The organism is Anoxybacillus andreesenii (assembly GCF_030813005.1).
In the GTDB taxonomy this organism is placed as follows: Bacteria; Bacillota; Bacilli; order Bacillales; family Cytobacillaceae; genus Robertmurraya; species Robertmurraya andreesenii.
Map to the genome: position 1 here is coordinate 57672 of NZ_JAUSTU010000012.1, position 57276 is coordinate 114947.

Annotated in this window: 59 protein-coding genes, 1 other RNA gene, 3 pseudogenes and 1 riboswitch (2 of these 64 running past the window's edge); of the genes and pseudogenes, 51 read left to right on the plus strand and 12 right to left on the minus strand. The window is 40.7% G+C overall.

Annotated features, from left to right (window positions below):
- The 5 genes from J2S07_RS13320 to J2S07_RS13340 form a co-directional block, all read left to right on the plus strand.
- Positions 1 to 81: the 3' portion of a YqgQ family protein gene (locus J2S07_RS13320; protein ID WP_307150904.1), read on the plus strand. It extends 126 nt beyond the left edge of the window; the window shows 81 of its 207 coding nt (coding positions 127-207); its start codon lies off the left edge, out of view; the stop codon is at positions 79 to 81.
- A gap of 126 nt (positions 82 to 207) precedes the next feature.
- A complete protein-coding gene (locus J2S07_RS13325; protein ID WP_307150905.1) occupies positions 208 to 1185 on the plus strand; it encodes an ROK family glucokinase in 978 nt (325 codons plus the stop codon).
- 231 nt (positions 1186 to 1416) lie between these two features.
- Positions 1417 to 3288, plus strand: coding sequence for an LTA synthase family protein (locus J2S07_RS13330; protein WP_307150906.1), 1872 nt, complete (start codon positions 1417 to 1419; stop codon positions 3286 to 3288).
- Positions 3289 to 3423: 135 nt separating this feature from the next.
- Complete coding sequence (locus tag J2S07_RS13335; RefSeq protein ID WP_307150907.1) at positions 3424 to 4611, plus strand: M14 family zinc carboxypeptidase; 1188 nt, start codon at positions 3424 to 3426, stop codon at positions 4609 to 4611.
- Between the two features lie 139 nt (positions 4612 to 4750).
- Positions 4751 to 5890, plus strand: a complete 1140-nt coding sequence (locus tag J2S07_RS13340; protein WP_307150908.1) for a YqgU-like beta propeller domain-containing protein — start codon at positions 4751 to 4753, stop codon at positions 5888 to 5890.
- A gap of 72 nt (positions 5891 to 5962) precedes the next feature.
- Here the strand turns inward: J2S07_RS13340 and J2S07_RS13345 are convergent, their stop codons facing one another.
- Positions 5963 to 6136, minus strand: coding sequence for a DUF2759 domain-containing protein (locus J2S07_RS13345; RefSeq protein WP_307150909.1), 174 nt, complete (start codon positions 6134 to 6136; stop codon positions 5963 to 5965).
- A gap of 241 nt (positions 6137 to 6377) precedes the next feature.
- On the opposite strand from J2S07_RS13345, the gene J2S07_RS13350 reads away from it, so the two are divergent.
- Entirely contained in the window at positions 6378 to 7007 is a 630-nt protein-coding gene (locus J2S07_RS13350; protein WP_307150910.1) for an MBL fold metallo-hydrolase, read from the plus strand.
- Positions 7008 to 7228: 221 nt separating this feature from the next.
- Entirely contained in the window at positions 7229 to 8290 is a 1062-nt protein-coding gene (locus J2S07_RS13355; RefSeq protein WP_307150911.1) for a class I SAM-dependent methyltransferase, read from the plus strand.
- Between the two features lie 40 nt (positions 8291 to 8330).
- Here the strand turns inward: J2S07_RS13355 and J2S07_RS13360 are convergent, their stop codons facing one another.
- Together J2S07_RS13360 and J2S07_RS13365 are read right to left on the minus strand one after the other, a co-directional pair.
- Positions 8331 to 8573 carry a DUF2626 domain-containing protein gene (locus J2S07_RS13360; protein ID WP_307150912.1) on the minus strand — a complete coding sequence of 81 codons (243 nt, stop codon included), beginning with the start codon at positions 8571 to 8573 and terminating at the stop codon, positions 8331 to 8333.
- A gap of 83 nt (positions 8574 to 8656) precedes the next feature.
- Entirely contained in the window at positions 8657 to 9355 is a 699-nt protein-coding gene (locus J2S07_RS13365) for a helix-turn-helix transcriptional regulator (RefSeq protein WP_307150913.1), read from the minus strand.
- A 266-nt stretch (positions 9356 to 9621) separates the two neighbouring features.
- On the opposite strand from J2S07_RS13365, the gene comGA reads away from it, so the two are divergent.
- The 8 genes from comGA to J2S07_RS13405 all read left to right on the plus strand — a co-directional run bounded on the left by comGA (position 9622) and on the right by J2S07_RS13405 (position 13845).
- Positions 9622 to 10680, plus strand: coding sequence for a competence type IV pilus ATPase ComGA (gene comGA, locus J2S07_RS13370; protein WP_307150914.1), 1059 nt, complete (start codon positions 9622 to 9624; stop codon positions 10678 to 10680).
- A complete protein-coding gene (gene comGB, locus J2S07_RS13375) occupies positions 10667 to 11698 on the plus strand; it encodes a competence type IV pilus assembly protein ComGB (RefSeq protein ID WP_307150915.1) in 1032 nt (343 codons plus the stop codon). Before comGA ends, comGB begins: the two co-directional genes overlap by 14 nt.
- A 15-nt stretch (positions 11699 to 11713) precedes the next feature.
- The gene (gene comGC, locus J2S07_RS13380) at positions 11714 to 12037 is read left to right on the plus strand and encodes a competence type IV pilus major pilin ComGC (RefSeq protein WP_307150916.1); all 324 of its coding nucleotides are present in this window, start codon (positions 11714 to 11716) and stop codon (positions 12035 to 12037) included.
- The gene (comGD, locus tag J2S07_RS13385; protein ID WP_307150917.1) at positions 12003 to 12464 is read left to right on the plus strand and encodes a competence type IV pilus minor pilin ComGD; all 462 of its coding nucleotides are present in this window, start codon (positions 12003 to 12005) and stop codon (positions 12462 to 12464) included. Before comGC ends, comGD begins: the two co-directional genes overlap by 35 nt.
- A complete protein-coding gene (locus J2S07_RS13390; RefSeq protein ID WP_307150918.1) occupies positions 12448 to 12780 on the plus strand; it encodes a hypothetical protein in 333 nt (110 codons plus the stop codon). The genes comGD and J2S07_RS13390 overlap by 17 nt, the downstream gene beginning before the upstream one ends.
- Positions 12731 to 13198, plus strand: a complete 468-nt coding sequence (gene comGF / locus J2S07_RS13395; RefSeq protein WP_307150919.1) for a competence type IV pilus minor pilin ComGF — start codon at positions 12731 to 12733, stop codon at positions 13196 to 13198. The genes J2S07_RS13390 and comGF overlap by 50 nt, the downstream gene beginning before the upstream one ends.
- A gap of 16 nt (positions 13199 to 13214) precedes the next feature.
- Complete coding sequence (gene comGG / locus J2S07_RS13400; protein WP_307150920.1) at positions 13215 to 13589, plus strand: competence type IV pilus minor pilin ComGG; 375 nt, start codon at positions 13215 to 13217, stop codon at positions 13587 to 13589.
- Between the two features lie 76 nt (positions 13590 to 13665).
- Positions 13666 to 13845: a YqzE family protein gene (locus J2S07_RS13405; protein ID WP_307150994.1), complete on the plus strand. Its 180-nt coding sequence runs from the start codon at positions 13666 to 13668 to the stop codon at positions 13843 to 13845.
- Between the two features lie 22 nt (positions 13846 to 13867).
- Here J2S07_RS13405 and J2S07_RS13410 read toward each other — a convergent pair whose 3' ends face one another.
- Both J2S07_RS13410 and J2S07_RS13415 read right to left on the minus strand, forming a co-directional pair.
- Positions 13868 to 14662 (minus strand): YqhG family protein, encoded by a 795-nt coding sequence (locus tag J2S07_RS13410; protein ID WP_307150921.1) that lies wholly within the window; start codon positions 14660 to 14662, stop codon positions 13868 to 13870.
- Positions 14631 to 16328, minus strand: a complete 1698-nt coding sequence (locus J2S07_RS13415) for a DEAD/DEAH box helicase (RefSeq protein ID WP_307150922.1) — start codon at positions 16326 to 16328, stop codon at positions 14631 to 14633. Before J2S07_RS13415 ends, J2S07_RS13410 begins: the two co-directional genes overlap by 32 nt.
- 169 nt (positions 16329 to 16497) lie before the next feature.
- A riboswitch (glycine riboswitch) is annotated at positions 16498 to 16587 on the plus strand.
- A gap of 172 nt (positions 16588 to 16759) precedes the next feature.
- On the opposite strand from J2S07_RS13415, the gene gcvT reads away from it, so the two are divergent.
- From gcvT to gcvPB, 3 genes are read left to right on the plus strand one after another with little or no spacing between them, the layout of a single operon-like run.
- Positions 16760 to 17860 (plus strand): glycine cleavage system aminomethyltransferase GcvT, encoded by a 1101-nt coding sequence (gene gcvT, locus J2S07_RS13420; protein ID WP_307150923.1) that lies wholly within the window; start codon positions 16760 to 16762, stop codon positions 17858 to 17860.
- 17 nt (positions 17861 to 17877) lie between these two features.
- On the plus strand, positions 17878 to 19224 hold the full coding sequence (gene gcvPA / locus J2S07_RS13425; protein WP_307150924.1) for an aminomethyl-transferring glycine dehydrogenase subunit GcvPA: 1347 nt from the start codon (positions 17878 to 17880) through the stop codon (positions 19222 to 19224).
- Positions 19217 to 20674: an aminomethyl-transferring glycine dehydrogenase subunit GcvPB gene (gcvPB, locus tag J2S07_RS13430; RefSeq protein WP_307150925.1), complete on the plus strand. Its 1458-nt coding sequence runs from the start codon at positions 19217 to 19219 to the stop codon at positions 20672 to 20674. Before gcvPA ends, gcvPB begins: the two co-directional genes overlap by 8 nt.
- A 222-nt stretch (positions 20675 to 20896) precedes the next feature.
- On the opposite strand, the gene J2S07_RS13435 is transcribed toward gcvPB, so the two are convergent.
- A complete protein-coding gene (locus tag J2S07_RS13435; protein ID WP_307150926.1) occupies positions 20897 to 21280 on the minus strand; it encodes a rhodanese-like domain-containing protein in 384 nt (127 codons plus the stop codon).
- Positions 21281 to 21481: 201 nt separating this feature from the next.
- On the opposite strand from J2S07_RS13435, the gene lipM reads away from it, so the two are divergent.
- From lipM to J2S07_RS13465, 6 genes and pseudogenes are all read left to right on the plus strand, one after another.
- Positions 21482 to 22318 (plus strand): octanoyltransferase LipM, encoded by an 837-nt coding sequence (gene lipM, locus J2S07_RS13440; RefSeq protein ID WP_307150927.1) that lies wholly within the window; start codon positions 21482 to 21484, stop codon positions 22316 to 22318.
- A 440-nt stretch (positions 22319 to 22758) separates the two neighbouring features.
- Positions 22759 to 23544: pseudogene (locus J2S07_RS13445) on the plus strand (ribonucleotide reductase N-terminal alpha domain-containing protein); the annotation flags it as partial.
- Between the two features lie 415 nt (positions 23545 to 23959).
- Positions 23960 to 25126, plus strand: a pseudogene (locus J2S07_RS13450) (ribonucleotide reductase barrel domain-containing protein); the annotation flags it as partial.
- A 255-nt stretch (positions 25127 to 25381) separates the two neighbouring features.
- On the plus strand, positions 25382 to 26212 hold the full coding sequence (locus tag J2S07_RS13455; protein WP_307150928.1) for an HNH endonuclease: 831 nt from the start codon (positions 25382 to 25384) through the stop codon (positions 26210 to 26212).
- 68 nt (positions 26213 to 26280) lie between these two features.
- Positions 26281 to 26883 (plus strand): annotated as a pseudogene (locus J2S07_RS13460) (ribonucleotide reductase barrel domain-containing protein); the annotation flags it as partial.
- A gap of 492 nt (positions 26884 to 27375) precedes the next feature.
- Complete coding sequence (locus J2S07_RS13465; protein WP_307150929.1) at positions 27376 to 28260, plus strand: patatin-like phospholipase family protein; 885 nt, start codon at positions 27376 to 27378, stop codon at positions 28258 to 28260.
- A 137-nt stretch (positions 28261 to 28397) separates the two neighbouring features.
- Here the strand turns inward: J2S07_RS13465 and J2S07_RS13470 are convergent, their stop codons facing one another.
- Positions 28398 to 28778, minus strand: coding sequence for an SA1362 family protein (locus J2S07_RS13470; protein WP_370872825.1), 381 nt, complete (start codon positions 28776 to 28778; stop codon positions 28398 to 28400).
- A gap of 329 nt (positions 28779 to 29107) precedes the next feature.
- On the opposite strand from J2S07_RS13470, the gene J2S07_RS13475 reads away from it, so the two are divergent.
- From J2S07_RS13475 to efp, 3 genes are all read left to right on the plus strand, one after another.
- Complete coding sequence (locus tag J2S07_RS13475; RefSeq protein WP_307150930.1) at positions 29108 to 29626, plus strand: YqhR family membrane protein; 519 nt, start codon at positions 29108 to 29110, stop codon at positions 29624 to 29626.
- Positions 29627 to 29734: 108 nt separating this feature from the next.
- A complete protein-coding gene (locus tag J2S07_RS13480; protein ID WP_307150931.1) occupies positions 29735 to 30796 on the plus strand; it encodes a M24 family metallopeptidase in 1062 nt (353 codons plus the stop codon).
- An 18-nt stretch (positions 30797 to 30814) separates the two neighbouring features.
- Positions 30815 to 31372 carry an elongation factor P gene (gene efp / locus J2S07_RS13485; RefSeq protein ID WP_307150932.1) on the plus strand — a complete coding sequence of 186 codons (558 nt, stop codon included), beginning with the start codon at positions 30815 to 30817 and terminating at the stop codon, positions 31370 to 31372.
- A gap of 39 nt (positions 31373 to 31411) precedes the next feature.
- Here the strand turns inward: efp and J2S07_RS13490 are convergent, their stop codons facing one another.
- From J2S07_RS13490 to J2S07_RS13500, 3 genes are all read right to left on the minus strand, one after another.
- The gene (locus J2S07_RS13490) at positions 31412 to 31585 is read right to left on the minus strand and encodes a hypothetical protein (protein ID WP_307150933.1); all 174 of its coding nucleotides are present in this window, start codon (positions 31583 to 31585) and stop codon (positions 31412 to 31414) included.
- Positions 31586 to 31682: 97 nt separating this feature from the next.
- A non-coding RNA gene (ssrS, locus tag J2S07_RS13495) (6S RNA) lies at positions 31683 to 31867 on the minus strand.
- A 54-nt stretch (positions 31868 to 31921) separates the two neighbouring features.
- On the minus strand, positions 31922 to 32602 hold the full coding sequence (locus J2S07_RS13500; RefSeq protein ID WP_307150934.1) for an SIMPL domain-containing protein: 681 nt from the start codon (positions 32600 to 32602) through the stop codon (positions 31922 to 31924).
- A 183-nt stretch (positions 32603 to 32785) separates the two neighbouring features.
- Between J2S07_RS13500 and spoIIIAA the strand changes: the two genes are divergently transcribed.
- The 8 genes from spoIIIAA to J2S07_RS13540 are packed head-to-tail and all read left to right on the plus strand — an operon-like array spanning position 32786 to position 37971.
- Complete coding sequence (gene spoIIIAA / locus J2S07_RS13505) at positions 32786 to 33703, plus strand: stage III sporulation protein AA (RefSeq protein ID WP_307150935.1); 918 nt, start codon at positions 32786 to 32788, stop codon at positions 33701 to 33703.
- Positions 33704 to 34219, plus strand: a complete 516-nt coding sequence (spoIIIAB, locus tag J2S07_RS13510) for a stage III sporulation protein SpoIIIAB (RefSeq protein ID WP_307150936.1) — start codon at positions 33704 to 33706, stop codon at positions 34217 to 34219. It abuts the gene before it with no gap.
- Positions 34220 to 34266: 47 nt separating this feature from the next.
- Positions 34267 to 34473 (plus strand): stage III sporulation protein AC, encoded by a 207-nt coding sequence (spoIIIAC, locus tag J2S07_RS13515; protein ID WP_009794945.1) that lies wholly within the window; start codon positions 34267 to 34269, stop codon positions 34471 to 34473.
- On the plus strand, positions 34427 to 34876 hold the full coding sequence (gene spoIIIAD, locus J2S07_RS13520) for a stage III sporulation protein AD (RefSeq protein ID WP_307150937.1): 450 nt from the start codon (positions 34427 to 34429) through the stop codon (positions 34874 to 34876). Before spoIIIAC ends, spoIIIAD begins: the two co-directional genes overlap by 47 nt.
- Positions 34877 to 34897: 21 nt before the next feature.
- A complete protein-coding gene (gene spoIIIAE / locus J2S07_RS13525) occupies positions 34898 to 36094 on the plus strand; it encodes a stage III sporulation protein AE (protein ID WP_307150938.1) in 1197 nt (398 codons plus the stop codon).
- A gap of 10 nt (positions 36095 to 36104) precedes the next feature.
- Complete coding sequence (spoIIIAF, locus tag J2S07_RS13530; RefSeq protein WP_307150939.1) at positions 36105 to 36722, plus strand: stage III sporulation protein AF; 618 nt, start codon at positions 36105 to 36107, stop codon at positions 36720 to 36722.
- Positions 36723 to 36726: 4 nt separating this feature from the next.
- Entirely contained in the window at positions 36727 to 37368 is a 642-nt protein-coding gene (gene spoIIIAG / locus J2S07_RS13535; RefSeq protein WP_307150940.1) for a stage III sporulation protein AG, read from the plus strand.
- Between the two features lie 51 nt (positions 37369 to 37419).
- Positions 37420 to 37971, plus strand: a complete 552-nt coding sequence (locus J2S07_RS13540; RefSeq protein ID WP_307150941.1) for a SpoIIIAH-like family protein — start codon at positions 37420 to 37422, stop codon at positions 37969 to 37971.
- A gap of 39 nt (positions 37972 to 38010) precedes the next feature.
- Here J2S07_RS13540 and J2S07_RS13545 read toward each other — a convergent pair whose 3' ends face one another.
- Positions 38011 to 39492: a methyl-accepting chemotaxis protein gene (locus J2S07_RS13545; RefSeq protein ID WP_307150942.1), complete on the minus strand. Its 1482-nt coding sequence runs from the start codon at positions 39490 to 39492 to the stop codon at positions 38011 to 38013.
- Positions 39493 to 39696: 204 nt separating this feature from the next.
- On the opposite strand from J2S07_RS13545, the gene accB reads away from it, so the two are divergent.
- The 15 genes from accB to J2S07_RS13620 all read left to right on the plus strand — a co-directional run bounded on the left by accB (position 39697) and on the right by J2S07_RS13620 (position 55147).
- Entirely contained in the window at positions 39697 to 40206 is a 510-nt protein-coding gene (gene accB / locus J2S07_RS13550; protein WP_307150943.1) for an acetyl-CoA carboxylase biotin carboxyl carrier protein, read from the plus strand.
- 15 nt (positions 40207 to 40221) lie between these two features.
- Positions 40222 to 41577, plus strand: a complete 1356-nt coding sequence (accC, locus tag J2S07_RS13555; protein ID WP_307150944.1) for an acetyl-CoA carboxylase biotin carboxylase subunit — start codon at positions 40222 to 40224, stop codon at positions 41575 to 41577.
- A gap of 17 nt (positions 41578 to 41594) precedes the next feature.
- Positions 41595 to 42002, plus strand: coding sequence for an Asp23/Gls24 family envelope stress response protein (locus J2S07_RS13560; protein ID WP_307150945.1), 408 nt, complete (start codon positions 41595 to 41597; stop codon positions 42000 to 42002).
- A 189-nt stretch (positions 42003 to 42191) separates the two neighbouring features.
- A complete protein-coding gene (gene nusB / locus J2S07_RS13565; RefSeq protein WP_307150946.1) occupies positions 42192 to 42584 on the plus strand; it encodes a transcription antitermination factor NusB in 393 nt (130 codons plus the stop codon).
- Between the two features lie 32 nt (positions 42585 to 42616).
- Positions 42617 to 43978, plus strand: coding sequence for an exodeoxyribonuclease VII large subunit (gene xseA / locus J2S07_RS13570; protein WP_307150947.1), 1362 nt, complete (start codon positions 42617 to 42619; stop codon positions 43976 to 43978).
- Complete coding sequence (locus tag J2S07_RS13575; RefSeq protein WP_307150948.1) at positions 43968 to 44195, plus strand: exodeoxyribonuclease VII small subunit; 228 nt, start codon at positions 43968 to 43970, stop codon at positions 44193 to 44195. The genes xseA and J2S07_RS13575 overlap by 11 nt, the downstream gene beginning before the upstream one ends.
- On the plus strand, positions 44155 to 45090 hold the full coding sequence (locus J2S07_RS13580; protein ID WP_307150949.1) for a polyprenyl synthetase family protein: 936 nt from the start codon (positions 44155 to 44157) through the stop codon (positions 45088 to 45090). Before J2S07_RS13575 ends, J2S07_RS13580 begins: the two co-directional genes overlap by 41 nt.
- A gap of 226 nt (positions 45091 to 45316) precedes the next feature.
- Positions 45317 to 47209 (plus strand): 1-deoxy-D-xylulose-5-phosphate synthase, encoded by a 1893-nt coding sequence (gene dxs / locus J2S07_RS13585; RefSeq protein ID WP_307150950.1) that lies wholly within the window; start codon positions 45317 to 45319, stop codon positions 47207 to 47209.
- A gap of 3 nt (positions 47210 to 47212) precedes the next feature.
- The gene (locus J2S07_RS13590) at positions 47213 to 48046 is read left to right on the plus strand and encodes a TlyA family RNA methyltransferase (RefSeq protein ID WP_307150951.1); all 834 of its coding nucleotides are present in this window, start codon (positions 47213 to 47215) and stop codon (positions 48044 to 48046) included.
- A 153-nt stretch (positions 48047 to 48199) separates the two neighbouring features.
- Entirely contained in the window at positions 48200 to 48649 is a 450-nt protein-coding gene (ahrC, locus tag J2S07_RS13595; protein WP_307150952.1) for a transcriptional regulator AhrC/ArgR, read from the plus strand.
- A gap of 15 nt (positions 48650 to 48664) precedes the next feature.
- Positions 48665 to 50353, plus strand: a complete 1689-nt coding sequence (recN, locus tag J2S07_RS13600) for a DNA repair protein RecN (RefSeq protein ID WP_307150953.1) — start codon at positions 48665 to 48667, stop codon at positions 50351 to 50353.
- A 120-nt stretch (positions 50354 to 50473) separates the two neighbouring features.
- Positions 50474 to 51766, plus strand: a complete 1293-nt coding sequence (spoIVB, locus tag J2S07_RS13605; protein WP_370872827.1) for a SpoIVB peptidase — start codon at positions 50474 to 50476, stop codon at positions 51764 to 51766.
- Between the two features lie 255 nt (positions 51767 to 52021).
- Entirely contained in the window at positions 52022 to 52819 is a 798-nt protein-coding gene (gene spo0A, locus J2S07_RS13610; protein WP_307150954.1) for a sporulation transcription factor Spo0A, read from the plus strand.
- A gap of 112 nt (positions 52820 to 52931) precedes the next feature.
- Positions 52932 to 54317, plus strand: a complete 1386-nt coding sequence (locus J2S07_RS13615) for a flagellar assembly protein A (protein ID WP_307150955.1) — start codon at positions 52932 to 52934, stop codon at positions 54315 to 54317.
- 104 nt (positions 54318 to 54421) lie between these two features.
- Positions 54422 to 55147 (plus strand): glycerophosphodiester phosphodiesterase, encoded by a 726-nt coding sequence (locus J2S07_RS13620; RefSeq protein ID WP_307150956.1) that lies wholly within the window; start codon positions 54422 to 54424, stop codon positions 55145 to 55147.
- A 46-nt stretch (positions 55148 to 55193) separates the two neighbouring features.
- On the opposite strand, the gene J2S07_RS13625 is transcribed toward J2S07_RS13620, so the two are convergent.
- Positions 55194 to 55445, minus strand: coding sequence for a DUF2627 domain-containing protein (locus J2S07_RS13625; RefSeq protein ID WP_307150957.1), 252 nt, complete (start codon positions 55443 to 55445; stop codon positions 55194 to 55196).
- A 192-nt stretch (positions 55446 to 55637) separates the two neighbouring features.
- Here J2S07_RS13625 and J2S07_RS13630 point away from each other — a divergent pair, with 192 nt between their 5' ends.
- Positions 55638 to 57276, plus strand: partial view of a sigma 54-interacting transcriptional regulator gene (locus J2S07_RS13630; RefSeq protein ID WP_307150997.1) — the 5' portion only. The gene runs 437 nt beyond the window's last position; only the first 1639 of its 2076 coding nucleotides appear in the window; the start codon lies at positions 55638 to 55640; the stop codon falls past the right edge of the window.

Genomic DNA, 57276 nt, shown 5'->3' on the forward strand with positions numbered 1-57276 from the left:
ATTGAAACTAAGGAGTTTCAAACAGCCATTATGCTCTTGAGACATGAAATTCGGATGCTAAAGGATCAAAAGAGTGACTAGCCCTATGTGCATGGGTGAACGGCTTTTTACTCGGTACGTGTAATTTAGGGAACCTATAAACATAGGGCGGGTACGAGAGAAACAACATAGAGTGAATGGGCTTTATAAAGAGAATGGGGTGTCGTGATGAGGGAGAAATGGGTTGTAGGTGTTGATCTGGGAGGAACAACAACGAAGCTTGCATTCATCAACGTGGAAGGTGAAATTATTGAAAAATGGGAGATCGAAACCGATCATTCCGACGCGGGAAAGAATATTACTGCCAATATTGCTAAATCAATCGATCAGAAATTAAAAGAGCAAGGGGAAACGAAGGATAAGCTTATAGGGGTTGGAATGGGCTCCCCTGGACCAGTCAATTATAAGGCAGGAATTCTATATAATGCCGTGAATTTACCCTGGGAGGATCATTATCCACTCAAGAAAAATCTCGAAGAGGCTATCCACCTCCCTGCTTTGATCGACAATGATGCCAATTGTGCAGCTCTTGGTGAAATGTGGAAAGGAGCGGGAAATGGAGCAAAGGATCTTGTTTGTGTAACGTTAGGAACCGGAGTCGGAGGCGGCGTCATTACGAATGGAAAAATTGTCCAAGGAGTGAGCGGTGCTGCTGGTGAAATTGGGCATATAACGGTTATCCCAGACGGTGGCGCACCATGTAACTGCGGGAAAACAGGCTGTTTAGAAACGGTTGCATCGGCCACGGGAATTGTCCGACTTGCGAATCTAAAGCTAAAAGAGGAAGGGTTAGCTGAAGGATTGTTAGTGAAAATATATGAAGAAAATGGTAGCATAACCGCCAAGGATGTATTTGATTGTGCCAAACTTGGGGATGCGGCTTGTTTAGAAATTATCGACGAAGTTGCTTTTTATTTGGGGCTTGTACTTGCCAATCTCGGCAATACACTTAACCCTGAAAAAATCGTCCTTGGTGGAGGAGTCTCAAAAGCTGGGGATATTCTTCTAGATAAAGTCCAGTCTTATTTCGACAAATACGCTTTTTCCCGTGTAAAGGATACGACGAAAATTTCGATTGCCACCCTAGGAAATGATGCAGGTGTTATCGGTGCTGGCTGGCTTGTCATGAATGAACAATTTCAATGATTATATGAACCCATGAAAACGAAAGAGGATGACTTCTTTCGTTTTTTACCGCTATCAAAAAATACAAAAAATGGACAAAATTGAAACTTTTTCTTGCCTAGCTCGTCTATACTTGTGTAGATATTTCCGTTGCTTTTTCAGAAAAAAAGGTTTAAGATGATCTTTAATTATTTTGGAGATGCCTAAAAATGTAAAAAGCACAGAACTTTTCCAAGTAACGGGGGGAAACAAATGCGAAAATTCAAGGGGTCACAAGTCTCTGTTCCTGCTCTTGCGATACTATTACTTTGGGTAAAAACCTACATAGTCTATAAAACTAGTTTTGAAATAAATATTGAGAATTGGAAGCAAGAGTTCATCCTATTTATGAACCCATTAAGCTTCCTCATGTTTGTGATGGGTATTAGTTTTTTCTTAAAAGAGAAAAACCGAAATCGTTACATCCTGATCTCAAGCTTTCTTATTTCTGTCGTTTTATTTGCCAATGTAGTGTTTTATCGATTCTTTAACGATTTCCTCACGGTTCCTGTCCTTTTTCAAACGAGCAATATGGCCGATCTCGGAAGCAGTGCGGGAGAACTAATGCATCTTGTTGACTTAGTGTATTTTGCGGATTTCTTTATTTTGTTGGCCTTGCTCAAAATCAAGCCAAAATTTATTGTCAATCGTGACTATGGGAAGGTTGAACGGAGAGTGTTCTACCTGATTGCGATCGCTATATCCTTCTTAAACCTAGGATTAGCAGAGAGCGAACGCCCTCAATTGTTAACACGGACCTTTGACAGAGAAATGCTTGTCAAAAATATAGGAACATACAACTATCACTTGTATGACATTTTTTTACAATCGAAATCCTCTGCTCAAAGAGCGCTCGCTGATGGCAGTGAATTAGTGGATATTGAAAACTATATTCGTGCGAATTATAAACATCCAAATGATGAGCTTTTTGGCATCGCCAAAGGAAAAAATGTCATTCTTATTTCCATGGAATCTACACAAAGCTTTGTCATTAACAATACGGTAAACGGGGAGGAAATCACCCCGTTCTTGAATGAATTTATTAAGGAGAGCTACTATTTTAATAATTTTTATCATCAAACAGGGCAAGGAAAAACGTCAGATTCTGAATTTTTAGTGGATAATTCTCTTTATCCACTCGGTCGGGGCGCAGTGTTTTTTACCCATTCTCGGAATGAGTTCAGAGCCACCCCTGAAATCCTGAAGGAAAATGGCTATTTCACAGCAACATTGCATGCGAATAACAAGAGCTTCTGGAACCGTGATATCATGTATCAATCCTTCGGTTATGATCGTTTTTATGATATTAATGATTTTGAAGTTACGGAGGAAAACTCTGTTGGCTGGGGGCTGAAGGATGCTGATTTCTTCCAGCAATCCATTCGCCATCTTAAAGAAATGCCAAAACCTTTTTACGCAAAATATATTACTCTCACAAATCATTTTCCATTTGACCTTGATGAAGAAGATAAATTGGTACAACCATATACCTCTAATTCAAAGACCTTGAATAATTATTTCCCAACGGTTCGTTATCAGGATGAGGCTCTAAAGCAATTCATCCAAAGCCTTAAGGACGAAGGGATATATGATGACTCAATTATTATTCTTTACGGTGATCATTATGGAATTTCTGAGAACCATAACCGTGCGATGAGTGAATTCCTAGGAGAAGAGGTTACTCCGTTTGTAAGTACACAGCTTCAAAGAGTTCCATTAATTATTCACATTCCAGGGCATAAAGGAAAGACGATTTCAACCGTATCAGGGCAAATTGATCTGAAGCCGACCATTCTTCATTTGCTCGGAATTGATACAAAAGGCAATATTGACTTCGGTACCGATTTGTTTGCTGATGATAGGCTGGAATTTACCGTATTAAGGGACGGAAGCTTTATTACAAAGGATTATGTTTATACACGTGATACTTGCTACCGGAAGGACACTGGGGAAATAACAGAGGAAAGGTATTGTGAACAGTACTTAGAAAAAGCCAAGTATGAGCTTGAGTATTCAGATAAAATTGTTTATGGAGATTTGCTGCGCTTCTACGAAAACTTAAGAAAAAAGGGAAACAATGAATAACCAAATTTGAACTTGCTTCTTTAGCAGGTTCTTTTTTTAAAAAGGCATTTTTTCTTTTCTTTTTCATAGGATGTAAGGTATTAACGACCAAATAGACTTCCAAGTTCTTTCAAAGTCAAAAAAGGGGGAGAAGAGATGCAGGTTCATGTTCGTTCTGGTGATTCATTATGGAACTATAGTCAATGGTTTCTAATTCCCTTAAATCTTATTATCGATTCCAATCCAAACTTAAACCCAACAAGTATGCAGCCGGGTCAGATCGTTCATATCCCGGGATTTACCACGATATCCTATCGAATAAAAAAAGACGATACCCTTTGGAAGATTGCGAGAAGGAGGAATTTATCTGTTGACGCCCTCCTTTTAGTCAATCCGAATAAGAACCCGAATCAATTAAGTGTTGGAGATGTTATTCAACTCCCGCAGAGAGTCATTTCACCATTGACTAACCGTGCGGTTCCCTATACATTTTCGCTTATGACCTCTGACTTAAACAAGCTAAAGGAAATCTATCCATTTATCAAAATTAATACAATAGGTCAGAGTGTATTAGGAAAGCCTATACAGGAAATAAGATTCGGGAAGGGCAAAAAAAAGGTTCATCTCGATGCTTCCTTTCACGCAAATGAATGGATAACCTCTCCAATCTTAATGGAGGTATTAAATACCTTCCTGTTATCGTTAACAAATGGCAACTTGATTCGTGGAATATCCTCGATGCCCTTATACAATGCCGTTGATCTTTCTATCGTCCCAATGGTTAACCCAGATGGAGTCGACTTAGTGATCAGCGGGCCCCCGTCAGCACAACGGGAAGAGGTCATTCGGATCAACAAGGGAAGCACTGATTTTACCGGCTGGAAAGCGAATATTCGAGGTGTAGACTTGAATAATCAATACCCGGCCAATTGGGAAATCGAAAAGGAGCGAAAGGAGGAAAAGGCACCTGCCCCGAGAGACTATCCAGGAGATGCTCCTTTAACAGAGCCTGAAGCAGTTGCTATGGCCAATTTGGCACGCAATCGTTCCTTTGATCGCCTGCTGGCATTACACACACAAGGGGAAGAGTTCTATTGGGGATATGAGGGCTTAGAGCCGAGGGAATCACGGGTGTTAGCAGAGGAATTTGAGAGGGTCAGCGGCTACAAAGCTGTGCAATACATCGACAGCCATGCAGGCTATAAGGATTGGTTTATTCAAGAGTTCAGAAAGCCAGGATTTACGATTGAACTCGGATTGGGAACGAATCCGCTACCACTCTCTCAATTTAGAGAAATATACGAGGAATTTCTGGGAATCTTTTTGGCAGCCCTATATATGTAACCAAAAAAGCCGGGTAGCGGCTTTTTTGTGTGACTAAAGTAATGAAATTGTATCTTTTGAAATGTTTTTGAAACATTTCGTTCGAATTATCGTATGATTATTATAGAAATGATTGTAGGAGAGGGGAAGAGGGGAAGCAGTGTCCAAGCAATCTTTACATAAAAAGCGTCTCAACTTATTTGTATTTCTAGTACTTTTATATCTCTTATCAGGCTGCATAAAAGAAAATGATGCAGCCCCATTACCATCCCTTAAAGAACCAACCTCTCCTTCAAAGGGTGACCAGGTTGGAGAAGAGAAATCGATTGTCCCCATCGAGATAAAGAACGGGTCATTTAGCATGGTAGCCGGCTGGTTAGATGATAACACCATTGTCTATGTTACAGATTCCAATGAGGGCTCTACGGTTTATTCGTATGGTTTGCAGGATGGAGAGAAACGGGAGCTGTTTCATAGTGACTTTCCCATAGCAGATATCTTAATAAGTCCGTCAAGAAAACATCTTCTTATCCATTCAGCCCCTTCATCGAATGAGGCGAAGCTCGTCATCATAACGAATACAGGTGAAGAAATCTATTCTGAAATAATTCCCTCTACGGAGCTATCTCTAAAGTGGAGTCCCTTTGATGAGGGAAACATCCTGTTAACTGCTTTTACAGAGGATTGGAATTTCTCCATTTGGAATTTGGATATTAAAAGTGGGAAAAAGGCAGAGCTGTCGTTGCCCCAACCCTTTGGAACTTGGTTGGACCGCGAGAAGCTATTATATCTCGATTGGGACCTAGAAAATCCTTCTCTTACGACTAGAACTAAGCAGTTTGATTTACGGTCTGAAGAGAGCCATGATATTTTAGAGGGCATATACCTTGTTGATTCCTTTCGAGATGCGGTCATAACTGTTGCACCGGACAATGAACATGATCAAGATGCAGTTTACACATTTTATACCCATGAGTTAGAGGAGACCTATTCATTTAGAGCACCTCGATTGACTCGATATTCCGATTGGTTAGTACCATACTACACCTATCTGGAAGGGCAACAGAGATTTTTATCGTTCCAGCCATTATATTCTACAGAAGCGGATGTCTATTCGGAAGGGTTCCAGCTTATTTCCATTGATCTGGATACAGGAGATGAAGAGGTGCTGCTTGAGGGGCTAGAAAATGAGCCATTAAGCTGCTCACCGGATGGAAAGCGCTGCTTAAGTGGATTCTATCTAGAAAAACTTATTGATTTAGAGTCTAAAAAGATTCAGACTCTTGTAGAGATGGAGTAAATAAAAAAGTAAATAGAAAAAGTAAATAGAAAAAGGACTGATTTGAGTCAGTCCTTTTTCAGTGCTTTTCAATTAGTGAGCAGCAGGGTATCCGCTGTGTAATACAGTCATAACTGTGAACCAACCGAAAACAAGGAAGGTTCCAGCTCCGAAAATTAAACCTAGAACATTTTTGTTTTTAAGAGCAGAAAATGCACCGTAACCTGCAAATAAGGTAACTAACGCAAAAATGATCATTAATCCCATCATTACAGCCCCCTTTTTATGTAATTACATCCATTCATTTGCTTTCAGGTTTGGACCCTGTATGTATCTTATCATAATGATAGCATTCTGTATTTATTTTATCGGCTTTTTTTGTGTTTGTCGAGGTCAAAAAATGAAACTTCTATGTCTTTACTACTTAGAGATCATTTCTTCAGCTTCAACCACCGAAGAATTTAGTGTAATATAGGAATAGTATTTCTTTAAAATGAGGTGGATATTCATGAACTGGGAACAGATTCCGCTAGGCCCGTTACAAACCAACTGTTATATCATCGCCAATAAAGAAAAAAAATGTTTGATTTTTGATCCTGGAGAGGAAGGAAGCAAGTTAATCCGTCATCTTGAACAAAGAAAGCTGACACCACTGGCCATTCTATTGACACATGCTCATTTTGATCATATTGGAGCTGTGGATGATATAAGAAATAGATATCATATTCCAGTCTATCTTCATGAGCAGGAAAAGGGTTGGCTTATGGATCCCGCTTTGAATGGTTCACAATTTTTTATGATGGGACCGATTAAGGTAAACCCAGCGGATCATGTGATTAACGGAGAGGGAAAAATGGAAGTCGGGGATTTCTCATTTGAAGTGTTTGCGACACCGGGTCATTCACCTGGCAGTGTTTCCTACTATTTTGAGGATGGGTTTGTCGTGTCTGGCGATGCATTATTTCAAGGCAGCATAGGAAGAACGGATCTGCCTGGAGGGAATCATGAGGTCCTTATTAAAAGCATCCATGAAAAGCTATTAGTGCTACCAGAGGAGACGCAGGTTTTGCCTGGTCATGGTCCAACGACAACCATTGAAAGTGAAATGGATTCGAATCCCTTTTTGAATGGCTTTTAGAATGAAACGAAAAAGTCTTCGCTGTCCTCCAAAAATGAGGAGAAAGGCTTAGTAACAAACTATTCCGTAACTCGTCGAAAAGCCCTTCTCTGATGAGAAGGGCTTTTCGGGGGATGTTCTATTCATTCAATTCAATGGGAGGGGATAAGTTTTAGCTACTTATGTTAGGATAATACATAGTTTTTACTGTGTCAATAGTGTAAATGAAAAAAGGAGATATTATGCTTTCGATCATTAAAGAGAAAATTTTAGAACAACCAAGTAGAATGATCACATATGCCGAGTTCATCGAGTTAGCGCTCTACCACCCGCAATTTGGCTACTATATGAAGCCTGTTGAAAAGATTGGGAGAAAAGGGGACTTTATAACAACTAGTAATATTTCTGATATTTATGGACGACAGCTGGCAAAGTGGTTCTTTAAATTAAAGGAAAAGCACCAATTGCCAGCAGCAGTTTGTGAAATCGGTGGGGGAAATGGTCGGTTTGCATGGAGCTTTATCGATGAATGGAGACATCTATCTAATGAAGCCTTAAATTATACGATCGTTGAGACTAGTCCCTACCACCGTGAGCGACAAAAGGATTTGATTACTTTTGAAAACGGTATTCAACAAGTAGAGAGTATAGAGAATATACGTCCATTTGAAGGCTTTATCTTCTCCAATGAGTTATTTGATGCGCTTCCTGTTCATGTTATTAAAAGGCAGGAGGGAGAATTATACGAAGTGATGGTAGCTTTCGAAAATGATCAATTAATCGAAAGAGCAGTTCCACTGAAAAATCAAGAAATTCTTATGTTTTTAGAGAAAAGCAAGATGAATATCTATGAAAAGCAAAGAATTGAAATTCCTCTTATGATGGAAGAGTTAATAAGGAAAATAGCGAATGTCCTCATCCGAGGGATGGTAGTAACCGTAGATTACGGCTACAGTGATCAAGAATGGATGGAACCTATCCATCGTGATGGGAGCCTACGGGGGTATTATAAACACGAACAATTCAATCAAGTATTACTACACCCTGGTGAGATGGATATTACGAGTCATGTTCATTTTGATTCCCTGATACGGTTAGGAGAAGAGAATGGGTTAAGCTTCGTCAGCAAGGAGCGCCAGGATGAATTTCTTATTTCGATTGGAATATTAAAAGAACTAGAGGATCATTATGATCCGAATCCCTTTTCCGAAGTAAGTCGGAGAAATCGAGCGATTAGAAGTCTTATTCTTCCATCCGGCATCAGCACTTATTTTCATGCGATTGTTCAACAGAAGGGAATATAAAAAAGCGATTGCAAAACAATCGCTTTTTTATATAGAACTATTAATGGCCTACTCCGGGAGTCATTAAGAATGTCGTATAGTAGGTAAACCCTACAAAGAAGACAGTTAAGTATGCTCCGAAAATGTAGATATACATACGTTCAGATAGTTTCAAGTAGCTCAGCAATACAAAAAATGCTGTTTGAGCAAAGAAAATTAGAGACGTATTGTACATGTCGCCTAGGAAGAACATGACAGCGAAGATGCCAGTCCAGAATCCCATTACTCTGTACATACGATCCATATGTATCCCCTCCTTTATCCTACAAGTCCATCACTACCATATTATAAAGTAAACGGCAATGAAAAGTAAATAACAGTTTGTAGCTACTTTGTGACCAAAGCATGATATGAGCACGAATCACAGCCTTTTATCATGTTTTCTTTTTCAATCAGCTCGACAGAATCAAATAAAGCCTCGAACATTCCCTTTAGAAATTCATAGTGTGTGGTACAAATCGTGTCTGTTTGTTCGTGGGCGATCTCCTTAAAGGGACAGTTATAGATTTGAAAATAAATCTTGGTATGATCCTCATTTGCTTCAAATTCAGGGTAGAAACCTGCCATGGTTGCCGTATTCCGCAAAATATTTAATTTCTGTTCAAAGGTAAAATCATCTGTGCTTTGATTTCGGGAAATTTCTTGCTCGATCATTTCCCTACCAAATCTTTTTCCTGTGATGTACAGTGCTTTCTTTCCTTCCTCCCCCAAGGAAACAAAGGTTTCGATCGCAATCCTTGATAGCAATTGATAATCTCTAAAAGGGAAGTTCAATTGAATGACATCGTCGGAAAGTCGGTATAGTCTGCTTGGTCTTCCACCCTTTCCAGTTTTCTTTGTCTCAGAAACGAGCATGTTTACATCTTCGAGCTTTGACAGATGAAGTCTTGCCACGTTCGGATGGATATCGAAATTATCAGCAATTTCTTGGACCGTAACATCTTGATGTCTTTTTGTAATGTATTGATAAATGTAATAACGGGTTGGATCAGATAGAACATTCGTTATTTTGAGTGTCTTCTCCACAAAATTCACCTCGGGGCCGCATAATTTATTCCATTATAATACAGCTACGTTGGGTTAACACTGTAATCACTATAAGTTTAGAAAATGTTCACATTTACGTGTCGAATTGATGAACGAGATCATTACACATATAATTTGTGCGAATGGAGCATTTATACAAGGAAAAGATAAGGGAGATTCCAGAAAAATTTTAAAATAAAAGAAGGAAGATGGAGAAAGCTGTCGAATTATAGAATTAACAAATGAATAAGGTGGTGTATTTATTATTGAAATCGATTGAAGCTCTTGCTGACAAAATTGTTAGAGACGCTGTTCACTGCCACGCATCAGATATCCATATCATTCCACGTAAGAAGGATACCCTCATCCAGCTCAGAATGGCTAACCGATTGATTCCAAGATTACAGTTACCCAAAGAAGATTGTGAAAGATTAATCTCCCATTTCAAATTTACTGCATCCATGGATATCGGGGAGAAAAGGAGACCGCAGAGCGGCGCATTTTCTGTCAAAGTCAATGGTTACCATGTAGGACTCCGTTTATCCACTTTACCCGCGAATCAAAAAGAAAGTCTTGTCATCCGCCTACTTCCACAACAAGAGCAAATTCCTTTTTACAAAATCTCTCTATTCCCATCTGTTACGATGAAATTATTAGCTCTCTTGAATCATGCCCATGGTCTTTTGATTTTCACAGGGCCGACTGGATCAGGGAAAACCACGACTTTATATTCCTTGCTTAATGAAACAACCCACTATTTTAATCGGAATGTGATCACCCTTGAGGATCCGATCGAAAAGGATACGGACTCACTTCTGCAGGTACAGGTGAATGAAAAGGCTGGAGTGACCTATGCAACTGGTTTGAAGGCTATTCTTAGGCATGATCCAGATATTATTATGGTGGGTGAGATCAGAGACAGTGAAACAGCAAAAATCGCCATTCGTGCATCTTTGACCGGGCATCTCGTGTTAAGCACAATGCACACCCGTGATGCCAAGGGAGCCATCTATCGCTTATTAGAATTTGGAGTGAATCAATTGGAAATAGAACAGACTCTTGTTGCTGTAGCCGCACAAAGGCTAGTGGAATTACAATGTCCCTATTGTGAGGGTACCTGCTCTCCTTTTTGCTTCTCCGCAAGCCACCAAAAAAGAGCGAGTGTGTTTGAGCTTCTAACAGGTAAAGCCTTGACTAGTGTGTTACGTCATGAAAATCCCTCTTCTTATAAATCCTTAAAAGATGTCATTAAGAAGGGGATTGCCCTAGGATACATTAAAGAAACAGAATATGAGCGCTGGGTGTATGATGATGAGAAGTCGTAAGTGGAAATTAAAGGAGCAAGCGGATTTTCTAAAAAGAACTGGTGACCTGCTTGCACGTGGTTACCCGTTAGCAGAAGCGATTCATTCCGTCACATATCAGATGAGTGAAACACGGAAGGAGGAGATTCGTCAATCGCTTGATGATTTAAAGGAGGGATATCCACTCCACAAAATTTTATTTGATTTAGGCTTTAACCAGACGCTTGTTGGCTTCGTTTATTTCGCAGAGCAGCACGGCTCCTTAGCTGATGCATTCCGTGATGGCAGTGAGATGATGCTTAAAAGAGAGGGTGATGCAGATAAATTAAAGAAAATCATGATCTATCCATTATTATTAATGGTGATGACCCTGTTCCTGTTTGTTTTTGTCGAAAAAATACTCCTTCCACAGTATACCTCGTTATTTCAATCGATGAACTTGTCTCCGAATGTGTTTATGAAGATTGTATACGTAACAGGAGAAATTTTTCCCCTTTTTCTACTTCTATTCATGCTCCTTCTTTATGTTGGATTGTCCTATTACTTCCTCAGATTTAAGAAGTACTCACCCATAAAGCAAAGAAGGATAATGGTTTCCATTCCCTATATGGGTGCCTTCTCTCGATTGTATACCACCCATTATTTTTCCATCCAGTTAAGCTATTTGTTAGGGGGAGGTTTGTCGATCCTGGAAGCACTGAAATTGTTTGAAGAGCATGAGAAGCACTCCTTCGACCGGCAGCTAGGACGAGAAATGCAGGACCACCTTTCCACAGGGGAATCCTTTGCGGAAATCGTCAAGAGATATCCATTCTTCGAGGAAGACTTGATTTTCATTGTGAAGCATGGTCAAGAAAACGGGAAGCTTGAGCAGGAGCTATTATTCTTTAGCAAGTATTGTTTGGAAAAATTACAAAACAAAATGGACAAAATGTTCAAAACGATCCAGCCGATCCTCTATTCCCTCATAGGGATGATTGTTGTTTCCATGTATTTAGCGATTTTGTTGCCAATGTTCCAGCTTTTAGATGGATTTTAGAAAGGAGATTTATGAATGAAAAATAATCAACATGGCTTTACCCTGATCGAAATGATGATCGTTTTGCTCGTCATTTCTGTCCTCCTTATTATTACCATTCCAAATATTACAAAGCATAATTCAACGATTAATTCAAAGGGATGCAAGGCATTTGTGAAGATGGTCGAAGCTCAGGTACAGGCCTTTGAAATGGATAAAAATAAGCTGCCAAGCAGTTTGGAGGAGTTGCAAAAGGAAAAGTATATTAATCAAACGACATGCCCAAATGGAGATAAGGTAGAAATTGGCGCAAAAGGCGAAGTGAATGTTATTGGTGAAACCCCAAGTGCTGCCCCGTAATGAAAAAGGCTTTACGCTGATTGAGTCGTTAATTGTCTTAAGTATTTTCCTCCTGATCATTTCCTTATCGAGCCTATTATTAAGGACACAAAGCATCCAGCTGGAAAAACAGCTCTTTTTTACCCAATTAAAGGCCGATCTTCTTTATGCACAACAGCATGCCATAACCAGTCAAAAGCTGGTGAGTGTCAATTTTGTCATCCCAGAGAAATTCTATTATATACGAAAGCAGAATGGAGAGATCTTGATCAAAAGGGAGTATTCCGACAAGATAACAGTTTCTGAAGGCTCACAAAAACTATTTTTTCGCTACCATTCGAATGGTAATATTAGCAGCTTTGGTTCCATTTATTTTTATATCGATGGGGAGCGCTATCAAATGACCTTTCAATTAGGTAGGGGGAGATTTTATGTTATCAAATCATAAGGGCTTCTTTTTGGTTGAACTTTTGCTTTCCCTATCGATGTGGATTCTCATGACCTTAAGCCTACTCCCCTTATATATCCATGTAAATAAACAATCCATCGATACACAAAGGGAGATTACGGCAACACATCTCATGTATGATGTCCTTCATGTTTATCTAATGGAAGGGATTTTTGAGGATCGGGAGGAGGTCATTAAGAACGGCTCCTACCTGATAAATTGGGAAGCGGGCAGTGAAAGCAGACCAACAAGGGTGTGTATTAGCTATGAAGATGCTTTTAAAGAACAACAGGAAAAATGTGAACGGCTTGAATAATAAAGGATTCACGATGCTGGAAATGCTATTTTCTTTCTCCATTTTCTGCATGGTGGCCTCCTTCCTTCCGCTTTTCTTTACCATTCTTTTTAGTCAGAATTCAATCGATGCACGGATTCAGCAAATGGAATGGGAGCTGTTTATCAATCAATTAAAAAAGGAAGTTCAAGCAAGTGAATTTAGTGATGTGGTAAATGGAGATTTAACCCTTCTTTATGGTGAAGAGATAATCGTTTACCAGCAATATAAAAACTTGGTGAGAAGGCGTGTAGATGCGAAAGGACATGAGGTTGTTTTACAAAATGTTCAAGAGATTCGGTTCGAGAAAAGGAATCACGCCATTTGGATTGAGGTAAACAATATTTTTGGTCAGAGAGAAAGCAGAGCCATCCATATGTTTATTGGCGATGAATTTTGAATATAGGTGATAAGTAATGAATGAAAAAGGCTTTATGTTTCCGGTCACTCTTTGCATTCTGCTGATATTTATGACCTTTTTATCCATTCATTTTAACCAATACATTTCCGAAAAAAGATATCTATTGGAAATCGAGGATTTTGAAAGAAATCAGTTCTACTTTCTTCTGTCTATGAAAAAGGTAGAAAGTCAACTTCAAGAGGGTTTATTGACTTCGAAAGGGAACTTTATTTATGAAGAGGGTACGGTTTCCTACAGTATAAGTAAAATAGCGACGGATCTTTTTCAAATTACCTATCGGCTTAATACGGATGAACAAACGGATTTAGTAGCGATGAGCTATTATGATACGAATGTCCAGAAAATGGTGAAGTGGCTGGAACGGAATTAACCCTTGAATTGAAGATTAGAAATAAAATTTTCGGACATACTGCTTACTGAATAAGAGGAAGGCAGGGATGTCGACTTTGAAAACGAATGACTATGTGAAATATATTACACAAACGGTTGTCCAATATATTGACCAGCCAAGGGATGAACGAAAAAAAATCAAGCAGGCACGAAAAGAGGAAAAAGAGGGCTTCTGGTTTCGTTGGTTTGGGATGCTCCCTTATGTGTTTACTAGTGTTCTGAAAAGGAAAAGGTAAGTAGCAAGGCTACTTACCTTATTTATATGGCCTTTTCGGTGAGGTAGAAAAGGCCCCCATTGATGATCGAGATTTTTACCTTAGGCTCGTATTGTTCCTGCAGTGCTTTTTTTTCATTTTCGTAGCTCTCCCCTTTTTCCTCTGCTTCTTCATAAAAATGCTCTAATAATTGTAAATCCTGCTGCCAGCGTTTTCTTGCCTCTGCAGCCCATTGATGGTCTTCTATTTCTAATTTACTTCTTAAATGGGCTTCAATTCTTGAGACGCCGCTTCCCGGCATGATTAATGGTGATAATGTAAAGGAATAGTCAGGAATCTTCGGTGTGAGTTTAAGCTGTAGCAATTGCTCATGGAAATTTTCGACCATCTGTCCATTGATAAGCTGAAGACCAATAGACTTGAAGACATCCCGTTTCCTGTCGGATTGATAGGAGATTTTCAGGTTGATGCCAAGCCAAGGTCTTAGAGGAACATGCTGTCCATTAGAAAATAAATTTTTCTCATATAAGCGAATATATCCAGCTAAATTTTTCGTTGATTCAAAAATTTGATGCAGTCGTGGAGAGCCAAAGTGGATTTCCTCCCCCTTGATATGCTCTGGTGTCATTTGCCTATCCGTGATAAGGGTTAGTTTCATTGGATTAGGCACTCCACCTGTTTTCTCTAAATAGTGCCAGTAAAAAGGGCGGTTCATCAATTCTTTATCAAGCTCAACGGTTAGCTGAACAGTCATATATCCTTGACCGTTCTCCACAATTTCACAATTGTTTGCGGTAAAGTATTTCTCAAGAAATTGATGAATTTCGTGCTGCTTCATTGGTTTCACTCTCCTGTAGATCTTCGGCCAATTGAATCATCGATTGCAGGTTATCCATTTTGATCCTCATCTCCCCTTCGGAGCTGGAGTGACCGAAAATATCGATTAAATAGTCTTCAAAATTGCCAAATTCCAGCTTGGTTAAAATATCGTCTAAATCTCCAATCACCTTTTCAAATAATGAGATTTTTTCATGTAAAAGCTTGAGGACATGCTCTTCTACTGTATCCTTGATCGCGAAATTATAGATGTGTACGTCTTTTTCCTGGCCCAGTCGATGGACACGTCCAATTCTTTGCTCCAATCGCATCGGGTTCCATGGTAAATCAAAATTAATGATATGGTGACAGAACTGAAGGTTGATTCCTTCTCCGCCAGCTTCAGTTGCAATCAGCACCTGAGCATGCTTTTGGAACAGTTCTCTCATCCAATCCTTCTTCCCACGTTTAAATCCACCTCGAAAGGGAACGGAGCTTATTCCATTTTGTTTTAAGAACCATTGCAAATATAATTGTGTAGCGCGATACTCGGTGAAGATTATCACTTTATCATTAATTTGTCGGATCAATTCAAGGGCCTTCTCTGCCTTAGAATTCATCCCTACTGCCTCAACCTTACCTATCAGCATTTGGATTTGCTGTTCGAAGTAGGGGCTGGGATTCTCCTGTTTTTGTAGCATATTTTTTAATGTCACAAAGACGGCCTCGCGACTGCTACAAGCCTCCCTTTGCAAGGTCATAACAGCAAAAGCACTTGACGTCATCCAGTTCTCATCTCTGCGTAATTCAGTAACACCCTCATATAATTCTCGTTCTTCCTTTGAAAAATGAATAGGGATCGTTTCCACATGTCGGTCTGTCCATTCAATCCCTGTATCTGCCCTTCGATTTCGAATCATTACCTTTTTTACAAGTTCTTTTAAGTGTTCATCATCGTTCAATGAACGTGAATCCCTTTTATATTTTTCATAGAACATGGACTCACTGCCGAGATGTCCCGGTTTTAATAGGGACACAAGATTAAATATTTCGCTGATCCGATTTTGGATCGGCGTTGCCGTGAGAAGTAAACAGAATTTTTTCTTTAAGCTTTGCACAAATTCATAGTTTTTCGTTTTATTATTTTTGAGCTTATGCGCCTCGTCAATGATGATGAGGTCATAGTCTTGATTGAAAATAATCTCGCGATGTGGACTCCTTTTTGCCGTGTCAATCGACGAGACGACGACATCACATTGCTCCCATACATAGCTTTTCTTCTGTGCAACCGCAGGGATATAGAATTTGCTGGTCAGCTCGCTGGCCCATTGGGTCACAAGGGATGCGGGTACGAGAATCAAAACTTTTTTCACAAGTCCACGAATCATGTATTCTTTCAGAATAAGTCCTGCTTCGATCGTTTTTCCAAGCCCAACCTCGTCAGCTAAAATGGCTTTTCCGTTCATATTTTCAACGACCTGCTTGGCCACTTCCAATTGGTGGGGCAAGGGGGTCAGCTGCGGCAAGTGCTTCGGAGCAATCAAACCCTCAAATTCTTCAATGACCGTATGCTTTTCCACTTCGACAGCGAGCTTATATAGATCCCAGCTTCCCCATGGACCGTCATCTTCCACACGCCTGAGAAATCCGTCTACCCATGAGGAATCAAATTCGATTGCTACCGTCATAAAAACAGCTCCTCTCTAAATTATTGTTGCCCTTACCTATTGTTAATGGTAGGATGTATTTGAAAGTTTGAAATTTTGTCACATGGAAAATATATTTAAGAAATTATCCTATAATTTCTAATTTAAGTATGTTTTAGTATGACCCAATTGGGTATTTTTATAATGGCGAATGAGAACAGGGGGAGAGACTACATTCGTAGCGCCGAAGGAGCAAGCAAGAAATTGTGAATCTCTCAGGCAAAAGAACTCTTGTTTGACGCAACTCTGGAGAGCGCTTCCACCACGGAAGCCACCAAAGGGGAAAGCCTTAATGGTAAACTTTCAGGTGCCAGGACAGAGACCTCACTTTATGATTAGGGGGGTCTCTGTCCTTTTTTTAGGAAATTTCAGAATGAGTTTAATATGCTTGCTGATAGAAAGGGGTAATGGAAATGTCACAATTAAAACGGACACCACTATTTGATGTCTACAAAAACTATGGGGGAAAGACGATTGATTTTGGCGGCTGGGAGCTTCCCGTACAGTTTTCAAGTATTAAGGAGGAGCATGAAGCGGTACGGACGAAAGCAGGGATGTTCGATGTCTCTCATATGGGAGAAATAGAGGTGAAAGGACCTGATAGTCTTAAGTTTCTTCAAAAAATGATGACCAATGACATTTCAAAGCTAAAGAGCGGGGGGGCACAATATACCGCGATGTGCTACGAAAATGGTGGAACGGTCGACGATCTCTTGGTCTACAAAATGGCAGATGAGGACTATTTGTTGGTTGTCAATGCAGCTAATACAGACAAAGACTTTGATTGGTTGAAGGAGCATGTTGAAGGGGAAGTCACCCTAAACAATATCTCTGAAGACATGGCCCAGTTAGCGCTCCAAGGTCCATTGGCTGAACAGGTATTGCAAAAGCTGACTGAAGACGATCTTAGTCAAATTGGCTTCTTCAAATTTCAAGAGGATGTCGTAATTGATGGCAAGAAAGCACTTGTTTCTCGCACAGGCTACACAGGAGAAGACGGCTTCGAAATTTATTGCCATAGAAATGATGCTGCTTCCCTTTGGGAGCGCATCTTAGAGGTTGGCAAAAACGATGGGGTTTTACCATGTGGATTAGGCTGTCGTGATACATTGCGCTTCGAGGCAGGTCTAGCGCTCTATGGTCAAGAGCTTTCTCCTGAAATATCACCCCTTGAGGCTGGTGTAGGCTTTGCCGTTAAGCTAGGCAAGGAAGATGATTTTATCGGAAAAGCCGCATTAAAAGAGCAGAAGGAAAATGGAGTACCACGTAAATTAGTTGGCCTTGAAATGATCGATCGAGGGATTCCACGTCACGGGTATGCAGTGTTTGCTGGTGACGAAAAAATCGGGGAAGTCACAACAGGTACCCAATCTCCAACCCTAAAGAAAAATATCGGGCTCGCTCTAATTAAAAGGGAGTTTGGAGCACTCGATTCTGAGGTGGATGTAGAGATTCGTGGGAAGAGGGCAAAGGCAAAATTGATTTCGACTCCATTTTATAAAAGAGAAAAGTAGAGAGAGGGGATTCAACCATGAAGCATCGTTATTTACCGATGACAGAAGCAGATCAAAAAGAAATGCTTGACACAATAGGTGTTTCTTCCGTTCAGGACCTTTTCAATGATATTCCTGAAAGCGTGCAATTTAAGGGAGAATACAAGATTAAAGAGGCAAAATCTGAAACGGCCCTCATGAAGGAATTATCTCAATTAGCCGCAAAAAATGCTGATTTGAAAGCTAATGCATCCTTCTTAGGAGCAGGCGTCTATGACCATTATATGCCTATCATCGTAGACCATGTGCTGTCTCGTTCAGAATTCTATACGGCATATACTCCTTATCAGCCAGAAATTTCACAAGGGGAGCTACAGGCTATTTTTGAATTTCAGACGATGATTTGTGAGCTGACTGGGATGGCTGTGGCAAACTCCTCCATGTATGACGGGGGAACGGCCCTTGCTGAGGCCGCCATGCTTAGCGCAGGACAAACACGTAGAAAAAAAGTTCTTATTTCTAGCGCGGTTCATCCAGAATCAAAAGAGGTCGTAAAGACTTATGCAAAAGGACAATATATCGAGGTTATTGAGGTTCCACATAAAGATGGCGTAACAGATCTTGATGCGCTTCAGGAATTAATGGGCGATGATGTGGCAGCTGTGATGGTTCAATATCCGAACTTCTTTGGAAGAGTAGAAGCTTTAAAGGAATTAGAGGAAATCATCCATGCGAAAAAAGCGATGTTTGTTGTCTCAAGCAATCCTCTTTCACTAGGAGCTTTAACACCTCCAGGGAAATTTGGTGCTGATATTGTCGTGGGGGATGCTCAACCGTTTGGAATACCGACAGCATTTGGCGGACCACACTGCGGTTATTTTGCCGTAACTGAGAAGCTCATGAGAAAGGTTCCAGGTCGTTTAGTCGGTCAAACTACGGATGAAGAAGGAAGACGCGGTTTTGTTCTTACGTTGCAGGCTCGTGAACAGCATATCCGCCGTGATAAAGCAACTTCTAATATTTGCTCCAATCAGGCATTGAATGCGCTAGCGGCCTCTGTTGCGATGACTGCCCTTGGACGTAAAGGCGTCAAGGATATGGCTGTGCAAAATATTCAAAAGGCCCATTATGCGAAAAAGGTCATGAAGGACAATGGACTGGAGCTTGTTTTTGAGGGCCCATCCTTCAATGAGTTTGTCGTTAAGCTTTCAAAACCTGTGAAGGAAGTAAATGTAGCCCTTTTACAAAAGGGAATCATCGGTGGCTATGATTTAGGCCGTGATTATCCTGAACTAGCTAATCATATGCTTGTCGCAGTGACAGAATTAAGGACAAAGGAAGAAATCGATACTTTTGCAAAAGAATTGGGGGATTATCATGCATAAAGAGGACCAAGCGCTGATTTTTGAACTTAGTAAGCCCGGACGTATTGGTTATAGCCTCCCAGAAATGGATATTCCTGAAGTGGATGTACAAACACTTCTTCCTGATGGTTACTTGCGTGAAGAGGAGGCAGGGTTACCAGAGGTATCCGAGCTTGATATTATGCGTCATTATACGGCACTTTCCAGACGTAACCATGGGGTTGATTCAGGCTTCTATCCATTAGGCTCTTGTACGATGAAGTATAATCCGAAAATCAATGAAAATGTGGCTCGCTTTAATGGGTTTGCCCACTTGCATCCATTGCAGGATGAGAGCTCCGTGCAAGGCGCATTAGAGCTTATGTATGATCTGCAGCAACATCTCATTGAAATTACGGGGATGGATGAAGTAACCCTGCAGCCAGCTGCGGGTGCCCATGGCGAATGGACAGGTCTCATGATGATTCGCGCTTACCATGAGGCAAATGGGGATGTGAAGCGGACAAAGGTGATCGTTCCTGATTCAGCCCATGGAACAAATCCAGCTTCCGCAACTGTAGCAGGCTTTGAAACGGTAACCGTTAAATCAAATGAGCATGGTCTTGTCGATCTCGATGATTTGAGAAGGGTTGTGGGCGAGGACACTGCTGCTTTGATGCTTACAAATCCAAACACGCTTGGATTGTTTGAGGAGGACATTCTTGAGATGGCGGAGATTGTTCATGGGGCTGGAGGAAAGCTCTATTACGATGGTGCGAATCTAAACGCTGTTCTATCAAAAGCAAGACCAGGGGATATGGGCTTTGATGTTGTACATCTTAACCTTCATAAAACCTTTACCGGTCCCCATGGTGGAGGAGGACCTGGATCTGGTCCTGTTGGAGTTAAGGAGGATTTAATTCCATTCCTTCCAAAGCCAGTGGTAACGAAGAAGGGTGACGAATACGTGCTGGATTATGAACGTCCTCAGTCTATCGGACGTGTGAAGCCATACTACGGAAACTTTGGCATCAATGTTCGCGCCTACACGTATATTCGTTCAATGGGTCCAGATGGATTGAAGGCAGTTACGGAGAATGCCGTATTGAATGCCAATTACATGATGAGAAGGCTGGCTCCTTACTATGACCTTCCATTTGACAGACATTGTAAGCATGAATTTGTTTTAAGCGGGAAACGTCAGAAGAAGCTGGGGGTAAGAACCCTTGATATTGCGAAGAGACTTCTTGACTTTGGCTATCATCCTCCAACTATCTACTTCCCACTAAATGTGGAAGAATGCATCATGATTGAGCCGACAGAAACCGAATCGAAGGAAACCCTGGACGCCTTTATTGAAGCGATGATTCAAATCGCCAAAGAGGCTGAGGAAAATCCTGAGATTGTTCAAGAGGCACCACATTCAACAGTAGTGGGACGCCTTGATGAAACAACGGCTGCTAGGAAGCCGATATTGAGATATCAAGCGTAAATAAATAGGGGCTATCTAAGGTCAGGGTACTGACCTTGGGTAGCTCCTTTTTTGATTTACCATACAGCTGGGGTAAGATTTACGGAAGGTCTTATAAAGAGGGTTTTTCCATAAAATGTAGAAATAAACTAGGCGCTATAGAAATAATTGAATAAAGCAAGTGGAGAAAAATGAGTCGATTTTCTCCACTTGCTTTATTTTAGGGACTTTTCACACAGCGCCTTAGTTTTTTGTTTTGATTTTTCCAGACCATTTTTTGAATCCGCCCTGTAAGTGCGAAAGTTCTTTGTAACCCTTTCGATACAGTGTCTGGGCAGCTCGCCCACTGCGAATACCACTTTGACAATAGAGATAAACTGGTTTGTCCGGACGAATTTCTTTCATTCTCATTTTGAGCTGAGAAAGGGGAATATTTCTCGCCCCTAGAATATGGCCAGCCTCAAATTCATTTGGTTCACGCACATCGATTAGCTGTGCTTTCCGGTACCCAGCACGAAATTCTTCCTCGGTCAAGGTTTTGACAATTTTTTTCTGATAAAGCCAAGTAATCAGGCTGTATACAAGAATTGCAGCAATTACAATTAGCAAAAAATATAAAGTGCTCATATCATTTTCTCCTTCCACGCAAAACAGTGCCAAATAATATTATATAAGGGATTTCGGTTGATAGCAAAGGATTACAACAATTTTTTAAAATCTGAGGAATTTATTTGCCAAGCCTCTTTCTTTTTTTTCTTGAGAGCTTTTGATATGCTATTATTCAGTGTCCTTCTAGAGGCATGAAATCTAGGACAAAGAGGGTTGGATATGGAAAAAAAGCAATGGGGGTTTATTGATTCGGGGAATTGCTCTCCTTCTTTTAATATGGCATTAGACGAAGCTTTGCTAGATTGGCATAGTGACGGAAAGATTCCTCCGATCATTCGTTTTTATGGCTGGAACCCACCAACACTTTCAATTGGTTATTTTCAAAAGGTTGAAAAGGAAATTAATTTGGCAGCGATTAAGGAGCATGGTCTCGGCTTTGTTCGCCGGCCAACTGGGGGAAGAGGAGTTCTTCATGAGCATGAGCTGACCTATAGTGTCATCGTTTCGGAAGGATACCCGAATATGCCAAAATCGGTTACGGAAAGCTACCGAGTTATTTCACAAGGCATCTTGAAGGGCTTCCATCGTCTTGGAATGGAGGCATATTTTGCCGTTCCACACTCTGAGGAAGAAAAGGATTCGTTGAAAAATCCTCGCTCATCTGTCTGTTTTGATGCGCCGAGCTGGTACGAGCTTGTCGTTGAAGGTCGGAAGGTTGCAGGAAGCGCTCAAACGAGACAAAAAGGAGTTATTTTGCAGCATGGCTCTATTTTGCTGGACTTAGATGAGGACAAACTCTTTAGCCTATTTCGTTATCCAAACGAGCGAGTGAAGGAGAGAATGCAGAAGGCCTTCAAAAATAAAGCCGTAGCGATCAATGATATACGCCAGAAACCTGTCTCTATTGAAGAGGCAAAACAAGCATTTAAGCAGGGGTTTGCAGAAGGGCTAGATATTGAATTGATTCCTTTTGAGCTGTCAAAGGAACAAGTGCAATATGTAGAAGAGCTTGCAAGCAGTAAATATGAGAGTGATGAATGGAATTTTAAGAGATAGCATTTTTTGTAAGATTTGCTATGCTGCTCATTCTATGCGTATCGCAGGTCTAGTATGAAACGGAATGGCCGGTATTAAGGACATTCCAGAACCACAATCCGTGCGAAAACAGCCTTGGAGATTTTCCAACTTGCACCTTTTGTCCTATATCAATCAAAGTGCAAGTGGCGAAAAATGCGGAAATTCATCGTTATTTGCTGAAAATCTTATATGATCTCTATTTTTCTCCAGATTCTAGTTATTTTTATGTTTGACAAAATTTCTTTTTTTTGCTCAAGACACAATATATAGTATTATTGGAAATATTTACACCACTATATATTGATTTTATAATTTTGATATGATATTTTAAGATTAATTTGATTTACAGCTAGATTTTTGCAGATACATTCTATTTTTTAATAGATTTGAAGATTAGAACATTTAAAGGAGTTGTGTGTATGTCTGTTGCGTTAGGACAAAAAATGAATATTGATGTGGAGCGTTTGAACAAGGATATTCGATTGTTTCCTCAGGTTCACCCAATCACCCCAGATATGAAAATCACTCATAAAGGTGTTTCCCGACTGGTTATGTTAGACAGGTATACGTTCAAGGACACAGAAAAAATCACCTTAACCAATGGGGATTTTGTCGTTTTAACGATAAAAGAAGATCCTAAGTTTCCAGCTCGAGGGCTCGGGCAAATCCTGCAAATTGATTGGGAGGAAAAAAAGGCCCAGGTACTCGTGGATGAAGAATTTCGCGGGGTCCTTGATAATGAGGAAGAGGCAAGCACAGGTGTGATTACTCGTTCACTTGATGTCATAGAAAAGCCATTAGAGCTATTCTATGAGCAAATTGCGAAACGCAACGCAACAGGCTTGGCTTCGGTTGAAACAACCGAGGAAAAAAGACAGGAATGGTTTGAAAAATTTTATCATGAGCTTGTTAATCTTAATTTTATTCCCGCTGGAAGGGTGTTGTATGGAGCAGGCGCAAATACAGATGTAACCTACTTTAACTGTTACGTCATGCCATTCGTACAGGACTCTCGTGAAGGAATTTCCGAGCATCGCAAGCAGGTCATGGAAATCATGAGCCGAGGCGGCGGTGTTGGAACAAACGGTTCCACTTTAAGACCACGAAACGCACTTGCACGTGGAGTTAATGGAAAATCATCTGGTTCCGTATCTTGGTTAGATGATATTGCTAAGCTTACACATTTGGTAGAGCAAGGCGGTTCCCGTTAATACCATGGCGGGAGTAAAATCTCGTGAATTGCTGGAACACCCTTAGAGCCTTTTTAACCACAACGTGACTGGCAACGGTGAGCGTGAAGGTTTGAAAATAAAGAGGATTGGGCAATCAGCAGCCAAGTATCTTTGGAAACGAAGATAAAGGTTCAACGACTATTGAAACTTCCTAAACCTCGAAAAATTGAGATGCAAGGTGTGTGTTTTCTTGTGAGAGATATGGAAGGAGTAAACTATAACGCACGGAGACGGCGTTATGGGGCGCGAGACAAGGAAGAATTAATTGAGAAAATTAAACAGGAGATATGAAAAGTTTTCTTCCTTGATGATATAGTCTGAACTTGCATGAAAGTGCAAGAGTGTGGCAGAAATGTCCACACCCCTCAAAATGAGGTGTAACAAATAGCGTGGAGCACAGATGATTATGCTTTCGGATTGGCATCCTGATATTATCGAATTCATTATCTCAAAGATGCAAAATCCAAGAATTTTACGTTTCTTACTTGAAACGACGAATGATGAAACAATCAAGAGATATGCAAAAGAAAAGCTAAAATTCACCCCGCTTACAGAGCAAGAAAAAGCGATGTATCAAGGGATTCTAAACTATAGAAGCATTCCAGGCTTAGGTGGATTTAGTGAAGCAATCATTGCTGAAGCCGAGGAGAAACTAACGACAGGTGGAAATTATTCCGTCCATAACCCAGAATTCCTGACTGGTGCGAATATTTCTGTTTGTTTGACGAAGGAATTCATGGACGCAGTTGAAAATGATGCTGAATATGAGCTTCGTTTCCCTGATGTTGAGCGTTACAATGCTCAAGAGATGAAGATTTATAATGAAGAATGGCACAAAGTTGGGGATGTGCGCGAATGGGAAAAGATGGGACATAAGGTTCGTGTCTATCGCAAAATTAAAGCGAAGGAATTATGGAACCTTATCAATATTTGTGCTACCTATTCAGCAGAGCCAGGAATTTTCTTCATTGATAACGCGAACGACATGACCAACGCAAAAGCATACGGACAAAAGGTCGTTGCGACGAATCCATGTGGCGAGCAGCCTCTCGCACCATTTTCCGTCTGCAATTTAGCAGCGGTGAACCTCGCTGCAATGGCAGATAAGGAAAACAAAACAGTTGATTTTGAAAAACTAAAGCAGACGGTTGAAGTTGGTGTTCGCATGCAGGATAACGTCATTAATGCTACACCATACTTCTTAGAAGAAAATAAGAAACAAGCTCTTGGGGAGCGTCGTGTTGGACTTGGTGTGATGGGCCTACATGACTTACTTATCTATTGTGAAACCGAATATGGTTCAGAAAAAGGAAATGAGCTTGTTGATAAGGTTTTCGAAACGATTGCCACTACTGCTTACAGAACTTCTATCGAGCTTGCAAAGGAGAAGGGAAGCTTCCCATTCCTAGTTGGTGAAACCGATGAAGAAACCAATCGTCTTCGTAAAGCCTTTACCGAAACTGGGTATATGAAAAAGATGCCGGAAGATATTAGAGAAGCGATTCTAGAACACGGTATTCGCAACTCACACTTACTAACTGTTGCTCCGACGGGTAAACAAGTTGCCCCCTACATTTGTAAAAATGTAGCGTAAACTTGGCTATATGCGGGAAACTCTGGAGAATCTTTTGCTACCTGGCCTTGCCAGCCAATGATAGGTAAAAATGCAAAAGTGTTGCCTAAATGGCTACCAGACAATCCGCAGGGAAGTCGTGGCTGACCCTTCAACGACTACATGCCGAGCAACCATTCATATTGAAGAACATTTGTTCTTGTTTTATAATTAAATAAAACAGTGCAGGTGATTTCTTTGAAGAAAAAATGTCTGAATTGCGACAAGGAAATAACTGTAAAACCCAGTCAGTACGAAAGGAAGAAATATTGTTCTCGAGCTTGCAAAACTGATTATCAGAAAAAGAATCCTCCTGCATTTTGGGATGAAATGAGTAAAAAGGTGGCTGTTAGATGTTCCTATTGTTTAAGGGAAATTTTAAGAAAGCCTTCTATAATAAGACAGAATAATTTCTGTAATCATGAGTGCAAAAGACTTTACCAAATAAAAAATGGTCACCTCATAAACCAACACTTAAGAAAAGATGTAACTAAAAGTTGCGAGATTTGTGGTAAACAATTTATTGTTCCAGAGAATAGAAGAGAAACAGCGAAATATTGTTCAAAAAGTTGTCTAGGTAGGGCTAATGGAAGAAGAGGTAAGACACAATATAGCAAAAAGGTTAAATTACCTTGCTCGAATTGTGGTAGAGAAATTGAAAAGAAACCTTCCATTATAAAAACGTTAAATTTCTGTTCTATTCAATGTATGGGAACTTTCTATTCTAAAAGTGCAATGTTTGCAGGTGAGAATAGCGGAACATGGGCTGGAGGAGACATAAGTTACTACGGTCCTAATTGGTTAAGTCAAAGGAGAAAAGCAAGAGCTAGAGACAATTATACATGCCAAGACTGTGGTATCACAGAACATGAATATGGTTCTGAGCTTTCTGTTCACCATCTTATCCCCTTTAGGAAGTTTGAAGGGGACTGGAAGAAAGCAAATGAACTATCAAATTTAATTTCATTGTGTGAGTATCCTTGTCACAGAAACAGACATTCTAAGAAAATGGTTGATGATATAGTCTGACCCATATGGCGACATATGGAGTGGGTACTAATAATCCCACCCTCTAGAAATAGAGAGTAACAATTGTGAGCACCGGAACAATGGTTGGGGTCTCTACAGGCCTTGAGCCTTACTTCTCCTTCTCATACTTTAGAAGTGGGCGTTTAGGTAAGTTTATTGAGGTTAAAGCGGATATTGTTCAAGAATACTTAAATCTTCATCCAGAAGCAGACGAAAACAATCTTCCGCATTGGTTTGTTACTGCCATGGAACTGGCTCCAGAGGCACATGCTGATGTTCAATGTGTAATTCAACGCTGGATTGATAGCTCTATCAGTAAAACGGTTAATGCACCGAAGGGTTATAGTGTAGAACAGGTTGAAAAAGTGTACGAACGACTTTACCGTGGTGGTGCAAAGGGTGGCACTGTTTATGTGGATGGCTCACGTGATACACAAGTATTAACGTTAAAAGCAGAGGAAAATAGCTTTGATGAGAAACCACTAAAACAAGAAACACAAAAGCAGCATGTGGTTCTCGTTGATACAATTAGCGACTTACGGTCAACAGATGTAACAATTGGCTCTGAAATAGGGAATACTTGCCCAGTCTGCCGTAAAGGACAAGTGAAAGAAATCGGCGGCTGTAATACTTGTACAAACTGTAATGCACAATTAAAATGTGGTCTATAAGCAATTTTTAGAGGGTGGAGAATTCCATCCTCATTTTGTATTTGTGAATTCAAGGATAACTGATTGAAAGGTTCCCCACTGGGAGAAAAGTTGGAGTGATCGGTCACCTATGAGACAGTTTGATTCCCAAGTAGGAGAAAAAACGGAGTGATCGGTCACCTATGAGACAGCTTGATTCCCAAGTAGGAGAAAAAACGGAGTGATCGGTCACCTATGAGACAGCTTGATTCCCAAGTAGGAGAAAAAACGGAGTGATCGGTCATCAATAAGGCAGTTTGATTCCCGGGAAGGAGAAAAAACGCAGTGATCGGTCACCAATAGGGCAATAAGATTCCAAAATGGGAAGTAACAAGCAAACAGTCACTGCCAAAATTACAATAGCTCCCACAAAAAAATACAAAAAACTTCCCTGTCCGACGTACTATTTTTACCCGTTTCCGCTTAAAGATGTATCAATGAAAGAATATGATTAACATCTAGGGAGTGGCAGCCATGTATATTGATGGGGTTTTCTCTGGTGGAGGGGTCAAAGGAGTTGCGCTCGTAGGAGCATACCATGCGATTGAGGAAAGGGGACTGCAGTTCAAAAGGGTCGCTGGGACAAGTGCGGGCTCTATTGTTGCGGCTTTAATTGCTGCCAGGTATTCAAGTAAAGAGATCTTGCAGTTGATTGATGAATTGGATTTGAGCAATTTTCTAGATTCTCGAAGTACGCTCATCCCGACACCGGTGGCTAAATGGTTTTGGCTATATTGGAAAATGGGTCTTTACAAAGGAAATGAACTCGAGAGTTGGTTGGTATCGAAGCTTAAAGTACGTGGAATCCAAACATTTGCGGATCTTCCCCCTCAGACCTTAAGAGTCATTGCCTCTGACCTAACGAATGGCCGTTTAGTTGTGCTCCCTGATGATCTTCCACACTATGGGATAGATCCAAGAGAATTCTCCGTTGCCAAAGCGATTCGCATGAGCTGTAGCCTTCCTTATTTTTTTGAACCGGTTAAATTAAAAAATGGGGGTTCTCCAAGCATTATTGTCGATGGGGGAGTACTAAGTAATTTTCCAATGTGGTTATTTGATAAGGAAAATGTGAAAAAGGTAAGGCCTGTTTTAGGAATAAAACTAAGCCATCATCTCAATGAACGACCAAAAAATGAAATTAAGAATGCCATTAAGCTTTTTGAAGCATTATTTGAAACGATGAAGGACGCCCATGATTCTCGGTATATTTCGAGAAAGCATGAAAGAAATATCATTTTTATCCCAACTGAAGGGATCCTTACAACGGAATTCGATCTATCCCCTGAAAACAAGGAGATATTATTTAATGTAGGCTATGAAAGAGCAAAAAAATTTCTTTGTTCATGGTCCTACTAAAAAGAGGGCGCTGTATATTTTAATGTAGAACTTGATACCGCCTTATACGTATACGTTCTCTAAGTTATTCGTACCGAATAAAACCCGTTCACGTACACGTATAAGGCGACTAACATAGCCAAAAAGAAAAAACGAACCTAAAATGAGGCTCGTTTCTTCTTTTTCCCTTTTTTTCCTTCAATCACCGTTAAATGAGCGGCGGATCTTGGTTTATTTTTAACCTTCTTCAGTGTACTTACATTGCTATTCGCTGTCTTTGCAGCAGGCTTTCGACTATCCTTTTGCTGAAATCGCTTCTTCGATCTTTTTGCAGCCTTCCTAAAAGCACTTTGCTCACTTTTTGCGGGGTTAGCTCCATAAAAGCGGCGAACTAAAAAGAAAATACCGAATCCAATGATAAGGAAAATAAAGATGCCTTGGATAAATGCCATCGGATTTGATATAAATCTACTTACTACTCCAATGATCGCTAACATAATCAGCCCTATCACAAAATAAAAAGAAGTCCGATTTTTCAATAAAGCCACCTCCCTATGAGCATCATATACACAATTTTCCCTTTTTAAACAACAGCCTGAAATTTTTAACATAAATCGGAGCCCATATCTAATTATAACTAATTTATGCATTAATTGATAATATTGACACACTATTGCGAAAATTGTGAAATAACAAAACTAAAAGTGATGCTATTTATATTCTACTAAAAAACGGTGAAAACCTCCACAATTCTATACGTTTTCCCGAGAAGAAGGAATATTTTCGGGTGGAAATAGATATCAAGTGGTCCATTTGGATGAAAGTGAATCGTCTGGCTAGGACATAATAATAAATGGAGGTGGCTAGGATGGCAGAGGAAAATGCGAAATTAGAACAAAATCAGAAGGAAAAGCCGATGTCTCTTCTGACTATGACACTCTGGACAGGGTTTATTGGTGGACTGCTATGGGGTGGAATCGGCTATTTGGCGTATGTCTTTAACTTCACAGAGATACACCCCAACGTTGTCTTAGAGCCCTGGGCACTTGGAGCTTGGAAGAAGCAATGGTTGGGTACAGTAATCTCAATCATCGTTATCGGGGTGTTTTCAATTGTTGCTGCGCTGATTTATTATGTGGCACTGAAAAAGATCAAAAGTATATTTGCCGGAATTGGATATGGGATTGCCTTATTCTTTCTAGTTTTTCTAGTCCTTAATCCTATTTTTCCTAGCATGGAGCCCATTAGGCAATTGGACCGAGATACTATTATTACATCAATATGTTTGTACGTACTCTATGGTACATTTATTGGATTCTCCATTTCTTATGAATTTGAGGAACAGCAGTACAGGGAAAAAAGAGATAAAGAAATTCCGACCTCATGAAAAAAATAGTCGTGAAAAAAAACAATATGATAGAATATTCTTGAAGAAGAATCTTTTGCATACTGCAATGGATAAAAATGCTAGGAATTCTTAAAGGAGAGAGGACATTTGGACAAATTGCAGAAGGTACGTGAAGAACTGGAAAAATACAACATCGACGGACTCCTGATAACGAGCGATCATAATCGTCGCTACGTTTCAAATTTTACGGGTTCAAGCGGTGTAGTCTTAATTAGCCAAAAAGATGCACAGTTTATTACCGATTTTCGTTATGTCGAGCAAGCGACAAAACAATGTGAAGGGTTCGATATTGTAAAGCATAACGGAATCATTCCAGAAGAGGTTGCTGCACAAGTCAAGATGCTCGGGATCAAGAAATTAGGCTTCGAGCAAGATCATGTTACATACGCAAGCCATGCAGCTTACGAGGAAGCGGTTGATGCCGAGCTTGTTCCGGTTTCAGGATTAATTGAAAAAATCCGCTTGATTAAGACGGATGCAGAGATTAAGATATTAAAGGTGGCAGCGGATATTGCCGATGCGGCGTATAAGCATATTTTGGAGTTCATTCGACCAGGTATTTCAGAGCTTGATGTTTCGAATGAACTAGAGTTCTTTATGAGAAAAGCAGGGGCCACTTCTTCTTCTTTTGATATCATTGTTGCTTCAGGCAAACGTTCTGCCCTTCCTCATGGGGTTGCGACGGATAAAATCATCGAAAAAGGAGATTTTGTCACGTTAGATTATGGCGCCTACTATCAAGGCTATGTTTCCGATATTACAAGAACCTTGGCTGTAGGAGAACCTGATCCAAAACTTAAGGAAATATATGAAATTGTTTATGAAGCCCAACGATTAGGAATGGAAGGAATCAAACCTGGATTGACAGGAAAGGAAGCAGATGCCTTAACAAGAGATTATATTTCTGAAAAGGGATATGGTGAATACTTCGGGCATTCAACAGGTCATGGGATTGGACTAGAGGTTCATGAAGGTCCAGCCCTTTCATATCGTTCAGAGATGAAGCTTGAGCCCGGTATGATTGTGACAGTGGAACCAGGGATTTATATTCCAGACCTTGGTGGTGTTCGAATCGAGGATGATACGATCATTACTAAGGATGGAAATGAAGCGCTGACCCATTCGACGAAAGAACTCATTATTTTGTAAATTTTAGGAGGATTTTGGATGATTTCTGTAAACGATTTTCGTACAGGCCTAACAATCGAAGTGGATGGAGGACTTTGGCGCGTGATGGATTTCCAACACGTGAAGCCAGGTAAAGGTGCTGCCTTCGTTCGTTCAAAGCTTCGTAATCTTCGTACCGGCGCTGTTCAAGAAAAAACATTCCGTGCAGGCGAGAAAGTGGCTAAAGCACAAATTGACAATCGTAAAATGCAGTATTTATATGCAAATGGTGATCAGCATGTATTCATGGATAATGAATCCTACGATCAAATTGAATTGCCAACAAGTGCGATTGAAGAAGAATTGAATTATTTGAAGGAAAATATGGAAGTTCATATTATGATGTTCCAAAGTGAAACCCTTGGAATTGAATTGCCTAATACGGTTGAATTAGAAGTTGTTGAAACGGAACCAGGCATCAAGGGTGATACTGCTTCAGGTGGTTCAAAACCAGCCAAGCTTGAAACAGGGCTAATTGTCCAAGTTCCATTCTTCGTCAATGAAGGCGATCGTTTAATTATCAATACATCTGAAGGAACTTATGTTTCTAGAGCGTAAAAAAAAGATCCCAAATGGCGCAAACCATTTGGGATTATTTTATTTTCGTGGATATTCTCTCCCTGTTGCTCCAACGGAGATGTCCGTATCATTTTTATTATTATAGGCTGGGTCTGAGGTCATTTCGGTACGGTTGTCTCTAGCCCCTTCTAAATATTCATCCTTAAAGTCTTTTTGTGCCTTCAAGAATTTTTCTCGATTTGGATTCACCATATGTACACACCCCTTTCCACTTTATTGTTCACGCATTTTCTCTCCTTATGTACAAAAAAAGCAACAGTCTACTGACCATTGCTTTCTAAATTCCTAATTATAAGCCGCAGTTGCCGCCGAAATTATGGAGTTTCATAACCTGCTCTCCCAGGTGGGTATCCGCAATCCACTTTTCAACGTCCTTAACGAAAGGAAGGCTTGTTGTCTATGCTTCTTATATTGGATTCCCTTATACTCATTAAAGGTTGAAACTTCATATACAAACGAACAACCCAGCCGTTCTATTAATTATCTTACAGGATAAGAAACGATATCTCAAGTGGGAATGAATGGTTTTTAGTATGAGATGTTGGTCAAAAAAACAGCTGAGATTCGTGCTTTTATTTCCTGTTTTCCTGGCTCAATTTGCATGGTACTCGCACTCTTGACCATTGGGGAATCCACAAAAGGCTGGGGTCCTTCAGAAAACTTGAACTCCTCTGTGATTTTAATAGGTGTTTTATCTAAGTGAACCTGCAATGAATGTGCAATCGTATCAGCTTTTTCGATGGCATTTTGCACTGCTTTTTGCAGGGCTACCTGATAAGCTTTTGTGGGATGAGCGAAATGAAACGAGATATTAGAAACCCGGTTCGCCCCATGTTGAACAGCTGTATCGACAACAGCACCAACTCGATCTAAATCCTGTATTGTAACCTGTAGCATATGCTCCACCCGATATCCCCTAAAGGTTTGTTTTCCGTCCACAAAATCGTACATCGGATAGATCGTAAAGCTTGTCGTTTGGATAAATTCTTTAGGAATACCCATCTCAGTCAATGCCTGGATGATCTGTGATATATGAGATGAATTTTTCTTTTGCGCCTTACTTAACTCTACATCCTCTGTTTCTACCCCGACCCAGACGTTAGCGATCGTTGGCTGTAGGGAAACACTCCCCTCTCCAGTGACATGGATTTCCCCTTTTTGCGCTCTCACACTTGGATTCATTTGATAACGATATGAATGATGGTACATCGTATTTTCCCCCATTTTTCTCATGAATTTATTCCATTTTATGAAACAAAAGAGGTGGCTGCTTAATTTTTCTTTATAGGAAGCCTCCTTTCTTTGGAACATAGTCATAAAGTGTCCAAGCAGGCATACATTTTTAGTAGGCCAAGTAGGTAGACTCTTCGCTTGTTAAGGAGGAATTTCATTTTGGAACGAGTTATAGAAATGTTGCCAATCCGTATTGTTGAAATATTGAGCCAGCTGCCTCCACAACAACTCCATGCTATAGAAGAAATTCGGATTCGAACGAATCGACCGATTGAAGTAGCCATTCAAGGGAGTCCACAGTTCTTGCCCTATGTTGTTAAGGAAGAGGATTGTGTTCAGATCTTAAATAAGCTTAGTCATTTTTCGATCTATACATTGGAAGAGGAGCTTAAAAGAGGCTATATTACGATCTCGGGAGGTCATCGTGTTGGACTTGCTGGAAAGGTCATCTTGGAAAATGGTGCCGTTAAGGCAATCAGAGACATTGCTTCCTTCAACATTCGGATTGCTAGAGAAAAAATGGGAATTGCGGAGTCCTTAACGCCATTCATATTTGAGGATGGATGGCTTCACACGATGATCATTGGTCCGCCACAAACGGGCAAAACTACACTTCTTAGGGATTTTGCGAGGATTATCTCTGGTGGGAGCTCCAGCTTTTTGCCACTAAAAGTCGGAATCGTTGATGAGAGGTCAGAAATTGCTGGGAGTGTCAATGGGGTTCCACAGTTAACCTTTGGTCCACGTGTCGATGTATTGGATGCATGTCCGAAGGCAGAAGGAATGATGATGATGATTCGCTCCATGAGTCCAGATATTCTTGTTGTCGATGAAATTGGTAGAAAAGAGGATTGCGATGCGATTATGGAGGCGATTCATGCGGGGATTACGCTATTTATGACCACCCATGGCAACTCCTTTGAAGAAGTGAAGAATCGTCCCATCTTAAAGCCGCTCATCGAAATGAAAATTTTCAAGCGGTTTATTGAATTAAATCGTGCGAAAGGGCCCGGAACGATCTCCTCCATTAAGAATGAAAATGGTCTAGAAATTGTTGAAAAAGTGAGAGTGACATAGATGGTGAAAATTGTCGGGGCGGTGATCATCATCATCGCAACCACCTGGACGGGATTTGAAGCATCAAGACATTTTAATGAAAGGCCGAGACAGCTTCGTTTATTGAAATCAGCCTTACAGTCTTTGGAGGCAGAGATCATGTTTGGACATACCCCATTGCATGAGGCATCAAGACGCTTGTCTGTTCAAATGACAAAGCCGATATCGTTATTTTTTGAGGCATTCACTGAAAAACTAACCCATTCGGAAACAACGGTGAAAGAGGCCTGGGAGGAAAGCTTACAAGAAATTTGGAAGCTGACTGCATTAAAAAAGGGCGAGTATGAAATCATGAGGCAATTTGGGGAAACCCTCGGCCGTCATGACCGCTTTTCACAACAAAAGCAGATTCAGCTGGCCTTAACCCATCTTGAGCGAGAAGAGGCAGATGCATACGAAAGGCAGGCAACATACGAAAAAATGGTCAAAAGCCTGGGGTTCCTTTCGGGATTATTGCTCGTCATACTCTTAATGTAATCAATTAGATAATTGCTGGGACATATTAGCACTTAGGAGGAAAATTCATGGGTTTAGAAGTAGACATCATCTTTAAAATTGCTGGAGTTGGAATTGTAGTCGCCTTCCTACATACCATTCTAGATCAGGTTGGAAAAAAGGAATATGCCCAGTGGGTTACATTGTTTGGATTCATTTATATCTTATTTATGGTTGCGTCGATTGTCGATGATTTATTCCAGAAGATTAAGTCAGTATTTTTGTTCCAAGGGTAGGGAGGGCTTAGAGATTGAGATCATCCAAATTGTAGGAATTGCACTTGTGTCTACGTTCCTTGCTCTTATTGTCAAGGAACAGAAGCCAAATTTCGCCTTCTTGCTAATTGTTTTTGTCGGCTGTTCCATTTTCCTGTTTCTAATTGACCAAATTTATGCCGTGATTCACATGCTGGAAGTGATAGCGATCAATGCAAAGATCAATATCATTTATGTCGAAACGATTCTCAAAATCATTGGTATAGCCTATATCGCAGAGTTTGCCTCGCAAATTACAAAGGATGCTGGTCAAGGGGCTATCGCTTCAAAAATTGAGCTTGCTGGAAAAATATTGATTCTTGCCATGGCTATCCCAATATTAACCGTACTAATTGAAACGATCATTCAACTAATCCCAAGTTAATTTTCTAAGCAGGTGAAAAGGATGAAGCAATGGACGCAGGTATTATCATTGGTTTTTTTATTTGTAGTTTTTCTCATCATTCCAGGTGGACAAGCAGGGGCTGAGGAAACGAGCAATGAAGGATTGAATCCTCAGGAACTGGTCGATACACAGCTCGAGACCCTAAATTTAGATGAGTTAAAAGGGTATTGGGAGGATATTTTGCAAAATTATGGTGGTTTTCTCCCGGAAAGCCAAAAGGGAAGTTTATACGATTTTATCAAAGGGGAGAAAGAGTTTTCTCTTAAGGAATGGTTTTTCGGATTTCTGAAATATCTATTTCATGAATTCATCGTCAATGGAAAGCTGCTTGGCTCCTTGATCATGCTGACTATTTTCTCCATGTTCCTACAGACTCTTCAAAATTCCTTTGAAAAAAGCACAGTCAGCAAAGTTGCCTATTCGATTGTGTTCATGGTGCTTATCATCATCGCTTTGAATAGCTTCCATGTTGCCATCCAATATGCAACTGAGGCGATTCAGACGATGACCTCATTCATCATCGCTTTAATTCCGCTTCTTCTTGCGTTAATTGCAAGCTCGGGGGGGTTAATCTCGGCAGCGTTTTTCCATCCGGTTATACTGTTCTTAATGAATATGAGTGGAACCTTTATCCAGTACATCGTGCTACCCTTGCTTTTCCTCTCGGCCATATTAAACATTGTCAGCACATTAACCGAGCATTACAAAGTAACTCAACTGGGAAATCTGCTGCGGAATTGGAGCATTGGCCTCTTAGGATTATTTTTAACAGTCTTTCTTGGAGTCATTTCTGTGCAAGGGGCTTCAGCAGCGATTACAGATGGGGTCACGATTCGTACCGCAAAGTTCTTGACGGGAAATTTCATCCCTGTCATCGGCAGAATGTTTACTGATGCTACGGACACAGTCATCAGTGCATCCGTCCTTCTAAAAAACACAGTAGGAATTGCGGGAGTAGCAATCCTGCTCTTGATTGTTGCTTTTCCAGCGTTAAAAATTCTGATGATTTCCTTCATCTATAAATTTGCTGCAGCCATCTTGCAGCCGCTTGGAGGAGGGCCAATTATTAAGTGCCTTGATGTAATCAGTAAGAGCATCATCTATGTTTTTGCTGCGCTAGCCATTGTTTCACTCATGTTCTTTCTTAGCCTTACGGTCGTGATTGCCTCGGGCAACTTAACATTAATGGTTCGATAGGGGGATGAGTATGGATTTTATTACAGAATGGGTTACGAATATTATCATATTTGTCCTCATCGCCACGATAATTGATTTACTTCTGCCGAATACGAGCATGCAAAAATACACGAAGATGGTGGCAGGCTTGTTGTTAATCGCGATCATCTTATCTCCCATTTTGAAACTATTATCCAATGATCTCGAATCTGCACTCGCCTCGATCCCAGCTATGCAAACAAAGGGTGAGGATAAAATGGAAAATTTAATAGATTTGCATAAAAAAGAAATACAAGCCTCCACTCGTGCATATATTTTAGAAGAAACGGCTGTCCAACTTGAAGCGAACGTAGAAGAGGAGTTGATGGAGCAGTACGGATACGTGATAACGGACATTGAATTCATGGTGGATGAGAACAGCCCTGGCGATTTTTTGGAGAGCTTGCAATCGGTTATCGTCCGGCTGGGCCAGCATGAAGCTGAGGCTCAGGCAGTCGAGGTCGTAAAGAAAGTAGAGATTAATACAAATGAACCTCCTCCATCGGTGCAACAAGCAAAGGAAAGCAAAAGGATCGCATCACTCTTATCTGAAAAATGGGATGTAGAAGAAGAAAAGATTCAAATCGTCGTAGAAGGGGGGAGCAGATAGCGAAATGGAGAAGGACAAGGGACCGATATCATGGCTGAAAAAGCTATTTTCAAAGGAAGAAAGTGGAGACAAGAAATATCCCTACTTAGTGATTGTTCTTTTGCTTGGAGCCGTTGTCATGATCATTGGCAATATGCTATCAGGGGATAAAAAGCCGGAATCAAGCACTTCGGTGATGTCAAATGCTAAGGAAACAGAAGAGGACGTTGAAGTCTTCGGTAAGAAAACGGCCACAGGTAATGAAATGATTGCTGAATATGAAAGACGTTATGAGAATCAGCTAAAGGAAGCCCTTGAGGGAATAGCTGGCGTCAGCGATGTGATGGTCGTCGTGAATGTCGATGCAACAGAAAAACGAGTATTGGAGAAAAATTCTGTTCTTCGTTCACAAACAACAAATGAAAAAGACCGAGAAGGTGGAGAGAGAAAGGTTGACGATCAGTCACAGGATCATCAAATCGTCATTATCCGTGATGGAGAAAAAGAAGTTCCAATCGTGCTTGAAACGAAAAAGCCAGAAATTAGAGGAGTACTCGTCGTCGCAAAAGGAGCTGATAATATTCAAGTTAAGAAATGGATTATTGAGTCTGTCACGAAGCTATTGGATGTTCCAAGTCATCGTGTATCCGTCATGCCGAAAAAATAAAATTCGCATTCGCGGCGGTTTAAATAAATCAAATTAAAAGGAGGATTTATCATGTTATTAAAAAAGCAAACTGTATGGCTATTAACAATGTTAAGTTTAGTGGTTGTTCTATCAGTCTATTATATGACCTCCCCTGATCAGCAAAAATATCAGCTAGCAGGCGTGGAGGAACAAGAGAAGAAAGATGTTGAGAAACAGGATGCGTCGGTAGAAACGGAGGATAGGGAGTCTGTTGTTTCAAGTGTTGCCAGTGACGAAGTATTCGAAGGATTGCGATTAAAGCTTGATGAGGATAGAAGTAAAATGAAGGAAGAATTAAGAGATATTATGGCATCAACGGAGCTGCCTTCTGCAGAACGTTCAGCTGCCTACGATAAGATTGAAAATTTAGAGCAGGTAGCACAAAAGGAAGCAGTGCTAGAAACGCTCATTATCGCCATGGGCTATGATGATGCATTAGTTCGTGCTGATGGAGAAAAGGTAAATATTACGGTAAAATCAGACAAACCGTCAGCCAAAGCAGCGAATGAGATCATTCAAGTTGTGAAGAATGAGCTTGGGCATATGCAGGCAGTTGCCGTCGAATTTCATCCGAAGAAATAGCTGCTGCTAAACAAGTACAAAAATAACGGGGAACCCCCGTTATTTTTGTTGTAGCTGCTTTAAATTTTCCACCGATTGAAAGGCTTCTATTGCTGAGCCAAGGAGCATTTCATGCTGAGAGGTTTGCAAGCCTACCGTTGATGAGAGCTCCTGCAAAGAAGCACTTGCCTGTTCAATGACCGAACTAAATTCATTGATGGATACTTCAATCGATTTTGAAGAATTTAACACATCCGTGGTCAATGTGTCATATTTGGAAATATCCTCCTTGAGCACATGAAAGGTTTCTTTGATTTTGGTGAAGGCTTCATGGGTATCGAGTGCTAATTGTAGGTTATCGGTAATTTTATCACTTGTAACAGAAGCCGTCTTCATCGTCCCTTGAGTATCACTGATGACATCGCTCAAATTATCGGTAATTTGCGTCGCTGTTTTTCTCGTCACATCTGCAAGCTTTCGTACCTCTTCAGCTACGACAGCAAAGCCCTTACCAGAATCCCCTGCACGAGCGGCCTCAATAGATGCATTAAGCGCAAGCAAATTGGTTTGTTCAGCGATTTCCTGAATGGCTTTTGCAAAGGTGGATGTCTCTTTTACTAAATCAGCTAATGAGGTCATTTGCTGATTTATTTTTCCCATATCTTCAAAGGAATCAGAGAGGTCTTCCTTTAATTTCGTCACGAGCACTTCTCCATGATTAGTGATTTCTTCAGCGTTGATTGTATCCTTGTGAAGTTTTTTCACGAGATTACTTGTTTCATTCGCAACCTGACTTGAAACCTCTAATGCCTTTGTGATTTCAACAATGGAATCGGACTGGGTTTGGATTCCTGCTGCAATCTCTCCAATGGATTGATTCATTTCCTGTGAAGCTTCATAATTCTCATGGCTCTTATTTTTCACAGTATGAATGAGGTCGGAGAGACTTAAGGTGTTTTCTTCTACCGTTTTTCTAATTTCTCGATCCGTTAACAGCAAATCCTCCGTTTGCTTCTGGGCTTCAACGATGTTTTCTGCAAGTTTTTTCGATATAGCAAGCTGGAAATTTAGTAAAATAGTATTAAGCGTATAGAGTAAATAAACAGTTGCGTAATTTTTTGCTTCTAGTGGTAACTGACTATGATATTTCCATGTAAAAACAGTTGTTGCCAGTATGCCAAGTGTAAATCCTGTCCAAAGCACTCTTCGATCCATATAAATCGCAGCGGTTGCCAGGATAAAATACAGGAGCACATAGGCCGTTGGAGAAACACTATTTGCCATAATGATGTACATGACGACCGAAACTAGGATGGTGGCTAAATAAGGAATCATATGGACTAATTTCTTTGTGTAGTGAAGTGTGGCAATAATTCCTACTCCTAAGAAACCACCGATTATAATGGATAAAATGAGTGCTAATTCCTTTTTGAGAATGATGTCAACAACCGCCCCAAGAATGACACAAACAAAGGTCGCTTTTACTACAAGAGAATTTTTTCTAGTTAAATCCTCCTGTTTGATTTCTTCAATGGTCTTCATAAAACTCCTCCTTATTTCCCCTATTTACTATTTTTCGATATCATCCTACAAAAATCCTTTTTCGCATTCGCAAATTTGGAAAATTTAATTTATTATAGAGGGGAAGAGCCCATTGTTGATTACTTAGAAAAAGATTGAATTTTTATAAGGTCTTATCGTATAGTGTTAGTATCTAGTACCAAATTTTATTAGGGAGTGTCACTCATGCTAAAAGTACAAGAAATCCGCGAATTAATTAAGCTAGTAGACCAATCGAATTTGGACGAATTTGTATATGAATTTGATGATTGCAAGATCAAAATGAAAAAGCATAAGACGGAAACTGTTGCTGTCTCTGTACCACAAATATCAACCCAAGCTGTTGACCTAGCCCCACAGGCAACGGCAGTAGAAGCTGCAGCCGTCAAGCAGGAAGTGGAAGAGGTGAAAGAGGCCCCAGCGCCAGAGGTGAAGGAGTCTAGTACGACAGAGAATTTACATAAGATTACATCTCCGATGGTTGGAACCTTCTATGAAGCATCATCCCCTGATGCTGAGCCATATGTGAAAGTGGGCTCTAAGGTATCAACTGATTCCATCGTGTGTATCGTTGAGGCGATGAAGTTATTTAATGAAATTGAGGCTGAAGTGAAAGGTGAAATTGTTGAGATCCTTGTGAAAAACGGTCAGCTAGTGGAATATGGCCAGCCGCTGTTTTTAGTAAAGCCTGAATAAGGAGCGATGCCAAGCATGATCAAGAAATTACTTATTGCTAATCGAGGAGAAATCGCGGTCAGAATCATTCGCGCTTGTAGAGAACTGGGAATTGAGTCGGTCGCTGTTTACTCTGAAGCAGATAAAGAAGCCTTACATGTCAGTCTAGCGGATGAGGCATATTGTATCGGGCCAACGCTGTCAAAGGATAGCTACTTAAATTTTACCAATATTGTAAGTGTTGCAAAGCTAACGGGTTGTCAGGCTATCCATCCCGGCTATGGTTTTTTAGCGGAGAATGCAGCATTCGCTGAGCTTTGCCGTGAGTGTAATATCATTTTTGTTGGTCCTTCTCCTGAAGCGATTACGAAGATGGGTACAAAGGATATTGCGAGAGAAACAATGAAGGCAGCCAATGTGCCAATTGTTCCTGGATCACAAGGAATTATCAAGGATGAAGCGGAAGCGATTGAACTTGCGAACACCATCGGCTATCCAGTAATCATTAAGGCTACTGCAGGTGGCGGCGGAAAAGGGATTCGAGTTGCCCGTAATGAAACCGAATTAATAAAAGGGATCAATATTACGCAACAGGAGGCCTTAACGGCTTTCGGTAACCCTGGTGTATACATTGAGAAATATATAGAGGATTTCCGCCATGTGGAAATACAAGTGCTCGCAGATAATCATGGGAACGTCGTTCATCTAGGGGAGCGTGATTGCTCGATCCAAAGACGGCTGCAGAAGCTCTTGGAGGAAACCCCATCTCCGGCATTGGATGAGGAGATTCGAAAAGAAATGGGCGATGCTGCTGTAAAAGCAGCAAAAGCAGTTGATTATACGGGTGCAGGTACGATAGAATTTATCTATGATTATCGTAATCGAAAGTTTTACTTTATGGAAATGAATACTCGAATCCAAGTAGAGCATCCAGTAACCGAAATGGTCACGGGAGTCGATCTCATAAAGGAACAAATTAAGGTCGCTTCAGGGGAAAAGCTCGCATTCGCACAGGAGGATGTTGAGTTTAATGGTTGGGCTATTGAATGCAGAATCAATGCCGAAAACCCTGAGAAGAACTTCCTGCCATCCCCTGGCAAGATTCACATGTACCTCCCACCTGGTGGCTTAGGGGTTCGAATTGATTCGGCTGTATATCCAGGATATACGATTCCTCCTTTTTATGATTCGATGATTGCGAAGATTATTTCTTATGGAAGCACGAGAGAAGAAGCGATCTCTCGGATGAAAAGAGCGTTGAGTGAATTTGTCATTGAAGGTATTCATACGACGATTCCATTCCACCTAAAATTACTAAGCCATGAGAAGTTTGTGGCGGGTGATTTTAATACAAAATTTCTTGAATTGTATGATGTCATGAAATCAGATTGATACTGGAGGGTGCAGAAATGAGCGAACAGAATATTTTAGAAATGAGTCAAGGACCATCAGGGCTTGGCAAAATTGAAATTGCTCCTGAAGTCATTGAAGTCATTGCGGGAATAGCGGCTTCAGAGGTAGAAGGCGTTTCACAAATGCGTGGGAATTTTGCTTCAGGTGTCGTTGAAAGACTTGGGAAAAAGAACCACGGTAAGGGTGTAAAGGTTGAACTAACAGAGGATGGAATCAAGGTAGATGTATACTGTCTAATGAAATTTGGAGTATCCATACCGACGGTTGCTCAAAAGGTACAAGATAATATTCGCCAGGCTCTTTTAAACATGACTGCCCTTGAAGCAGAGGAAGTCAATGTTCATATCGTTGGAATTCAATTTGAAACACAAAAGCAAGAAGCTGAAACGGAACAAGAAATGTAGTTAAAACAGCGGAAGCCAGAGACAACACAATGTCTTTGGCTTTTCTCATTTTTTTGAGTCTTTTTCATTTAAAAAAAGGTTATAGTGAGAGTAGGTAGGAAGATTCCCTTTAACAAGACATGTCGTTATGCTATTATTTCTATGGACTTCAAAAAACTGAATCCTATTTATAAAGGAGTTTTTCAATAGATGAAAAGAAGAACAGCGAGAGAAAAGGCACTACAGGCCCTATTTCAAATTGATGTAAGTGATGCTGTACCGAACGAAGCGATTGAGCATGTCCTGGACGGTGTGCGAAGTGATGATTACTTGGAACGGCTTGTACTAGGTGTGGTCGAAAATCTTCCACAGATTGATGATTTGATTCAAGCTAATCTTGAAAAGTGGACAATGGATCGCTTAGCCATTGTTGACAGAAATATTTTAAGACTTTCCACCTACGAGCTCCTGTATTGCAAAGAGGACGTTCCGACAAATGTGGTGATTGACGAAGCGATTGAAATTGCAAAAGTATTTGGAGATGAGGAATCGGGCCGCTTTATTAACGGAATTTTATCCAAAGTGAAGGAAGTCGTTAGCTAGGGCAGCTTCCAGTTTTGTAAGGAGTTTTTCATATGAGCGAGAACCGCTTTTTAACTGTTACTGCTTTAACAAAATATATCAAAAGAAAATTTGATGCTGATCCCCATCTTCATGATGTATTTGTGAAGGGAGAAATCTCTAACTTCAAACAGCATTCAAGTGGCCATATGTATTTTACGCTTAAGGATGAAAGAGCTCGAATTTTGGCGGTTATGTTTGCAAGTCAAAACCGCTCCCTCAAATTTATTCCTGAAAATGGGATGAAGGTCCTTCTCTCTGGTGAAGTCACCGTCTATGAGCAGGGTGGGCAGTATCAAATCTATGTGAAGACGATGCAGCCTGATGGAATCGGTGATCTATATTTAGCCTACGAGCAGCTAAAGGAAAGATTAGAGAAGGAAGGACTTTTCTCACCTGAGCATAAAAAGCCACTCCCGAAGTTCCCGAATACGGTAGGAGTCATTACCTCTCCAACAGGTGCTGCCGTCCGGGATATTATTACAACGATTAAAAGAAGGTATCCGGTTGCCCGCATCCTCATTTTTCCAGCGCTTGTACAAGGTGACCATGCATCAGGCTCGATTGTGAAGGCGATTGAAAAGGCAAATGAAATGAATGAGGTAGACTGCTTGATCGTTGGTCGCGGTGGTGGCTCGATTGAAGAGCTATGGGCCTTTAACGAAGAAGCCGTAGTGAGAGCTATCTTTGCGTCAAGGGTTCCGATAATATCAGCAGTTGGCCATGAAACGGATTTTACAATTGCGGATTTTGTTGCCGATATGCGGGCGCCGACCCCTACAGGAGCAGCGGAGCTAGCGGTCCCACATATGAACGAACTGCTTGAGAGAGTGTTAACGAAGCAATCGAGATTAATTCGCGTCATGAAGGAAAAAGTCCGGTTTCAACAAGAACGGCTCAATCGTATAGAGAAATCATATGCATTCCGATATCCACAGAAGATGTATGAGCAGAAAATGGAGCAGGTTGATAAAGTGACAGAAAGACTTGTTCGTGGAGCAGATAATCTTTTTGTTACTCAAAAAGACGCCTATAGTAGCTTAATTCGGCGTCTGGAGCGAAACAACCCAAAGCAGTTATTCGCGATGGCTGCTGAACAGCATACAAAAATGGAAAAGGAATTAAACAGAGCTATGGTGGCGATTTTTTCGGCCAAAAGCAAGGATTATCATCAAATGCTTGCGACCTTAGATGCATTAAGCCCACTTAAAGTTATGGATCGGGGCTATAGTCTTGTGTACGATCAGGAAGGAAGACTAGCAAAGAGTGTGGGAGACTTTTCGAAGGATAGTCAACTGAAGGTTCAAATGGCTGATGGTTCACTTTTATGCAAAGTGACTGAAGTAGAGGGGAAGGAGAGCCATAATGGAGGATAAATTATCATTTGAAGAGGCGATGAAAAACCTTGAAGACATTGTCGAAAAGCTAGAAGAAGGAGATGTCCCTTTGGAGGAAGCAATCGCGATCTATCGCAGAGGGATGGAACTTTCAAAGCTTTGTCATGATAAATTAAAGAACGTAGAAGAACAATTAACGCAGGTCATTACCGAGGATGGAAAGAAAGAAGAATTTTCCATACAAGAGGAGGAATAATGTGGAGCATTCTCTTTTGGAATCCTTTTCTGATACATACAAAAATTTGCTTGAAAATCAACTGAGAGAAAATATCGATCGGATGCAGGCACCCGAAGTCATTAAGGAGGCAATGCATTATTCACTGAAGGCAGGAGGAAAAAGAATTCGTCCTTTACTCCTTTTTGCCACCTTGGATGCATTTAAAGAACGTCCAGAAAAAGGATTGTTAACAGCATGTGCGATTGAAATGATCCATACTTATTCTCTGATCCATGATGATTTGCCGAGCATGGATAATGATGATTTAAGAAGGGGAAGGCCGACAAACCATAAAGTATTCGGGGAAGCCTTTGCCATTTTGGCAGGCGACGCACTTTTAACCTGTAGCTTTCAGCTTATTGCCGAAACGACGGAAGCAGATGTAGACGCAAATCAGAAGCTAGAGCTCATTCGTGAATTGGCCATTGCTGCTGGAGCCGAAGGAATGGTGGGTGGACAGGTTGCTGATATGGAGGGAGAGGATAAGTCCTTAACCCTTGAGGAACTGAAGTACATTCATTATCATAAAACGGGTAAGCTTTTGGCTTATAGTGCGGTAGCAGGGGCGATCCTGGCAGGAGCTTCAAAAGAAACCGTAGAAAAATTTAGAGCCTTTGCTCATCATCTAGGCCTTGCCTTTCAAATACGCGATGACATTTTGGATGTTGAGGGGAGCGAGGAAAAGATTGGCAAGCGAGTTGGCAGTGATGCATATAATCATAAAAGTACGTACCCGGTCCTTTTATCAATGGATGGTGCGAAAAAAGCCTTAGAAGAGGAAATTAATCAGGCTCTATCTATTCTCAAGACGATGGACTTGAAGACCAATCTCTTAGAAGAATTAACCGATTTGGTTGCTACACGGGATCATTGAGCAAAATTTGTAAATATGTTATAATACAGTTTGACTTTATTTCGTCATATTTGATTGTTCTAAATAAAAGTATTGCCGTTACCACAATTGTGTTAGCGGTTATTTTTTCAGGTGGGAACTGATTAAATTTGTTCCCGAGATTAGTATCCCCATTTATAAATTTCATTAGCAACATTGTTTGAGAAAAGAGCCTAAATGAATTAGAAATGAAAGCGAGTGGTCCATCATGGATCTATTTTCAATAAAAGACCCTTCCTTCCTAAAAAGTCTAACCGTTAAGGAATTAGAGAGCCTTAGTGAGGATATTCGTAAATTCTTGATTGAGAAACTTTCAAAAACAGGTGGACATATTGGGCCTAATTTGGGGGTTGTGGAATTAACGATTGCCCTACACAAATGCTTTAACAGTCCAGTCGATAAAATATTATGGGATGTAGGACATCAATCCTATGTTCATAAGATCCTGACTGGAAGGGCCTGTCAGTTTGATACATTAAGACAATATAAGGGACTTTGTGGCTTTCCAAAGATGGTCGAAAGCGAGCATGATGTATGGGAGACCGGTCACAGCTCCACCTCACTGTCAGCGGCAATGGGAATGGCGATTGCAAGAGATTTAAAGAAGGAGAAGTCCTTTGTTGTTCCTGTTATTGGCGATGGGGCACTTACAGGTGGAATGGCTCTAGAGGCATTGAATCATATCGGTCACGAAAAGAAAAATATGATTGTTGTCCTCAATGATAATGAAATGTCGATTGCGCCAAATGTAGGGGCTCTTCACAATGTGTTAGGACGCCTAAGAACTGCTGGGAAATACCAATGGGCGAAGGATGAATTAGAGCAGCTACTCAAGAAAATTCCTGCTGTTGGTGGAAAGGTAGCACAGGCGGCAGAAAGGATCAAGGATAGCTTAAAATATTTGCTCGTTTCTGGAGTCTTCTTTGAAGAACTTGGATTCACGTACTTAGGTCCAATTGATGGCCATAACTTTGAAGCTTTATTTGAAAATCTTGCCTATGCTAAGAAAACAGAGGGGCCTGTCTTACTACATGTCATTACGAAAAAAGGTAAAGGCTATGGCCCAGCTGAGAAGGACACCACTGGAAATTGGCATGGTACAGGTGCCTACAAGATTGAAACGGGTGATTTCATTAAGCCTGTTGATGCTCCTCCAGCATGGAGCAAGCTTGTCAGTGAGACCGTCAGGAGAATTGCTCGGGAGGATGAGCGCATCGTCGCCATAACTCCTGCTATGCCTGTCGGCTCAAAGCTCGAAGGCTTTGCTAGTGAGTTTCCTGATCGCATGTATGATGTTGGAATTGCGGAACAGCATGCTGCAACAGTTGCAGCAGGGCTTGCCACCCAGAAAATGAAGCCGTTCCTAGCGATTTATTCCACCTTTCTGCAACGGGCCTATGATCAGGTCGTCCACGATATTTGTCGTCAAAATCTTAATGTCTTCTTTGGAATTGATCGGGCGGGATTAGTTGGAGCAGACGGAGAAACGCACCAAGGTGTATTTGATATCGCCTTTATGAGACATATTCCGAATATGGTAATGATGATGCCGAAGGATGAAAATGAAGGCCAGCATTTAGTCTATACAGCGTTAAAATACGATCATGGTCCAATCGCCATGAGATTTCCACGTGGAAATGGTCTTGGAGTGCCACTCGATCAGGAACTAAAGGAAATTCCTATAGGTTCATGGGAAATTCTAAAGAATGGTTCCGACGGGGCAATCCTTACCTTTGGGACGACGATTCCAATGGCCATGAAAGCAGCGGAAATTCTTGAAAAGCAAGGGATTTCCATTAAAGTTGTGAATGCGCGATTTATTAAGCCTTTAGACGAAGCGATGCTGCTTGATATTCTTGGAACAAACATGCCAATCTTGACGATTGAAGAGGCGATTCTTCAGGGTGGCTTTGGTAGCTCTATTCTGGAATTTGCCTCGGATCATGGCTTCCACCACGTTCAAATTGAACGTATGGGAATTCCGGATCAGTTCATCGAGCATGGCAGTGTCAAGGAATTATTAAATGAAATCGGGCTAACAACAGAAGCGGTAGTGGCTAAGCTACAAACTATTGCTCGAAAAAAACAAAAAAGGGCTTAGACGATGAAAAAAAAAGAACGAATTGATGTCCTTCTTGTAGAAAGAGGTCTAGCTGAAACGCGGGAAAAAGCGAAAAGAGCGGTAATGGCAGGCCTTGTATACAGCAATGAAGAAAGATTAGACAAGCCTGGTGAAAAGATCAGTATTGACAGCCCGCTGGTTGTGAAAGGGAACGTGTTGCCATATGTAAGCAGGGGTGGCCTTAAGCTTGAAAAGGCACTTAAAGTATTCGATGTTTCTGTAGGTGGCAAGGTCTTGCTTGACATTGGTGCCTCAACAGGGGGCTTCACTGATTGTGCGCTTCAAAATGGGGCAAAAATGTCTTATGCCCTTGATGTCGGCTACAACCAGCTTGCGTGGAAGCTAAGACAGGATGAACGGGTCGTAGTGATGGAACGAACGAATTTTCGTTATGTTACGCCTGCGGATCTAATTGGAGAACTTCCAAATTTCGCCTCAATCGATGTTTCCTTTATCTCACTCAAATTGATTCTCCCTGTACTAAAAACATTGTTGGTGTTAAATAGTGATGTGGTCGCATTGGTGAAGCCACAATTTGAAGCAGGTCGAGAACAAGTGGGGAAAAAAGGCATTGTGAGGGATCCGAAGGTCCATGAAGATGTGCTTCAAAGAATGCTTGATTTCGCCTTGAGTGAAGGCTTTGATGTCGAAAATTTATCCTATTCACCTATTACAGGCGGGGATGGGAATATCGAATTTCTGCTCCATTTAAAGTGGAATGGGAAAGAAGCAGGAGATAATCATCTCCCTCAATCACCTATTCAAGTTGTCAAGGAAGCTCACGAGCAGCTGAAAACAAAACAAAACGAGGAATAGGCTCATGCTTATTCCTCGTTTTTCTCTCTTTTTTTATCGCAGGAAAAAAGGTATTTGTCAAGAATTGGCGAATATACACAAAAAAGTGTACTTTTTAACTAATTTTCGCTAACATTATGACGATAGGTCATGTATCAATCTCGAGGTGATTGTGTGAATAAGGGTCAAAGACATATAAAGATAAGGGAAATCATTGTAAATAATGATATCGAAACCCAAGACGAGCTTGTCGATTACTTAAAAAATGCTGGATACAATGTTACCCAAGCAACGGTATCAAGAGACATTAAGGAGCTCCATCTTGTTAAGGTTCCATTATTGGATGGGCGCTACAAATATAGCTTGCCGGCTGATCAGCGATTCAATCCACTGCAAAAGCTAAAAAGAAACTTAATGGACGCGTTCGTAAGAATTGATCATGCTGGTAATTTGCTTGTTATGAAGACATTGCCAGGCAATGCGATGTCTATTGGTGCTTTGATTGATAATCTTGATTGGGAAGAAATACTAGGTACGATCTGTGGAGATGACACGATCTTAATTATATGCAAAACCTCCGATGAAGCGGAGATCATTCAAGCAAGATTTTTAGAAATGTTGTAACCGAGGTGAAAACCCATGCTTAGCGAATTATCGATTAGAAACTTTGCCATTATTGAGTCCCTTTCCATTTCCTTCGAAAAGGGTTTGACCGTGCTTTCAGGTGAAACTGGCGCAGGGAAATCGATCATCATTGATGCCATTCATCTATTGGTTGGCGGAAGAGGCTCAGCAGAGTTTGTTCGCCACGGTGAAGAGAAAGCGGAAATTGAGGGGCTTTTTTTAATTGAAAACGATAGCCACCCTCTTTACGAAAGGGCCGGGGAGTTTGGGATTGAAATTGAAGATGGCATGATTGTTTTGCGCCGGGATATTTCTAGGACAGGAAAAAGCGTCTGTCGGATCAACGGAAAGCTTGTGACGATATCCACATTAAGAGAAATTGGTGGTACCCTTGTTGATATCCATGGACAGCATGAGCATCAGGAGCTCATGGATGAAACGAAGCATCTGTCCCTTTTGGATCAATTCGGTGGAGAGACCGTTGCTTCTGCCCTTCGTGAATACGGGGATCTATACCATTCCTATGAAAAGGCATTGAAAAACCTTAAGGCTTTGAGCGAAAATGAACAGCAGATGGCCCATCGCTTGGATTTATTGTCCTTTCAGCTTGATGAAATTCAGAATGCCCATTTGAAAATCAATGAGGATGAAGAGCTTTTAGAGGAGAAGAAAAGACTGGGTAATTTTGAAAAATTACATGAAGCCTTAAGTCTCAGCTATTCAGCTTTTCAAGGGGACAATAAAGGACTAGACTGGCTCGGCCTTGCGATGAATCATCTAGAGGATGCTGCCACGGTAGATAAGAACTTCCAAGAGCTCTCTGAATCAGTGTCCAATAGCTTTTACTTGCTTGAAGATGTCTCGAGGACTCTAAGAAATGCGCTGGACTCACTTGAATTTGACCCAGGTCGCTTGAATGAGATTGAAGAACGTTTGAATGAAATCAATCAATTAAAAAGGAAATATGGAAAAACGATCGAAGAAATTTTGGAGTATGGTGCAAAAATTGAAGAGGAGCTAGATACTCTTCAAAATAAAGAAACCCATATTGAAAAACTTCAAAAGCAACTTCATGTGATTCAGAAGGATTTAACAATCGAGGCTCGAGAATTAAGCAGTGTGAGACAAAAATACGCAGGTCAGCTAACCGAACTCATACATAAAGAGCTAAAAGAGCTTTATATGGAAAAAACAATTTTTGAAGTTCGATTCTCAAGTGATAATGAGAGCTTTTCTTCGACAGGCTCAGATAAAGTAGAGTTTTTCCTGTCAACCAACCCAGGTGAACCGCTCAAGCCTCTTTCTAAGGTTGCTTCCGGTGGGGAGTTATCAAGAATCATGCTTGCTTTAAAGAGTATTTTTTCGAAGCATCAAGGAGTCACCTCGATTATTTTCGATGAAGTGGATACGGGAGTAAGCGGAAGAGTTGCTCAGGCCATTGCGGAGAAAATTTATAACGTTTCGATTGATTCTCAGGTACTTTGCATTTCCCATCTTCCACAGGTTGCGGCCATGGCAGATACCCATCTCTATATTGCAAAGGATATTACAGATGGGCGAACGAGAACATCTGTCCAAAAGTTAGATGAACAAGAGAAGATCAAAGAAATTGGCCGCATGATTTCCGGAGTGGAAATCACGGATTTAACAAAGGAACATGCAAGAGAGCTTCTTCTTTTAGCGAAGGAAATTAAAATAACTTGAAAAGCTATCCATTCTGGGTAGCTTTTTTATGTCTATCGAGGTTATAAATGCGTCCGAAGCAGGCAAAATTAAAGATGTAGCCATTTCAAAGTGTGTGGACTAGAAGCGAGGAGAGTGAAGATGTTGAGTTTTGACCTTCTTAGAAAAATAATTGGTGGAATTCTCCTTGTTTCAATCGTTGCAATTGGATTTTCCAAACCAGTTCAACAATATTTTCAAATACCAAAAGAAATCACGATGTTTGAAGGGCAGAATTTTGAATTCGCAAAATCGAAGCCTGTTTCGGCTGAGTTAACCCATGATGACGATAGTGTTTCGCTAAATAATCATGATCATACCGTCTCATTAAACGCCAAAAAATATGGAAAAAATGAAATGCTCTTAGAATTAGCAGGCTTTCCTGTGAAAAAGGTCGATGTTAATGTCTTAAAGGATTTTAGAGTGATACCGGGTGGACAATCGATTGGCGTCAAACTAAATACAGTTGGCGTTCTAGTCGTTGGGCACCATCAAGTAAATACCTCTGAGGGGAAGCAATCACCTGGGGAAATTGCTGGAATTAAGGTTGGAGACATTATTACGAAGATAAATGGGAAGCAAATTGATAAAATGTCGGATGTTGCCCCCTTTGTTCAAGAAGCGGGGGAATCCGGGAAACCTCTAAAAATTGAACTTGGACGGGAAAGTGGAAAAGCGACAACAGAATTGATGCCACTAAAGGAAAAAGGCGAAGAAAAATTTAAGCTGGGTCTTTATATACGTGACTCGGCTGCAGGGATCGGAACGATGACTTTTTATCATCCCGAATCAAAGCGCTATGGTGCTTTAGGGCATGTCATCTCCGATATGGATACGAAGAAGCCTATTGTTGTGGAGGATGGACAAATCGTCCGATCTACCGTCACGTCGATTGAAAAAGGAAGCAATGGGGACCCTGGTGAGAAGTTAGCTCGATTCTCTTCAGATAGAGAAGTGATTGGAAATATTCAAAGAAACAGTCCTTTCGGGATTTTTGGTAAGCTAAATCGAGATCTTGAAAATGGTGTGATGGATAAGCCAATGCCAATTGCCCTATCCCATCAAGTAAAGGAAGGTCCTGCGCAAATCCTAACGGTTGTTGATAACGACGAGGTTAAGCTCTTTGATATAGAAATTGTGAGCACCATTCCACAAAAGTTCCCTGCTACAAAGGGGATGGTCATAAAGGTAACAGATAAGGAGCTTCTTGATAAAACTGGAGGGATTGTCCAGGGGATGTCAGGAAGCCCTATTATCCAAGAGGGAAAGGTTGTTGGTGCAGTTACCCATGTTTTTGTGAATGACCCAACCTCTGGATATGGTGTTCACATCGAATGGATGCTAAATGAAGCAGGAATCGATATTTACGAAAAGGAAGAAGAAAAAGCAAGTTAAACAAAAAGGCGGCCTGAGTCGCCTTTTTGTATTAAATAAAGATTTTTCGACAAAGTTTACTTCTGAAAAAAATCAACCATCGAAAATAGTCGAAAATAAGAGAAAACAGGAGGAAAATTAAGATTTTACCTGTTTTTCTAGAAAAAATAAAAAATGAAAAGGATTTTTATTGGCTTTGTCGAATTGAATATTTAGAATAAAGATAAAGAAATCATTTCAGAGACGAGAAACTCAGGATTGAGGAGGAAACTACAGGTGAAGAAGATTAAAGTATGTATAGTGGATGACAATCGAGAGCTGGTGGGTTTGTTAGAGGATTATATTTCCTCACAGGAGGATATGGAAGTTGTAGCAGTTGCTCATAACGGTCAAGAATGCCTCGAGGTATTATCGCAAACAGACCCAGATGTTCTTGTTTTAGATATAATCATGCCACACCTAGATGGATTAGCTGTTTTGGAAAGATTACGCGAGTCAAAAAAGAATTCATTGCCAAACGTCATCATGCTTACTGCATTTGGTCAGGAGGATGTAACGAAAAAAGCAGTTGAGCTTGGGGCATCCTATTTTATTCTAAAACCATTTGATTTGGAGCATTTAGGAAATCATATTCGTCAAGTAAGCGGTAAGGGAAGCCCGATCATGAGAAAATCCACTGGCATCCAAAGCGGAACTAGACAGGTAGTGGAAGAAAAACCAAAAAATCTTGATGCAAGCATCACAAGCATCATTCATGAGATTGGAGTACCCGCACATATTAAAGGATACTTGTATTTAAGAGAGGCTATCTCGATGGTTTATAATGATATCGAACTTCTTGGCTCGATTACCAAAGTGCTATATCCAGATATTGCGAAGAAATACAATACGACGGCAAGCCGTGTCGAGCGTGCGATTCGCCATGCCATTGAGGTAGCGTGGAGCCGTGGAAATATTGATTCCATTTCTTCCTTATTTGGCTATACAGTTTCCATGTCAAAAGCAAAGCCAACCAATAGCGAGTTCATCGCCATGGTGGCTGACAAACTGCGCTTGGAGCATAAGGCTTCTTGAAAGAGGTAGGATTTTCACAGTTGTTTGAAAGAAGACGTCAAATTGGCGTCTTTTTATTTTCTATATTTCCTGTTATGGTAAATATATAGAATTTGCAGAGAAGGGCAAAAAAATGACAAATAGCATACAGGAAATTGTGACTGTTACCATTTCAAAAGACAAAATGCAAGCGACAGTTAACCTTAATTGTTCGCAGGTAGAATTAAGGGAGAAGCAGGAGTTTTTTATAGGGGAAATTCTAAGGCTATTACTTGAACAAAAGGTAACCGAAGGAATTAAAATGGATCTTCTTCAGGGAGAATTAGAGCCCCAAAAAGAATATATTATTGCAAAGGGAATTGCACCAATCGATGGTGAGGATGCAAGGATCGAGTATTTCGCTCCCACCGAACGGAGACCTACCATACGTACGGATGGAAAGGCTGATTTTTATGATATGAACTTCATCGATGAAATCCGGAAGGGAGCCTGGCTAGGAGAAAAGATACCCGCAACGGATGGTTCACCAGGTAAAACAGTTACAGGGGAATTGGTTGTTCAGAAAAAAGGCAGGGATATGAAGCTCTTATATGATCGGAGGACGGTTGCGGAGGTTGTAGAAGGAGAGAAAATCGTTTTAAGAGCCTTAACTGACGGAGTATTAACCTTTAAGGATGGAAAAATAGCAGTAGGAAGCCATTTAATGATCGATGGGGATGTAGGAGTAGAAACAGGAAATATCGATTTTGATGGAAGCGTCACCATTAAAGGGATCGTCCAGCCAGGCTACTCCGTCAAAGCAACAAAGGACGTTTCCATACTTGGTGAGCTAGGATTGAGCAAGGTAAAAATGGTTACGTCTGTATCAGGAGATATTTTTATCAAAGGTGGAGTGTTCGGCCAAGGGGAATCAACTATTAAGGCCGGAAAAAATATCTTTATTAAGCATGCGAATAACTGCATTCTCCTAGCCAAAGGGGATATCCATATTGGCTACTATTCGATTGGCAGCTATCTTAAGGGGAGGAATATTTTTGCAGACGAGAAAAATAGCAAAATCATTGGTGGGAAAATCGAAGCAAAGGGAAAAATAGTGGCATCGATAATCGGGAATCGAATGGAAAGAAAGACCTGGGTAAGTGTAGAAGGATTCAATCGAGAGAGCCTTACAGAACAGCTAGTGGAGAAGCTTCTTCAATACAAGAAAGAGGCTTTGGCTTATGAAGGGTTGAAAAAACATGTGGAGGCTTATGAGAATTCAAAACTTACTGAGGAAGAGCATCTTGAATATTTACGGATGCTTGATGACCTGGATGCCCAATTAGCAAAAGTAAGTGAGCTTGATGAAAATTGTAAAGAAATCGCAAATCTATTGGAGGTGAAAGGTGAAGGGGAAGTAACCATTAAAGAAGTGGCATACCCGGAAACTTTCATAGAGATCCAAAAGATTCGAAAAAGAATTTCTTCCGAGGTTAAAGGAACTTTTTACATTGACAAGGGTGTCCTGCGCTTTGAATAAAGGGAAAAGCGATTTTGATTTCTTTTGCAAGACAATCAAAGTCCTTTTTTGATACAATGGCCTTAAAAGAATTTCCTAAAAATAGCAAAATAGGAGTGACCCCAATGACCCTCATCTTTGCCCATCGCGGCTATTCCGCGAAATACCCTGAAAACACGATGAAAGCTTTTAAAGAGGCCGAAAAGGCTGGTGCCGACGGGATTGAACTTGATGTCCAATTAACAAAGGATGGCGAGATTGTTGTCATCCATGATGAAAAGGTCGACCGAACAACAAATGGTACTGGATATGTCATAGATTTCACTTTCGAGGAGTTACGCAAACTGGATGCTGGCCATAAGAAATCTTTGTTGAAAAAGGAGCCAATCCCCTCCTTAAGGGAAGTGTTAGAATGGTTAAAGACGAATAATTTAAAGTGTAATATCGAAATCAAAAGCAATCTGGCCACTTTTATGAAAATTGAACAGCCGGTGATCTCTATGGTTCAAGAATTTGGTCTCTCTGATCGGATTATTATCTCGTCCTTCAATCACTATAGTCTTGTCTATTGCTATCGAATTGCTCCGGAGATTGAAATTGCCCCTCTCTATGCGGAAGGATTGTATATGCCCTGGGTCTATGCCGAATCGATTCGAGCAAAGGGGATGCATCCAAAATTTAAGGTTGCCCCAAATGAGATTATCAAAGCCTCCATGGAGTATGGGATTGATGTAAGACCGTATACGGTGAATAAGGAGAAGGAGATGCGGCGTTTATTTGAAATAGGCTGTACCGCCTTCATTACTGATGATCCAGTACTTGCATTAAAAATTCGGAAAGAATATCATTAAAAAATGCTTGGTGGGAGAACCCATCAAGCATTTTTGTTTAAAATCCTTAATTTTTGTTATTCGTTTTAAACCTAGGCTGGACTTTATTTTTCTTCCTGTCTCTGTGAAGAATAAAGCCCCCAATAAATCCTAAACCAACTACAAATAATAATAAGCCCACAAGAAATTGCAGCCATAAAAGGGATGAAGTGAATGGACCATTTGTAATTCCGAAGACCATATCTCGCATCAGTTTAATCCCGTATGCCGCTATGACTCCTGGTATGACTAGTATTAATAATGCAAATAAGCGTACCATATAAATCCTCTTTCTCGTTTAATCACCTTTTATTATAGCACTTCTATGGTAAATAAGAAGTTAGAATCCCTACTTCATAAATTAAACTAAAATTTGTCAAAGAATCAATTAAATACTACAATACAACTGTATGAAAGATTTTTCACGATAGGCATGAAAAAAATTTCTAGCATAAAGGCAGGTGAAACGATGATGCAAACAGTCATGATTGTTGGGGCGGGCAAGGGCGGCATGTCCATTCTTAAGATATTACGAGAAACTGCCGTGTTAAACGTCGTGGCTGTCATCGATCATAATCCGAATGCGCCGGGAATCGAATTTGCCATGCAGCAGGGAATTCAGGTCGGGACGGATTGGAAAGCTTTTTTGACGGATCAGGTCGATATCGTTATTGAAGTCACTGGAAGAGAAGCAGTCTTTAAAGAAATTCGTCAGGCAATCGGGCAAAGCACCATCTTAATTCCAGGTAGCATGGCTTTTCTCATCGCGAAGCTAATTGAGGAGAAAGAAGCTCTTATTACAAAACTGAAAAATGAAACGGTTAAGCGTGATTTAATCTTCAATGCAACAAGTGATGGCATGATTGTCGTTGACAGAGATTCCCACATTATTCTCATTAATAAAAGCGCAGCCGAAATGGTTGGAGTGGATAAACAGAAGGTGCTAGGAAAGCATGTCCTCGATGTAATTCCGTCCAGTCGACTCCCAGCGGTTTTAAAAACAGGTCGTCCAGAAATGAACAAGGAACAAATGCTAGGAAATGGATTGAAAATCATCACAACACGCATCCCAATCATCGATGCGAACCAGGAGCTGGTGGGGGCCTTTGCTGTTTTCAAAGATATTACTGAGGTGGTTCATCTTGCTGAGGAATTAACCAATCTCAAAGAAATCCAGACGATGCTCCATGCGGTGATTCAATCAAGTGATGAGGCCATTTCCGTCGTAGATGAGGAAGGAAAAGGAATTATCATTAATCCTGCGTATACCAGACTAACTGGGTTATCAGAGCATGAAGTGATCGGTCAGCCTGCGACAGCCGATATTTCTGAAGGAGATAGCATGCATATGCAGGTCCTCAAGACTCGAAGGGCTGTGCGTGGAGTGGCGATGCGCTTGGGTCCGAATAAAAAAGAGGTTATCGTGAACGTGGCTCCGGTTATTGTAGATGGGAAGCTTAAGGGAAGTGTTGGTGTTATTCATGATATGTCAGAGCTCAAAAGTTTAAATCGTGAGCTCAGTCGAGCAAGACAAATTATTCGGACCCTTGAAGCAAAATATTCTTTTGAGGATATTATCGGTGATTCGGATGAAATGAAGCTGGCGATTGAGCAGGCAAAGCTCGGGGCAAAGACACCAGCGACTGTTCTCTTACGAGGAGAATCTGGGACGGGAAAAGAGTTGTTTGCCCATGCCATACATAATGCGAGTGATCGAAGATTTAATAAATTTGTTCGTGTAAATTGTGCAGCGATTTCAGAATCACTGTTAGAAAGTGAGCTCTTCGGCTATGAGGAGGGAGCTTTTTCTGGTGCGAAAAGAGGTGGAAAAAGAGGGCTGTTTGAAGAAGCGAACAATGGCAGTATCTTTTTGGATGAAATCGGAGAGTTAACGGCGAATACTCAAGCAAAGTTATTGCGAGTTCTTCAGGAGAATGAAATTACTCGGGTAGGTGGAACGAAGCCAATTTCGATAAATGTACGAGTAATTGCTGCCACAAATGTCAATATTGAAAAAGGGATCATTAACGGAACCTTCAGGGAGGATTTATACTATCGATTAAATCGAATGCCGATTCATATTCCTCCACTAAGAAATCGCAAGGAGGATA

What these genes read in the sequence shown, in the direction of transcription:
- J2S07_RS13540 (WP_307150941.1), top strand. Translation starts at nt 37,420, where the DNA reads ATGTTATTAAAAAAGCAAACTGTATGGCTATTAACAATGTTAAGTTTA.
- J2S07_RS13500 (WP_307150934.1), bottom strand. Translation starts at nt 32,602, where the DNA reads ATGTACCATCATTCATATCGTTATCAAATGAATCCAAGTGTGAGAGCG.
- nusB (WP_307150946.1), top strand. Translation starts at nt 42,192, where the DNA reads ATGAAAAGAAGAACAGCGAGAGAAAAGGCACTACAGGCCCTATTTCAA.
- J2S07_RS13360 (WP_307150912.1), bottom strand. Translation starts at nt 8,573, where the DNA reads ATGGATCGTATGTACAGAGTAATGGGATTCTGGACTGGCATCTTCGCT.
- J2S07_RS13330 (WP_307150906.1), top strand. Translation starts at nt 1,417, where the DNA reads ATGCGAAAATTCAAGGGGTCACAAGTCTCTGTTCCTGCTCTTGCGATA.
- comGC (WP_307150916.1), top strand. Translation starts at nt 11,714, where the DNA reads ATGAAAAATAATCAACATGGCTTTACCCTGATCGAAATGATGATCGTT.
- accB (WP_307150943.1), top strand. Translation starts at nt 39,697, where the DNA reads ATGCTAAAAGTACAAGAAATCCGCGAATTAATTAAGCTAGTAGACCAA.
- xseA (WP_307150947.1), top strand. Translation starts at nt 42,617, where the DNA reads ATGAGCGAGAACCGCTTTTTAACTGTTACTGCTTTAACAAAATATATC.
- J2S07_RS13350 (WP_307150910.1), top strand. Translation starts at nt 6,378, where the DNA reads ATGAACTGGGAACAGATTCCGCTAGGCCCGTTACAAACCAACTGTTAT.
- J2S07_RS13355 (WP_307150911.1), top strand. Translation starts at nt 7,229, where the DNA reads ATGCTTTCGATCATTAAAGAGAAAATTTTAGAACAACCAAGTAGAATG.
- J2S07_RS13335 (WP_307150907.1), top strand. Translation starts at nt 3,424, where the DNA reads ATGCAGGTTCATGTTCGTTCTGGTGATTCATTATGGAACTATAGTCAA.
- efp (WP_307150932.1), top strand. Translation starts at nt 30,815, where the DNA reads ATGATTTCTGTAAACGATTTTCGTACAGGCCTAACAATCGAAGTGGAT.
- J2S07_RS13410 (WP_307150921.1), bottom strand. Translation starts at nt 14,662, where the DNA reads ATGAAGCAGCACGAAATTCATCAATTTCTTGAGAAATACTTTACCGCA.
- accC (WP_307150944.1), top strand. Translation starts at nt 40,222, where the DNA reads ATGATCAAGAAATTACTTATTGCTAATCGAGGAGAAATCGCGGTCAGA.
- comGD (WP_307150917.1), top strand. Translation starts at nt 12,003, where the DNA reads ATGTTATTGGTGAAACCCCAAGTGCTGCCCCGTAATGAAAAAGGCTTT.
- comGG (WP_307150920.1), top strand. Translation starts at nt 13,215, where the DNA reads ATGAATGAAAAAGGCTTTATGTTTCCGGTCACTCTTTGCATTCTGCTG.
- spoIIIAC (WP_009794945.1), top strand. Translation starts at nt 34,267, where the DNA reads ATGGGTTTAGAAGTAGACATCATCTTTAAAATTGCTGGAGTTGGAATT.
- J2S07_RS13435 (WP_307150926.1), bottom strand. Translation starts at nt 21,280, where the DNA reads ATGAGCACTTTATATTTTTTGCTAATTGTAATTGCTGCAATTCTTGTA.
- spoIVB (WP_370872827.1), top strand. Translation starts at nt 50,474, where the DNA reads ATGTTGAGTTTTGACCTTCTTAGAAAAATAATTGGTGGAATTCTCCTT.
- recN (WP_307150953.1), top strand. Translation starts at nt 48,665, where the DNA reads ATGCTTAGCGAATTATCGATTAGAAACTTTGCCATTATTGAGTCCCTT.
- J2S07_RS13615 (WP_307150955.1), top strand. Translation starts at nt 52,932, where the DNA reads ATGACAAATAGCATACAGGAAATTGTGACTGTTACCATTTCAAAAGAC.
- spoIIIAB (WP_307150936.1), top strand. Translation starts at nt 33,704, where the DNA reads ATGGTGAAAATTGTCGGGGCGGTGATCATCATCATCGCAACCACCTGG.
- gcvPB (WP_307150925.1), top strand. Translation starts at nt 19,217, where the DNA reads ATGCATAAAGAGGACCAAGCGCTGATTTTTGAACTTAGTAAGCCCGGA.
- J2S07_RS13620 (WP_307150956.1), top strand. Translation starts at nt 54,422, where the DNA reads ATGACCCTCATCTTTGCCCATCGCGGCTATTCCGCGAAATACCCTGAA.
- J2S07_RS13390 (WP_307150918.1), top strand. Translation starts at nt 12,448, where the DNA reads ATGTTATCAAATCATAAGGGCTTCTTTTTGGTTGAACTTTTGCTTTCC.
- J2S07_RS13580 (WP_307150949.1), top strand. Translation starts at nt 44,155, where the DNA reads ATGGAAAGAAAGAAGAATTTTCCATACAAGAGGAGGAATAATGTGGAG.
- J2S07_RS13625 (WP_307150957.1), bottom strand. Translation starts at nt 55,445, where the DNA reads ATGGTACGCTTATTTGCATTATTAATACTAGTCATACCAGGAGTCATA.
- J2S07_RS13415 (WP_307150922.1), bottom strand. Translation starts at nt 16,328, where the DNA reads ATGACGGTAGCAATCGAATTTGATTCCTCATGGGTAGACGGATTTCTC.
- gcvPA (WP_307150924.1), top strand. Translation starts at nt 17,878, where the DNA reads ATGAAGCATCGTTATTTACCGATGACAGAAGCAGATCAAAAAGAAATG.
- J2S07_RS13475 (WP_307150930.1), top strand. Translation starts at nt 29,108, where the DNA reads ATGGCAGAGGAAAATGCGAAATTAGAACAAAATCAGAAGGAAAAGCCG.
- spoIIIAD (WP_307150937.1), top strand. Translation starts at nt 34,427, where the DNA reads ATGATTTATTCCAGAAGATTAAGTCAGTATTTTTGTTCCAAGGGTAGG.
- J2S07_RS13325 (WP_307150905.1), top strand. Translation starts at nt 208, where the DNA reads ATGAGGGAGAAATGGGTTGTAGGTGTTGATCTGGGAGGAACAACAACG.
- J2S07_RS13465 (WP_307150929.1), top strand. Translation starts at nt 27,376, where the DNA reads ATGTATATTGATGGGGTTTTCTCTGGTGGAGGGGTCAAAGGAGTTGCG.
- dxs (WP_307150950.1), top strand. Translation starts at nt 45,317, where the DNA reads ATGGATCTATTTTCAATAAAAGACCCTTCCTTCCTAAAAAGTCTAACC.
- J2S07_RS13560 (WP_307150945.1), top strand. Translation starts at nt 41,595, where the DNA reads ATGAGCGAACAGAATATTTTAGAAATGAGTCAAGGACCATCAGGGCTT.
- gcvT (WP_307150923.1), top strand. Translation starts at nt 16,760, where the DNA reads ATGTCACAATTAAAACGGACACCACTATTTGATGTCTACAAAAACTAT.
- comGB (WP_307150915.1), top strand. Translation starts at nt 10,667, where the DNA reads ATGAGAAGTCGTAAGTGGAAATTAAAGGAGCAAGCGGATTTTCTAAAA.
- comGF (WP_307150919.1), top strand. Translation starts at nt 12,731, where the DNA reads ATGAAGATGCTTTTAAAGAACAACAGGAAAAATGTGAACGGCTTGAAT.
- lipM (WP_307150927.1), top strand. Translation starts at nt 21,482, where the DNA reads ATGGAAAAAAAGCAATGGGGGTTTATTGATTCGGGGAATTGCTCTCCT.
- spoIIIAG (WP_307150940.1), top strand. Translation starts at nt 36,727, where the DNA reads ATGGAGAAGGACAAGGGACCGATATCATGGCTGAAAAAGCTATTTTCA.
- J2S07_RS13590 (WP_307150951.1), top strand. Translation starts at nt 47,213, where the DNA reads ATGAAAAAAAAAGAACGAATTGATGTCCTTCTTGTAGAAAGAGGTCTA.
- J2S07_RS13545 (WP_307150942.1), bottom strand. Translation starts at nt 39,492, where the DNA reads ATGAAGACCATTGAAGAAATCAAACAGGAGGATTTAACTAGAAAAAAT.
- J2S07_RS13490 (WP_307150933.1), bottom strand. Translation starts at nt 31,585, where the DNA reads ATGGTGAATCCAAATCGAGAAAAATTCTTGAAGGCACAAAAAGACTTT.
- J2S07_RS13575 (WP_307150948.1), top strand. Translation starts at nt 43,968, where the DNA reads ATGGAGGATAAATTATCATTTGAAGAGGCGATGAAAAACCTTGAAGAC.
- J2S07_RS13345 (WP_307150909.1), bottom strand. Translation starts at nt 6,136, where the DNA reads ATGGGATTAATGATCATTTTTGCGTTAGTTACCTTATTTGCAGGTTAC.
- spoIIIAF (WP_307150939.1), top strand. Translation starts at nt 36,105, where the DNA reads ATGGATTTTATTACAGAATGGGTTACGAATATTATCATATTTGTCCTC.
- spoIIIAE (WP_307150938.1), top strand. Translation starts at nt 34,898, where the DNA reads ATGAAGCAATGGACGCAGGTATTATCATTGGTTTTTTTATTTGTAGTT.